Annotated in this window: 43 protein-coding genes (1 of these 43 running past the window's edge); 15 read left to right on the forward strand and 28 right to left on the reverse strand. The window is 59.1% G+C overall.

Annotated elements, in window-relative coordinates:
• Positions 1-152 precede the first annotated feature (152 nt).
• From EJA71_RS21280 to EJA71_RS21290, 3 genes are all read left to right on the forward strand, one after another.
• Positions 153-1,010: a glucose 1-dehydrogenase gene (locus tag EJA71_RS21280; RefSeq protein ID WP_158959514.1), complete on the forward strand. Its 858-nt coding sequence runs from the start codon at positions 153-155 to the stop codon at positions 1,008-1,010.
• 112 nt (positions 1,011-1,122) lie between these two features.
• A complete protein-coding gene (locus EJA71_RS21285; protein ID WP_158959515.1) occupies positions 1,123-2,466 on the forward strand; it encodes a sodium:proton antiporter in 1,344 nt (447 codons plus the stop codon).
• A 187-nt stretch (positions 2,467-2,653) separates the two neighbouring features.
• Positions 2,654-2,950 (forward strand): hypothetical protein, encoded by a 297-nt coding sequence (locus tag EJA71_RS21290; RefSeq protein ID WP_158959516.1) that lies wholly within the window; start codon positions 2,654-2,656, stop codon positions 2,948-2,950.
• A gap of 54 nt (positions 2,951-3,004) precedes the next feature.
• Here the strand turns inward: EJA71_RS21290 and EJA71_RS21295 are convergent, their stop codons facing one another.
• The 4 genes from EJA71_RS21295 to EJA71_RS21310 form a co-directional block, all read right to left on the reverse strand.
• The gene (locus EJA71_RS21295; protein ID WP_158959517.1) at positions 3,005-3,541 is read right to left on the reverse strand and encodes a hypothetical protein; all 537 of its coding nucleotides are present in this window, start codon (positions 3,539-3,541) and stop codon (positions 3,005-3,007) included.
• An 83-nt stretch (positions 3,542-3,624) separates the two neighbouring features.
• Positions 3,625-5,544 (reverse strand): PAS domain-containing sensor histidine kinase, encoded by a 1,920-nt coding sequence (locus EJA71_RS21300; RefSeq protein WP_158959518.1) that lies wholly within the window; start codon positions 5,542-5,544, stop codon positions 3,625-3,627.
• 18 nt (positions 5,545-5,562) lie between these two features.
• Positions 5,563-7,869, reverse strand: a complete 2,307-nt coding sequence (locus EJA71_RS21305; protein ID WP_158959519.1) for an ATP-dependent DNA helicase — start codon at positions 7,867-7,869, stop codon at positions 5,563-5,565.
• Positions 7,866-9,518 (reverse strand): VRR-NUC domain-containing protein, encoded by a 1,653-nt coding sequence (locus EJA71_RS21310; RefSeq protein ID WP_158959520.1) that lies wholly within the window; start codon positions 9,516-9,518, stop codon positions 7,866-7,868. The genes EJA71_RS21305 and EJA71_RS21310 overlap by 4 nt, the downstream gene beginning before the upstream one ends.
• A gap of 194 nt (positions 9,519-9,712) precedes the next feature.
• Here EJA71_RS21310 and EJA71_RS21315 point away from each other — a divergent pair, with 194 nt between their 5' ends.
• The gene (locus EJA71_RS21315) at positions 9,713-9,937 is read left to right on the forward strand and encodes a YgdI/YgdR family lipoprotein (RefSeq protein ID WP_158959564.1); all 225 of its coding nucleotides are present in this window, start codon (positions 9,713-9,715) and stop codon (positions 9,935-9,937) included.
• Positions 9,938-10,127: 190 nt separating this feature from the next.
• On the opposite strand, the gene EJA71_RS21320 is transcribed toward EJA71_RS21315, so the two are convergent.
• The 13 genes from EJA71_RS21320 to EJA71_RS21380 form a co-directional block, all read right to left on the reverse strand.
• On the reverse strand, positions 10,128-11,981 hold the full coding sequence (locus tag EJA71_RS21320) for a polyurethanase (protein WP_158959521.1): 1,854 nt from the start codon (positions 11,979-11,981) through the stop codon (positions 10,128-10,130).
• A 205-nt stretch (positions 11,982-12,186) separates the two neighbouring features.
• On the reverse strand, positions 12,187-13,875 hold the full coding sequence (locus tag EJA71_RS21325) for a polyurethanase (RefSeq protein WP_158959522.1): 1,689 nt from the start codon (positions 13,873-13,875) through the stop codon (positions 12,187-12,189).
• A gap of 57 nt (positions 13,876-13,932) precedes the next feature.
• Positions 13,933-17,010, reverse strand: a complete 3,078-nt coding sequence (locus tag EJA71_RS21330; RefSeq protein ID WP_158959523.1) for an autotransporter serine protease — start codon at positions 17,008-17,010, stop codon at positions 13,933-13,935.
• A 101-nt stretch (positions 17,011-17,111) separates the two neighbouring features.
• Positions 17,112-17,315, reverse strand: a complete 204-nt coding sequence (locus EJA71_RS21335; protein WP_158959524.1) for a hypothetical protein — start codon at positions 17,313-17,315, stop codon at positions 17,112-17,114.
• Positions 17,316-17,378: 63 nt separating this feature from the next.
• Positions 17,379-18,743 (reverse strand): TolC family outer membrane protein, encoded by a 1,365-nt coding sequence (locus tag EJA71_RS21340; RefSeq protein ID WP_158959525.1) that lies wholly within the window; start codon positions 18,741-18,743, stop codon positions 17,379-17,381.
• A 2-nt stretch (positions 18,744-18,745) separates the two neighbouring features.
• Entirely contained in the window at positions 18,746-20,095 is a 1,350-nt protein-coding gene (locus tag EJA71_RS21345; RefSeq protein ID WP_158959526.1) for an HlyD family type I secretion periplasmic adaptor subunit, read from the reverse strand.
• Positions 20,092-21,867, reverse strand: coding sequence for a type I secretion system permease/ATPase (locus EJA71_RS21350; RefSeq protein ID WP_158959527.1), 1,776 nt, complete (start codon positions 21,865-21,867; stop codon positions 20,092-20,094). Before EJA71_RS21350 ends, EJA71_RS21345 begins: the two co-directional genes overlap by 4 nt.
• Before the next feature lie 202 nt (positions 21,868-22,069).
• Positions 22,070-22,498: an AprI/Inh family metalloprotease inhibitor gene (locus EJA71_RS21355; RefSeq protein WP_158959565.1), complete on the reverse strand. Its 429-nt coding sequence runs from the start codon at positions 22,496-22,498 to the stop codon at positions 22,070-22,072.
• Positions 22,499-22,590: 92 nt separating this feature from the next.
• On the reverse strand, positions 22,591-24,027 hold the full coding sequence (locus EJA71_RS21360; protein ID WP_158959528.1) for a serralysin family metalloprotease: 1,437 nt from the start codon (positions 24,025-24,027) through the stop codon (positions 22,591-22,593).
• Between the two features lie 457 nt (positions 24,028-24,484).
• The gene (locus EJA71_RS21365) at positions 24,485-25,570 is read right to left on the reverse strand and encodes a polyamine ABC transporter substrate-binding protein (protein ID WP_158959529.1); all 1,086 of its coding nucleotides are present in this window, start codon (positions 25,568-25,570) and stop codon (positions 24,485-24,487) included.
• A gap of 54 nt (positions 25,571-25,624) precedes the next feature.
• Positions 25,625-25,969 (reverse strand): cupin domain-containing protein, encoded by a 345-nt coding sequence (locus tag EJA71_RS21370; RefSeq protein ID WP_122595897.1) that lies wholly within the window; start codon positions 25,967-25,969, stop codon positions 25,625-25,627.
• Positions 25,970-26,011: 42 nt separating this feature from the next.
• Complete coding sequence (locus tag EJA71_RS21375; RefSeq protein ID WP_158959530.1) at positions 26,012-27,418, reverse strand: FAD-binding oxidoreductase; 1,407 nt, start codon at positions 27,416-27,418, stop codon at positions 26,012-26,014.
• 52 nt (positions 27,419-27,470) lie between these two features.
• The gene (locus EJA71_RS21380) at positions 27,471-28,286 is read right to left on the reverse strand and encodes a nuclear transport factor 2 family protein (protein ID WP_158959531.1); all 816 of its coding nucleotides are present in this window, start codon (positions 28,284-28,286) and stop codon (positions 27,471-27,473) included.
• A gap of 263 nt (positions 28,287-28,549) precedes the next feature.
• Between EJA71_RS21380 and EJA71_RS21385 the strand changes: the two genes are divergently transcribed.
• Entirely contained in the window at positions 28,550-28,822 is a 273-nt protein-coding gene (locus EJA71_RS21385; protein ID WP_158959566.1) for a DUF1652 domain-containing protein, read from the forward strand.
• A 49-nt stretch (positions 28,823-28,871) separates the two neighbouring features.
• Here EJA71_RS21385 and EJA71_RS21390 read toward each other — a convergent pair whose 3' ends face one another.
• Complete coding sequence (locus EJA71_RS21390; RefSeq protein ID WP_158959532.1) at positions 28,872-31,346, reverse strand: UvrD-helicase domain-containing protein; 2,475 nt, start codon at positions 31,344-31,346, stop codon at positions 28,872-28,874.
• Between the two features lie 277 nt (positions 31,347-31,623).
• Here EJA71_RS21390 and EJA71_RS21395 point away from each other — a divergent pair, with 277 nt between their 5' ends.
• Positions 31,624-32,319 (forward strand): pirin family protein, encoded by a 696-nt coding sequence (locus tag EJA71_RS21395; RefSeq protein WP_158959533.1) that lies wholly within the window; start codon positions 31,624-31,626, stop codon positions 32,317-32,319.
• 60 nt (positions 32,320-32,379) lie between these two features.
• Here the strand turns inward: EJA71_RS21395 and pgm are convergent, their stop codons facing one another.
• From pgm to EJA71_RS21415, 4 genes are all read right to left on the reverse strand, one after another.
• A complete protein-coding gene (pgm, locus tag EJA71_RS21400) occupies positions 32,380-34,026 on the reverse strand; it encodes a phosphoglucomutase (alpha-D-glucose-1,6-bisphosphate-dependent) (protein ID WP_158959534.1) in 1,647 nt (548 codons plus the stop codon).
• Positions 34,027-34,132: 106 nt separating this feature from the next.
• Positions 34,133-35,533: an aminotransferase class I/II-fold pyridoxal phosphate-dependent enzyme gene (locus EJA71_RS21405; protein ID WP_158959535.1), complete on the reverse strand. Its 1,401-nt coding sequence runs from the start codon at positions 35,531-35,533 to the stop codon at positions 34,133-34,135.
• Positions 35,534-35,582: 49 nt separating this feature from the next.
• A complete protein-coding gene (locus EJA71_RS21410; protein WP_158959567.1) occupies positions 35,583-37,034 on the reverse strand; it encodes a hypothetical protein in 1,452 nt (483 codons plus the stop codon).
• 558 nt (positions 37,035-37,592) lie between these two features.
• Positions 37,593-38,615 (reverse strand): zinc-dependent alcohol dehydrogenase family protein, encoded by a 1,023-nt coding sequence (locus EJA71_RS21415; RefSeq protein ID WP_158959536.1) that lies wholly within the window; start codon positions 38,613-38,615, stop codon positions 37,593-37,595.
• Between the two features lie 270 nt (positions 38,616-38,885).
• On the opposite strand from EJA71_RS21415, the gene EJA71_RS21420 reads away from it, so the two are divergent.
• Positions 38,886-39,815, forward strand: coding sequence for a LysR family transcriptional regulator (locus tag EJA71_RS21420; protein WP_122595888.1), 930 nt, complete (start codon positions 38,886-38,888; stop codon positions 39,813-39,815).
• Between the two features lie 29 nt (positions 39,816-39,844).
• Here the strand turns inward: EJA71_RS21420 and EJA71_RS21425 are convergent, their stop codons facing one another.
• Complete coding sequence (locus EJA71_RS21425) at positions 39,845-41,017, reverse strand: sugar transporter (RefSeq protein WP_158959537.1); 1,173 nt, start codon at positions 41,015-41,017, stop codon at positions 39,845-39,847.
• Positions 41,018-41,231: 214 nt separating this feature from the next.
• On the opposite strand from EJA71_RS21425, the gene EJA71_RS21430 reads away from it, so the two are divergent.
• The 5 genes from EJA71_RS21430 (at position 41,232) to EJA71_RS21450 (ending at position 48,192) form a co-directional block, all read left to right on the forward strand.
• Positions 41,232-41,579 carry a DUF4190 domain-containing protein gene (locus EJA71_RS21430; RefSeq protein ID WP_158959538.1) on the forward strand — a complete coding sequence of 116 codons (348 nt, stop codon included), beginning with the start codon at positions 41,232-41,234 and terminating at the stop codon, positions 41,577-41,579.
• 17 nt (positions 41,580-41,596) lie between these two features.
• Positions 41,597-42,058, forward strand: coding sequence for a DUF805 domain-containing protein (locus EJA71_RS21435; protein WP_158959539.1), 462 nt, complete (start codon positions 41,597-41,599; stop codon positions 42,056-42,058).
• A gap of 267 nt (positions 42,059-42,325) precedes the next feature.
• Positions 42,326-43,579, forward strand: coding sequence for a multidrug efflux RND transporter periplasmic adaptor subunit MexE (gene mexE, locus EJA71_RS21440; RefSeq protein ID WP_158959540.1), 1,254 nt, complete (start codon positions 42,326-42,328; stop codon positions 43,577-43,579).
• A 15-nt stretch (positions 43,580-43,594) separates the two neighbouring features.
• Entirely contained in the window at positions 43,595-46,774 is a 3,180-nt protein-coding gene (locus tag EJA71_RS21445) for an efflux RND transporter permease subunit (RefSeq protein WP_158959541.1), read from the forward strand.
• The gene (locus tag EJA71_RS21450) at positions 46,771-48,192 is read left to right on the forward strand and encodes an efflux transporter outer membrane subunit (protein WP_008086475.1); all 1,422 of its coding nucleotides are present in this window, start codon (positions 46,771-46,773) and stop codon (positions 48,190-48,192) included. The genes EJA71_RS21445 and EJA71_RS21450 overlap by 4 nt, the downstream gene beginning before the upstream one ends.
• Before the next feature lie 210 nt (positions 48,193-48,402).
• Here the strand turns inward: EJA71_RS21450 and EJA71_RS21455 are convergent, their stop codons facing one another.
• Genes EJA71_RS21455 through EJA71_RS21465 form a run of 3 tightly spaced genes read right to left on the reverse strand, consistent with a single transcriptional unit; the run spans position 48,403 to position 51,698 of the window.
• Entirely contained in the window at positions 48,403-49,368 is a 966-nt protein-coding gene (locus EJA71_RS21455; protein WP_158959542.1) for an HlyD family secretion protein, read from the reverse strand.
• A gap of 4 nt (positions 49,369-49,372) precedes the next feature.
• Positions 49,373-49,573: a DUF1656 domain-containing protein gene (locus EJA71_RS21460; RefSeq protein ID WP_158959543.1), complete on the reverse strand. Its 201-nt coding sequence runs from the start codon at positions 49,571-49,573 to the stop codon at positions 49,373-49,375.
• Positions 49,563-51,698: an FUSC family protein gene (locus tag EJA71_RS21465; RefSeq protein WP_158959568.1), complete on the reverse strand. Its 2,136-nt coding sequence runs from the start codon at positions 51,696-51,698 to the stop codon at positions 49,563-49,565. The genes EJA71_RS21460 and EJA71_RS21465 overlap by 11 nt, the downstream gene beginning before the upstream one ends.
• Before the next feature lie 172 nt (positions 51,699-51,870).
• On the opposite strand from EJA71_RS21465, the gene EJA71_RS21470 reads away from it, so the two are divergent.
• From EJA71_RS21470 to EJA71_RS21480, 3 genes are all read left to right on the forward strand, one after another.
• Positions 51,871-52,926 carry a tetratricopeptide repeat protein gene (locus tag EJA71_RS21470; RefSeq protein ID WP_158959544.1) on the forward strand — a complete coding sequence of 352 codons (1,056 nt, stop codon included), beginning with the start codon at positions 51,871-51,873 and terminating at the stop codon, positions 52,924-52,926.
• Positions 52,927-53,049: 123 nt separating this feature from the next.
• Positions 53,050-54,552, forward strand: coding sequence for an ATPase domain-containing protein (locus EJA71_RS21475; RefSeq protein WP_158959545.1), 1,503 nt, complete (start codon positions 53,050-53,052; stop codon positions 54,550-54,552).
• Positions 54,549-56,219: an ATP-binding protein gene (locus EJA71_RS21480; RefSeq protein WP_158959546.1), complete on the forward strand. Its 1,671-nt coding sequence runs from the start codon at positions 54,549-54,551 to the stop codon at positions 56,217-56,219. Before EJA71_RS21475 ends, EJA71_RS21480 begins: the two co-directional genes overlap by 4 nt.
• A gap of 114 nt (positions 56,220-56,333) precedes the next feature.
• Here the strand turns inward: EJA71_RS21480 and EJA71_RS21485 are convergent, their stop codons facing one another.
• Both EJA71_RS21485 and EJA71_RS21490 read right to left on the reverse strand, forming a co-directional pair.
• Positions 56,334-56,711, reverse strand: a complete 378-nt coding sequence (locus tag EJA71_RS21485) for a response regulator (RefSeq protein WP_158959547.1) — start codon at positions 56,709-56,711, stop codon at positions 56,334-56,336.
• A 44-nt stretch (positions 56,712-56,755) separates the two neighbouring features.
• Positions 56,756-57,671: the 3' portion of a hybrid sensor histidine kinase/response regulator gene (locus EJA71_RS21490; RefSeq protein ID WP_158959548.1), read on the reverse strand. It continues 299 nt past the right edge of the window; the window shows 916 of its 1,215 coding nt (coding positions 300-1,215); its start codon lies off the right edge, out of view; the stop codon is at positions 56,756-56,758.

A 57,671-nucleotide genomic window follows, 5' to 3' on the forward strand; every position in this document is an offset into this window, starting at 1 on the left:
TTTGATCTTGCTGTTTAAAAGGTCAAAATCAAAAGATCGCAGCCTTCGGCAGCTCCTACAGGGAATTTGCGTCACGCGTAAATCCGATCGAACTCACGGCAAACACTCCGGGTCAACCGCCCATACCCGCCATGAGACCTCGGAGACCCGCGATGACCGACTATCCAAAACCGCCCTTCGCCAAACAAGCCCAAACCGTTCCCGGTTCGCAACGCAAGATGGAGCCCTATCCAGACTGCGGCGAACAAAGCTATGTCGGCTCTGGACGCTTGGCCGGCAAAATTGCCCTGATCACCGGCGCCGACAGCGGCATCGGTCGCGCCGTAGCCATTGCCTTTGCCCGTGAAGGCGCAGACGTCGCCGTTGCTTATCTGAATGAACACGAAGACGCCAAGGAAACCGCCCGCTGGGTCGAACAGGCCGGCCGCCAGTGCATTTTGCTGCCCGGCGATATTGCGCAGAAAGCCCATTGTCAGGCGCTGGTCGACAAGACCGTCGAACGTTTCGGCCGCATCGACGTGCTGGTCAACAACGCCGCGTTCCAGATGACCCACGAAAACTTCGAAGAAATCCCCGACGAGGAATGGGTGATGACCTTCGACGTCAATATCACTGCGATTTTCCGTTTGTGTCAGGCAGCGATCAAACATATGCGCCCCGGTGCGTCGATCATCAATACCAGTTCGATCAACTCGGACATGCCGAAACCGAGCCTGCTCGCCTACGCCACCACCAAAGGCGCGATTGCCAACTTCACCGGTGGTCTGGCGCAAATGCTCGGGCCGAAAGAGATTCGCGTGAACTGCGTGGCACCGGGGCCGATCTGGACGCCGCTGATCGTCTCGACCATGCCCGACGAAGAAGTGCAGAACTTCGGTGCCGAAACCCCGCTCGGCCGCCCCGGCCAACCCGTGGAAGTCGCGCCGATCTACGTGTTGCTGGCCTCGGATGAAGCCAGCTACATCACTGGCCAACGCTACGGCGTGACCGGTGGTAAGCCGATGCTCTGATCCGCGGCCACCTCGGTCCCTGTAGGAGCTGTCGCAGGCTCGGGTCAGCTCCTACAATTTCTGTAACCACGGTGCCATTGCCGTCACATCGAACACTTAAGGGCGGCCAATCATGAGTTTTGTCGTATGGGTCGCGGTGCTCGGCGCCGTGCTGTTAACCCTGGCACTGACCTCCTCCTACCTGCGCTGGATGCCGGTGACGACCTCGGCGGTTTGTCTCCTGCTGGGCATCGGCATCGGCCCCAGCGGCCTCGATTTGCTGCAGCTACCACTGGAAGACGCTTCCTTATGGATGGAGCACCTGACAGAAGTCGCGGTGCTGTTTTCGCTGTTTGTGTGCGGATTGAAATTGCGTTTGCCACTGCGCGACAAGCGCTGGCGGATCGCTTTCGGGCTGGCCGGGCCGGTCATGGTGGTGACCATCGCCGGGGTTTGCCTGCTCCTGCATTGGGCATTGCAGTTGCCATGGGGGCCGTCGTTGTTGATTGGTGCGATGTTGGCGCCGACCGATCCGGTGCTCGCAGCGCTGGTGCAAGTCAACGATGCGCGAGATGTCGACAGTGTGCGTTTTGGCCTGTCCGGCGAGGCGGGCCTCAATGACGGGGTGGCATTCCCGTTCGTGATCCTCGGGCTGTTGTTGATTCACGGACAAGGCACGGCAGGCGAATGGCAGGACTGGGTGCTGCGCAGTCTGTTGTGGGCGGTGCCCGCCGGATTGCTCACCGGTTACTGGATGGGCCGTGGCATCGGTCGGGTGACCCTGTCACTGCGTATTCGTAATGACGACAGCACATTGAGCCCGAACGATTATCTGGCGTTGTCGCTGATAGCCCTGGCGTATGTAGTCGCCGAGGCGATTGGTGGCTACGGCTTTCTCTCGGTGTTCGCCGCTGGCCTGGGTTTGCGCCAGGTCGAAGTGAAATCCACCGGTGCCAGCCAACCCCCCGCCGAGCATTTGGTGCAGCCGGTGGTCGGTCACCAGAATGTCGAACCGCAGCACGCCGTGCATGGCGACACCGAGCGGCTGGAAAGCGGTCAGGTGGCGGCCGGCATCATGATGGGCGATATGTTGTCGTTCGGCGGACTGGTCGAACGGGCCATGGAAGTGTTTCTGGTTACCCTGCTCGGCGTTGTGTTGATCGCGCACTGGGATTGGCGTGCGCTGCTGGTCGGCGGTGCCTTGTTCTGCCTGATACGCCCGGCCTGTGTCGCGCTGATGCCCTGGGGAACGCTGCTGGCAACACGTCAGCGCATGCTGATCGGCTGGTTCGGGATTCGCGGCATCGGCAGCCTGTTCTATCTGTTTTACGCTCTGAATCATGGTCTGAACGATGAGCTGGCGAAGACGTGTACAGATCTGACGCTGTCGGTGGTGGCGTTGAGCATTCTGCTGCACGGGATCAGCACGCAACCGATTCTCGCGCGTTACGAACAGCTCAAACAGCAAAAAAACTGATTTTTATCCCGCATTTTAAAGCGCGCATTTATCGAACATTTTTGTGCAAAAAAATGGATCCCTGCGTAACCGTCGGCAGTCACAAGCATAACCCCCCGCTGAGTTCGTCCGGCGGGGCCCGGCAGGTTCGGTTCCCCTGCGGCTCCTGGCCTATGAAAAGGAATCTCTGACAAATAAGGTTACGGTCATGAAAGAATGCTCGACTCCTGCGCAAATCAAGGCTTGCAGAGCACTGGCTCTGGAACGCAATCGCCAACTGTTCGAAAACGCTCACGCCCTCAATCGAGCGGCGAATGCGGCGCTTGAGGTGGAAAACCTGGATTTCGAACAATTCGAGCACTATCGAGCCTTGCGCAAGAAAGCTGATCTGATGTTTGAAGACGCCATCGACCATTTGTGTGTGTTGAACGAAGACTTCCCGCCTATTCCAATGTCGTCGCAGAAGACGGTTGAGTCGCGTCGGCAGCTTGAAGCCACAGTCTGAATTCGCTGCACAAAAAACCCGGCCATCTGAGCCGGGTTTTTATTTGCCTGCCGATCAACCGCCCGGATTGGTCACCTGGATATACACCGCGTAACTGCCCAGCAACACCCAGAACGTGGCGAAGATCCACGGTGTACGCAGGGAAAACAGCAGGGATTTGCGGTAGCCCTTATGGCTGGATTCCATTTCGCTGAACAGCGGCGATTCATCATAGGCCAGGCCCATCAGCGGTTCACTATGCAGCAAATGACTCTGCTTGAAGTGCCAGTGATCGATGATCTGGTACGCCGCACGAATCCCCGGCCAGGCATTCAACGAACTGAGCAGGCCCAGTAGCGCCAGAAACGGCGGCACCACGATGGTGAACAACTTGCCCCACTCCGGATTGAGGTTGGCCATGCACGAGGCGAACGCAATCACCAGAAAAGACTGCGCCGCCAGATAGGCGTCGGTGCGGTTGGCGAGAATGCTGGTTTCGTACTGGATTTCCCGGCGATAAAAATCCAGCCGTTCCTTGGGTGAGCCGAACATCTTGGCGTTATGTTCGGTCAGGGTTTCTTCAGCGGTTGGCTGGGTCAATATGCGAGGCAAGGGACACGCGCTCCGGCTCCGGGGTGGGTAAAACCGTTAGAGGCACCCCGGCGTGTACTGGTTCAGGCGAATGTACCGACGGTTCATTTCATCGATTGCGCAATGATCTCCACCAGATTCAATTGGGTGAACGGCTTGGGCAGGCGCGGCAGTTGCGCTGCAAAACCTTCCAGGCGTTCGGCGTAACCGGTGGCGAGGATGATCGGCAGATCCGGCTTGAGCACGCGCACGGCATGGGCCAGTTGCGCGCCGCTCATCTGCGGCATGGCCATGTCGGTGATCATCAGATCGATCACCTCACCCTGATCGAACAACGCCAGCGCCTGAGCGCCGGAAGTGGCGCTGACCACTCGATGGCCGAGGTCTTCGAGCAGCAGGCTGGTGCTGGTCAGCACCAACGAGTCGTCGTCGACCACCAGCACGCTGAGTCGCGGCACCGAAACCGGTTCGACCGCTGGATACAACGGTTTCACCGTCGCGCCTTCCACCGCTACCGGCAACCACAATTCTGCGGTGGTGCCTGTGCCCTTTTCACTCTTGAGGACAAAACGCCCGCCGAGTTGCTCGATGAAGCCATGCACCATCGACAACCCCAGCCCGGTGCCTTTGCCCAGACCTTTGGTGGTGAAAAACGGATCCCTGGCCGATGCCAGCGTTTGCGCGTCCATGCCTTCGCCGGTGTCGGTCAGGCTCAGGCACACGTAACGCCCGGCGGTCAGCGTTGCCTGGCTTTGCTCGAGCACGACTTCCGGTTGAGCACGAATGACCACGCTACCACCTTCGGGCATGGCATCGCGGGCGTTGGTCGCCAGGTTGAGGATGGCCAGTTCCAGTTGGTTGATGTCGGCAAGCACCGGTTCCAGATCGTCAGGAAACTGCGTGTCGATACGGATGCCCGGCCCCAGCGAACTGCGCAGCAGCCCGGTGATGCCTTGCACAAGCTGCGCGATGTTCACCGATTCGGTCTTGAGCTCCTGACGCCGGGCGAACGCGAGCATGCGCTGGGTCAACGACACGCCGCGTAGCGCGCCCTGGGTGGCGTTTTCCAGCAGACGATTGATTTTCGGATCATCCCCGGTGCGCTTTTGCAGAATCTCCAGATTGCCGAGGATCACCGTCAGCAGATTGTTGAAGTCATGGGCGATGCCGCCGCTGAGCTGCCCAATGGCCTGCATCTTCTGCGCCTGGAACAACGCTTCACGGGTTTTTTCCAAAGCTTGTTGCGCGAGGTGGGCTTCAGTGACGTCGCGGGTGATCTTGGCGAAACCGAGCAGCGTGCCGGTTTCGCCGCGAATCGCGTCGACCACCACGTGAGCCAGAAAACGCGAGCCATCCTTGCGCATGCGCCAGCTCCTGTTTTCGAAGCGGCCCTCACGGGTGGCTGTATCCAGCGCCCGTCGCGGCTCGCCGAGTTCACGGTCTTCGGGGGTGTAGAAAATGGAAAAATGCTGGCCGATGATTTCTTCCGGCAGGTAACCCTTGATCCGCTGCGCGCCCTGGTTCCAGTTACTCACCCGGCCTTCGGGGCTGAGCATGTAGATGGCGTAGTCGGTAACGCCTTGCACCAATAGGCGAAATTGCTGCTCGCTTTGCTTGAGGGTTTCTTCGGCCATCTTGCGATCGGTCAGATCGCGGGTGATCTTGGCGAAACCCAGCAGTTTGCCGCTGGGATCGATGATCGGATCGATCACCACGTGGGACCAGAAATTGGTGCCGTCCTTGCGCACCCGCCAGCCTTCGCCTTCGAAACGCCCTTCGCGGATCGCGGTGTCGAGCGCCCGCTGTGGCAAACCGGCCGCGCGGTCATCGGCGGTATAGAACCGCGAGAAATGCTCGCCGAGGATTTCCGCTTCTTCGTAGCCCTTGAAGCGTTTGGCGCCGGAGTTCCAGCTGGTGATGATGCCGTCAGGGTCGATCATGTAGATCGCATAGTCGACCACCGCATCGATCAACAGTCTGAAACGCATTTCTTCGATCGCGGCGGTCTTGGTGTTTTCGCTCATTACAGTCACTGCACAGGGTCATGCGCTGGAGTATGCGTCAATCCGTGGAATTGAAAAGCCATCAGGGCGGTTTTTGATTGCCCACCAGCGCGGCAACAGTTGCTGGATGCGGCTTTCGGCAAAGCGGTCGTCAATCAACATGACCACGCCGCGATCCTGACGGGTACGAATGACACGCCCGGCGGCTTGCACGACTTTCTGCACGCCGGGATACAGATAGGTGTAGTCGTAACCGGCACCGAAGATCGCTGCCATACGTCGCTTCATCTGCTCGTTGACCGGGTTGAGTTGCGCCAGCCCCAGCGTCGCGATGAACGCGCCGATCAACCGCGCGCCGGGCAAATCAATACCTTCGCCGAACGCCCCGCCCAACACCGCAAACCCCACGCCCTGACTCTCGGCGGTGAACTGATCGAGAAAGGCCTGGCGCTGCCCTTCGGCCATGCCCCGTGATTGCAGCCACTGGGCGATTTGCGGATGGCGTTCGGCGAGCAATGTCGCCACTTGCTGCAAGTAATCGAAGCTGCTGAAAAACGCCAGATAGTTGCCCGGACGCTCGCTGAACTGACGGGCGATCAAGTCGACGATGGGTTCCAGCGAGGCCTGACGATGATTGAAGCGCGTCGATATCTGGCTGACGATGTGCACCTGCAATTGCTCGGCAGCGAACGGTGATTCGACATCGATCCACACCGTGCTGGCCGGCGTGCCCAGCAGATCGGCGTAGTAATTGCGCGGGCTCAGGGTCGCGGAAAACAGCACGCTGCTGCGCGCCGCAGTCAGTCGCGGACCAATGAACGCCGCCGGCACCACATTGCGCAGGCACAGTTGCGACAGTGGTTTCTTACGATCAAGGTCGCGCTTGCTGATGTCGAACAGGTAATGCTCGTCGTAGAGTTCCGCCACCCGCGCGAATTGCAGCAGGTCGAAATAGAAATTCTGCAGAGCGCTGTCGAGCCCTTGCGGGTGGTCGTTGAGGTAATCGCCAATCGCCGCGCAGCACAGGGAAATCGCTTGCAGGAGCTTTTCCGGCGCCTTGTCGTAAGCCTGATACGCCGCCAGTTGCGGGGCATGCAGCGCATTCCATTCGCGGTTGACCCGTTGCAGAGCGTTTTTCAGCGGCTGGGGGGCGGTTTTGCGCACGCTGGCCAGGGTTAACTGGTCAAGACTGGCGCTGTACATCTGCCGCCCCCGCTCGACAAGGTTGTGCGCCTCGTCCGCCAGCACCGCGACTTTCCATTGATTGAGCTGCGCCAGTCCAAACAGCAGCGCGCTGAAATCGAAGTAATAGTTGTAGTCGGCGATGACCACGTCGGCCCAGCGCGCCATTTCCTGGCTCAGGTAATACGGGCACACCGAGTGTTGCGCGGCGACTTCGCGCATGGTGGCTTGATCGAGCAGATTGATGCGACTGGCCGCTTGGCGGGCGGCGGGCAAACGATCATAAAAGCCTTGGGCCAACGGGCAGGATTCGCCGTGACAGGCTTTGTCCGGGTGTTCGCAGGATTTGTCCCGGGCGACCATTTCCAACACACGCAGCGGCAAGGTCGGCGACTGGTCGAACAAGACCTGGCTGGCATCCAGCGCCAGTTTGCGTCCCGGGGTTTTGGCGGTGAGGAAAAACACCTTGTCCAGTTGCTGCGGCGCCAAAGCCTTGAGCATCGGGAACAATGTGCCGAGGGTTTTGCCGATGCCGGTGGGGGCTTGGGCCATCAGGCAACGACCGGTGCTGACGGCTTTGAACACCGATTCAGCCAAGTGCCGCTGGCCGGGGCGGAAATCGGCGTGGGGGAACGTCAGTTGCTGCGCCGCCAGATTGCGCGCCTCGCGATGGGCCATTTCCTGCTCGGCCCACTGCAGGAACAGTGTGCATTGCTGTTCGAAAAACGCCTTCAACGCCTCGGCGCTGAAGTGTTCAACCAGACAGGTTTCCTTCTCGCTGACGATGTCGAAATACACCAGCGCCAGATTGATCTGTTCAAGTTCGAGTTTGCGGCACATCAACCAGCCGTAGATCTTCGCCTGCGCCCAGTGCAACTGGCGGTGATTGGCCGGTTGTTTGCTCAGATCGCCACGGTAGGTTTTGACTTCTTCGAGGCAATTTTGCGCCGGGTCGTAGCCGTCCGCCCGGCCCTTGACCTTCAATTGCAGGAACTCGCCTTCCAAGGCCACTTCGCTCTGGTACTTGTCATTGCGTCGAGACGCCACCGTGCGATGGCCGACGATGCCTTCCAGTGCGGTGGGTGACGGTGTGAAGCGCAAGTCGAGGTCACCGGTTTTAGCGGTGAATTCGCACAACGCGCGCACGGCGATGCTGTAGCTCAAGCGCTCTGCTCCGCCCATTGCACGTAACACACGGCCACCGGCATCTGGTGTTCGTGGCAAAACTCCAGCCAGCGCAACTGGTTGTCCTGCAAGCGGTCACCGGGGCCTTTGACTTCAATCATTCGGTAGGTTTTGTGTTGCGGCCAGAACTGGATCAGGTCGGGCATGCCGGTGCGGTTGGCCTTGATGTCGAGCAATAAACGCTTGAACCAATGCTTGAGGTGCTCGGCCGGCAGGCAGGCCAGCGCCTGTTCCAGCAAATCTTCATTCAGCGCGCCCCAGAACACGAACGGCGACTGGATGCCCCACTTGTCGACAAAACGCTGGCGAATGGTTGCGGCGTAACGGCCATCGTCGAGTTCTTCGAGGCAGGCCTGGAACAGCTCGGCGCGGCGCTGCTGGAAATCTTCATTGAGCAAATCCACCGGCCCGCGCTGGAATGGGTGAAAGAACGCCCCGGGCAACGGCGCGAAAATCGCCGGCCAGCACAACAAACCGAAAAGCGAGTTGATCAGGCTGTTTTCCACGTAATGCACCGGCCCCTCGTCGTCGTGCAGATGGGCCTGCACGTAAAACTCCACCGACAGCGCGGGATCGCTGCGCGGCAACTGCAAATCCAGACGTTCGACCGGTCTGGCACTGGCGCGTTTAAGCGGTGGGCCGCCGAGTTTGCGCCGCAGTCGCGGCAACATCCGTTGCAGACCTTGCTGCTCGGCGGCGCTTTCCGGTGTCTGCTCGGCGAGTGTGCCGAGTTCCAGCGCCAATGCGTATTCCGCGCAGCGTTCCAGCACACGGATCATGCGTAACCGGGCGCCGGGATAGGCGCAGTCGCGGTAGATGCTCAGGGCCAGGGCAAACTCGCCGATGCGTTCGCAATACTGGCCGATCTGGAACAGCACTTTGCCGCGCCGACGTTCTAGCCACGGGTTGTCGAAGTGCAGTGCCGTGACTTGTTCGGCAATGATGTCCAGCGGCTCGCCAGCCTCGAAACGCAATTGGCAGTTGTGCAGGAACAGGCAGGCGTCGACGTCTTCGCGGCTGCGCAGGCCTCGGGAGTCCGCGCAGAACTCGACGTTTTCGTAGGTGAAAATCCCCAGATCGGCCAGCACGAATTCGGACCAGTCCTGATAGAGATTGCCGAAGAACATCAGGCGCAGACGGTCGCACAGGTCCATGATCGTCAGGCTGAACAGCCGCTCATTCAATGACGGCGCCCATTCGCGCAGGGCTCGCGGTTCGCTGAACTGCTCGGCCAGCAGCGGCAGCCATTCATCCTTGCGGCCCTTGGGCTGTTCGATGGTCGCGCCGAATGCCTGGAGGATTTCGGCCTTGAGCAACACGTCGAACAGTTCTGCAATGGCCAGCGGCGCGTGTTCTTCGATCCAGCCATGCTCGAGCAGCGGTTGCGCGGCGTCGGTGATGTCGCCGATTTCAAGGTAACTGAGTTTGCCGGCGCGAAAATGCACGCCCTTGCGCATCACCATGCGCACCAGCAAACCTTGCGAGGCGCGGGGCACGGCGTGGAAGGTGCGGATAAAACCATGTTCGGCCTCACTCATCACATCGGCGTAACGAAGCTCAAGCCAATCAAGCACTTGCCGGAAGTTGTTGAGGTAATAGAACGGGTCGTCGAGAGGGTTGGCAGTCACGGGAATTAAGGGCCATGGCGAGCGAGTACTGGTTATGCGTACAGATACCAGCTCTGCCCCGCCCGGCGCAAACGGAAAAAGATCAATGGCATTTTTTCGTCGGTGTATCGAACTTTTCCTTTGTCGATGGCACCAACCGCGTTACAGGGCGGACAATGCCCGTCATCACATCGCATGAGGAATTAGACGTGGGTATGAAAATCAAGGCGCTGGGCATTCCTTTCGCGGTAGCCGCTCTGCTGGCACTGGGCGGTTGCTCGACCCAGACGGTGGTAACCCTGCAGAACGGCACCCAATACCTGACCAAGGACATGCCGAAAACCGAGACCAAAGATGGTTTCTATGAGTTCGAGGATATTTCCGGGGCCAAGGTAAAGGTCCGCGCCGATGAGGTCGCGACGGTTCGCAAGGAAGACTAGGTTTATCTCGCGCGTTCCCACGCTCTGCGTGGGAACGATCAATCATTCGAAGGCCGGCATGCCCGCAATGCTGCCGTCACAAGGCATGTAAGTGCCGCCGCGCTTGACCACTTCACCCTGTAAACGCTGGCAACGCTCCAGATCCGCTAGCAGGGCTAGCGATGGCGCCTGTTAAGGCGCCACCTCAACATCAGGCGATAACAATCCCGTCGGCACTCAGGCTGTTAAGCGCAACCCCAACCAACGTCACCGAATCATTGCCAAACGTCAGCACCGTGTCATGACCGACCGTGGATGCATGCGCGCGGAAGTCATCGGTGGGCAAAACACCTTGCACACCGAGAAACACCAGTTTGTCGTTGGCATTAAACCCGATCACCCGATCCTGGCCGAACGCGCCGCTGAACAGGAACGCATCCGCCCCGCCACCCGATTCCATCAGGTCATTGCCGGCGCCGCCGACGAAGACATCGTTGCCTGCCCCACCGATCAAATGATCATTGCCATCAAGTCCGAATAACCAGTCGCCGCCGGCATGCGCCTTGAGCGTGTCGGCGCCGCTGCTGCCTTTGACGCTGGACTCGTACGCCGTGACATTGTTGCCCACTTTCAAACCGCTGGCCGTCACACTGTGGGTCACATCGTCCTTGAACAAGCCCCAGAGAAACCCCGGCTCCTTGGTGACGATGCTGCCGATGTCGCGGGTGATGCTGATTCCGCCATTGGCATCACGGACGTACAGATTGCCGGCACCGTCATTGGCAAAGTCGAAGTTCTTCACTGTCTGTTGCAGGTCGAGGGTGTTGCTGCCCTGCCCGCCCAAAATAATGTTGTAACCGCCACTGTCGCGGAAGCTGTCGTTGCCGGCGCGGCCTTCCAGATAGTCGTTGCCGCTGCCACCCTGAATCAGATCGTTGCCCTCGCTGCCGATGATGAAGGTGCTGCCCTTGTGGGGTTCGGCGTTGCGATTGAGATCCTGCACCCACGTGTTGGCCCGCGCCGGGTCGGACAGGTTGGCGACGATGATCGTCGAGTCGCGGCTGGTCAGGTCGTAGAATTTCGAGTCGAGCACGCGGGTCATGCCGTCGCCGTAACCGGTGGGCAGGTGCGATATCCACGTCGGAATATTGAGGATCGAGTACGGCAGCAGATTCCACGCCGTCGAGGCGTAATGGTCGTTGAAGCTGACGATGTTGTCGGTGGTCGATGCGTGCGCTGCGTCGTGCACGCCGACCGATGCCGCGGTGAACGTCGAGCCGTCGAGGGCGCGGAACACCGGGTCATTTTCATAGCCGACGTTGAGCACTTTGTCGGTGCTGCTCTGGGTCGGCGAGGCGTAGGCGATGTAGTTGGAATCGGCGAAGAAACCGCCCCACTTGCCGCCGCTCAAGTCCGCCATGCTATTGACCGCCAGGCCGCCGAGGCTGTGACCGCTGACCAGCACGTCTTTGCCGGTCAGACCGTTGGCCTTGGCAAACGCCATCACGTCATTGAGCAGATTGCCGAAGGCTTCGCCGACGTAGTTTTTTGCGTAGTCCGCCGGGCCGAATGCTGCGAGCAAGTCGTTGATCACGTCGCCGATCGAATCGATGATCAGGTTTTCCCGTGGGCCGCTGGTCCCGCGAAAAGCAATGCCGAGTTCGGTGAGATGGCCCTGGGCGTCGTACTTGCCGAGGATTTCCACTTGGGCGGTGGTGTAACCGGCCTTCTCGCCGAAGAAGGTTCCGCGCGCATCGGTCTTGCCGTCGTAGCCCAACTGAGAGGCGGTGATGGGCGTCCAACCGGCCTTTTTTACCGCGTCGAGGGCGAGTTTTTCCGAGTCGGGGTTCCACGGAACGCCGGGAATAACCCCTTGTGAATCCGTGCCGCCAATCAGCGCAGTCACCAGCGTGGCGGGCAGACCGAGGCCGAAGCCGTTGTGCTGATATCCCGTGGCAAAGCCGTTATCGAGGTTGTGATAGGAATACAGCGTGATCGCCATGGCGTCGCTGAACAATGCCTTGGAATCGGCCGTACCGAAGTTCTTGTAGTCATACACACCCATTGCTATTGCCTCTCTCTTTGTTGGAATTGTTCAGAGATAGCTCACAGCCAGAGCGCCCCTCGCGGAACGCTCCGGAGCATTTCTACTACTTGCACATCCCCCCTGTAGGAGCTGACGAGTGCAACGAGGCTGCGATCTTTTGATTGTGCTTTTCAAGATCAAAAGATCGCAGCCTGCGGCAGCTCCTACAGAGAAAGATCATTGCCTAGGCGAAAACGAACGCCGAATCCGACAGGTTAGCCACTCCCACCCCGATCAGGGTGACGGCATAGTCGCCAATCTTCAGCACGGTGTCGTTGCCGGTCTGGGCCATGTGTTGCTTGTAGTCGTAACCTTGCCCCGCGCCTTCAACACCCATGAACACCAGTTTGTCGCTGCCCTGATAGCCGTTGATGGCGTCGAAACCGAACGCGCCGCTGAACAGGAAGGTGTTGTTGCCGCCCACCGCCGTCATCAGGTCGTTGCCCGCGCCGCCAACGAAGGTCACGTGGCCTTTGTCGCTGATCAGTCTGTCGTCGCCACCGAGACCGAACAGCCAGTCACCGTCAGCCGTGGCATGCAGCGCGTTGCCGTAGCCATCACCGCTGAGCGAATGGTTGTATTGGGTCAGCTCGTTGCCATTGGTTAACCCCTTGGCCGTCACATTCCAGGTGATGTCCTTGCTGCCCCACCACGAGCCCGCTTCCTTGCTCACCAACGCGCCGATGTCGCGGGTCATGCTGATGCCGCCGTAGGCGTCGCGCACATACAGGGTGCCATCGCCGTCGTTGGCGAAGCTGAAGTTCTGCAACGGTTTTTGCAGCTCGAAAACGTTATGGCCCTGGCCGCCTAGCAAGATATTGAATCCACCGTCATCGCGGAAACGGTCATCGCCGCCCAAGCCTTCAAGGAAGTCGTTGCCCGCCCCACCCTTGAGCCAGTCGTTGCTTTGCGTGCCGATGATGAACGTGCTGCCAGTGTGCGGCTCGCCGCTACGGCCAAGATCCTCGACCCAGGTCTTGCCCCGGGAAGCCTCCTCCAGGTTGGAGACGATGATCGTCGAGTCCTTGCTGGTGAGGTTGTAGAACGTCGAATCGATCACCCGATTCAGGCCATCGGCATAACCCAGCGAGCCGTGGGCCGACCAGCTCATCGGGTTGATGATGCTGAACGGCACCAGGTTCTGCGCGGTGGACGCGTAGTTGTCGTTGAAGTTGACGACGTTGTCGGTGGTCGAATCGTGCGGCTTGTCGTGCTTGCCCATCGACGCCGTGCTGAACGTGGTGCCGTCGAGCACGCGGAACACCGGGTCATTCTCGTAACCGATGTTCAGCACATTGCTGCCGGTGCTGCTCTGGGTTGGCGAGGCGAACGCAATGTAGTTGGCATCCTTGTAGAAACCTCCCCAGTTGCCCGCGCTCAGTTCGGCAACGCTGTTGACCCCGAGGCCGCCGAGGCTGTGGCCGCTGATCAGCACGTCCTTGGCGGCGATGCCGTTGGCAATCGCGAACGCGGCGACCGCCTTGAGCAGATTGTCGAAGGCGTTTTTTGCGTAGTTGCTCGCGTAATCCGAAGGCCCGATCGCCGCCAGCAGGTTGTTTTTCAGGTCACCGAAGGTGTCGCTGTAGCCCAGCCCGCCGGTGCCACGAAAGGCAATGCCGATGCCGATCAATTTGCCGGCGGCGTCGTACTTGCCGAGCACTTCGGCTTCGGCGCTGGTAAACCCGTCCTTCTCGCCGAAGAACGTGCCCTGCGGCCCGACCTGGCCCTGATAACCCAGCGCTGTCGCTGCCACGGGTGCCCATGCGGTCTTCGGCAATGGCTGGCCGGTCGGCGTGTAGGCGTACAGCGTCAGGGCGATGGCGTCGTTGTACAACGCTTTGCCATCGGCATTCTTGTAATCGAACAATCCCATGTTGTGCTCTCTCTTCCTTCAAAAAACGGCAGCTCCGTTTAGAGCTGCCGGTGCTTTTTAGAATTGCCAATCCAGGGTCAGACCCACGCCGTGATCCTTCTCGTTCGAGCCGATCAGCCCGTTGTAATCCAGGTTGACCCGCACATCGCGATTCAGCGCCAGACCGGCACGCACGCCGACCACCGCAGCATCACGATCCATCGACACGCTCTGCACCGTGAACGCGCTGTTGCCATTGGCGAAGGCCAGATGGCTGTCAGCATCGACGCTGCTCAGGTTGTGCTGCCAGCCGAGGCTCGCGCCCAGTTGCAGTTGATGCTGCTCCGACAGGGCAAAGGTGCGCTTGGCGCGCACGCCGAGGGTCGACAGCACGACGTCGCGGTTATCTTCGCCACCTTTCAACGCAGCGGCATCGCCCTTCTCGGTGAAGCTGTCGGTGTTGAGGTGGACGTAGGACAGATGGGCGAACGGTTCCAGGTTCATCGGTTGCAAGCCCAGATCGTAAGCCGCTTCGGTGAACAATTGCGCCGTGGTCGCGTCGCGTTTGGTTTTCTGCTTGCCGCTGACGTCGCCGAACTGCAGATCACGCTTCGCGTCGATGCGGTGCCAGCTGTAAGCGCCGCCAACGGTCAGACGCAGGGCATCGATTTCATGCCCCAGATACGCGCCCAAATGGTAGCTGTCGACCGACGCCGACGAATGCGTGCCGCTGCCCATGCTCAACGAGCTGTCGCTATAACCGGTAACGAAACCGAGGCGGGTATCTTCAGCGATCAAGCCGTCAACACCGGCGAGCAGGCCGCCGATCGAACTGGTGGAATCAGCGTACTGGCTGCTGCCATCGCTCGTGCCCCACGAACCGAGCACCTTGACCCAGGCATTGCTGCGATCGTCAGTCGGCGCATCGGCGTTGAACAGATCCCGCTCGCGCAGACGCTCGCCGACGGCTTCGCGCAGGTAACGGCTGTCGTTGATCAGCAGCGTACCGAGGGCCGGGTGAATCTCACCGGACAGTTGCTGGAAGGCTTGTTGCGCCGAGGCGGCGTTGGGCGACAGCAGCAGGGTTTCGAACAACGCATTACCAGCGCCGAGACGTTCGGCTGCCGCGCCGACCGCACGCTGGTTCGGCGTCAGACCCACGCTGGCGAACGAAGCACCGTTGCGCCCGACGTCCAGCTGAACGCCACTGGCCGAGTACGCCAGCGTGCCGCCAAGGAACGCATAATTGGGCAGCACCTGGCCGAATTGCCCTTCAATGCCGCCCGCCGCTTGCAGGATGTTGAACTGCGTGCCGAGCAGGCTTTTCACTTCGGTGGTGGTCAACAGCGTCGGGCTGTTTTCCAGCGACAGGCTGACGGTGGCGCCGTCAATCACAGCCTTGCCACCGGCGATGATTTGGTCGCTGGAGGTCGGCGAGACTTCCACCGCATAAGTCGAACCCGGCTCGAAGGTCACGTCACCCGCGACGTTCAGGGTGCCGATGGAGTTGCCCGGCGCCACCGTACCGCCGTTTTTCACCGACAGTGCGCCGATGCGGCCGTTACCGCCGAGGATGCCGCTGTCATTCACCGTGACCGCCGAGGCCAGCGAACCGTTGATCGCCAATCGGCCCTGATTGACCAGCGTCGGCCCGCTGTAAGTGTTGTTGCCGGTCATCACCAGCGTACCGATGCCCTGCTTGGTCAAACCGCCGTGGCCGGAAATGTCGTTGCGCCAGGTGTCGAGGCCGCAGGTGATGTCGCTGCACAGACGTTCGGTCGGTTTACCTTGATCGATGATCGCGCCGATGCCAGGCAAATCCGCGACAAACTGGCCGGAACCATAGGCGCCCTGAATGCGGAATTCTTCGGGGATGTCCTGTTCGGTGACGAACATCGCCGGGCCATCGATGCCTTTGCGCAGGTTGATCATGCCCCAGCCATACAAGGCGTCGATGCCCGGTGCGCCGAGGTCGGTCGCGGTGGTACGCAAAACCGTGGCGACCTGGTCGCCGGTCATGTAAGGGAAGCGTTCCATCAGCACGGCCATGGAGCCAGCCACGTGCGGCGCGGCCATCGACGTGCCGTTGTAATTTTTGTAGCCGGTGGTCAGGTTGTCGGCGCTAGTGCCTTCGATGATCGCGCTGTAGATTTTCGTGCCCGGTGCCGAGACGCAAAAACTCGCGGTGTAACCGCAGCGCGAAGAGAACGTGCTGATGATGTAAGGATCGGCGCTGGCCAGGTCGGGGTTCTGCTGCAACGCGGCGACGGTGATCCAGTTAGGCGCGATCTCCGGGACGAAGTAGCCGAGGCCGGCGATGGCGTCCGGATTGTTGAGGTTGTAATCGTTGCCGGCGGCGAAGATGGTGACGATGCCGCTGCGTGCGGCGGCAATCGCGCCGTCATAGGCGCCGCCGGGTTTGCTCCCGAGCAAAGTGCGGATTTCATTGAACTGCAACTGCGCGTCGTTGACGGTGAAGTGCGGGTACGCCGGGTCTTTGCCGCCGAGGTCGAAACGGTCGGTGATGCCGATGCCCCAACTGTTGTTGATGATCCGCGCGCCGCTGGCGATCAGAGCATCCCAACCGGCCTTGTACACCGCGCCATCGTTACCGCGCACGATGCCGTCCTCCGGGCCCGGATCACCGTTGTCGGCGCTGATGATCTGCGCACCGAACGCGACACCATGCATCGGCCCACCATCGCGACTGCCGGCGGCGATGCCACCGACGTGAGTACCGTGGGCGCCGAGCTTGCCGTCGGAGCCGACCGAGGGCGAGCCGTCATAACGGAAGGCATCGCCGGCCTTCACCGGGATGTACGGGTCGGTGTATTCGCGAATGCCCGTGGTCACCAGCGTGATGACTTTGTTACTGCCAGAGAACTCCGGGTGCGCGGCGTACACCGGCTGATCGAAGATGCCGAGTTTCACGCCTTTGCCGGTGTAGCCAGCGGCGTAGGCATAATCGGCACCGATGGCGCGCAGGCCCCAATCGGCCTGGAATTCCTGGCTGCGCCAACTGGCGGCATCACCGCTGCGTCCGGTTTCCACATAGGGCGCAGCCTGTACAGTGCCGATGACACAGAGCACAGCGAGTGTCAGGGTTTTCAGAGCAAAGCGGCCACCCGTTTGCGCGGGGGTATTGTTGTTATTCATCCAGCGACCTTCCTTAGTGATGTTGCGAAAAATCCGTCTAAATCACGTACTGATGATCGTTCCCACGCTCCGCGTGGGAATGCAGCCCGTGAAGCTCCGCGTCACTGGACGCAGAGCGTTCCTAGAGGCGTTCCCACGCAGAGCGTGGGAACGATCAAATAAAGGGGATTGGGGCCGAACAGGAAACTGGCGTTCTTGTTGGCGTCGCCGGGTTTGCAGGGTTCGAGGCATTGCGCCTGAACCTGATTTGCTGAAATCACAAGCAGCAGGGTGCCGACCGCAATCGGCTTGATGTGTACGTCCATGTTCACCGCTCCGGTTTTTTATTGCTGTGTAGGCGCTGCCGCAGCCTGCGGCGATTTAGGCTGTTATTGGGTTTTCGGACCCTGCCCGAACGCCTCATCCACCCGCGCAAGATCCTGCTCGCTCAAGGTCCCCGCGTAGTAATGCAATTTGGTCCACGCCATCAAATAGTCGTACCGCGCCTGCGCCAGATCGCGGCGGGTGGTAAACAGTTGCTGTTCGGCGTTCAGCGCGTCGAGGTTGGTCCGCTCGCCGCCGAGAATGCTTTGCTTGGTCGAGACCACCAGCGCCTCGGCCGAAGCCAGGGCTTTCTGATATGCGCGCAGTTTGTTGACGCCCGACAGGCAGGCGCTGAACTGGCGGCGCAGTTCGATCAGCGTTTCACGGGTCTTGCCATCGAGTTCGTACTCGGCCTGTTCCATGGTGCGGCTGGCCTGACGGGTTGAGGCCGACACGCCACCGCCGGCAAACAGCGGCACGTTGATTTCGATGCCGATGGTGTTGGTGTCGTAACGCTGGTTGTAGGTGTTGCCGCTTTCCGACTCGTTTTTGCGTGCCGACGCGTAGGCGCTGACCTTCGGCAAATGCCCGGCGCGGTTACGTTCGACTTCATAGCGCGCGACTTCCACCGCCTGGCGTTGCGAGTCCAGGTTGGGGTTGTTGCTGATTGCCAGTTCATGCCAGGTGTCGAAATTGGTCGGCTGCAAGGTAAATGTCTGGAAATTCTGATCCAGCGGCGCGAGATCGGTAATGTCCACCGCCGGCACACCAATCAGCGCGCCCAGTTCGCGCAGTGCGGCGTCCTGTTCGTTGCGCGCCTCGATCTCTTCGGCGGTCGCCAGTTCATAGCGCGATTCGGCTTCGAGGATGTCGGTGCGGGTGCCCTCGCCCTGCTTGAACATGTGCTCGTTCTGCTGGAACTGCTGCTCGTAAGCCTTTTTCTTCGCCTGGGCAATATCGATCTGATCCTGAGCGAACAGGGCCTTGGTGTAGTTATCGAGCACCCGCACCAACAGTTCCTGACTCTTGCCGCGAAAATTCGCATCGGCAAACAGCGACTGCGCGACGCCTTTGCGATAGGCCGCGTAGGCTTCGTAATCGAGCAGCGGTTGTTGCAGGGTCAGGCTGGAGCCGTAGCTGTTGTAGTTACGGTTTTCGCTGAAGTCACCGCGATCGGTGAGCTGAGTCACCTTCGAGGTGTTGTGCCCCTTGTTGTAGTTGTAACCGATCTTCGGCAACAACCCGGCGCGGCCAATCGCGCGGTTTTCGAGGCCAGCGTCGCGCTCCTTGATGGCGCCGAGGAACACCGGATCATTGCGCAACGCCTGTTCGTAAACATCGAACGGCCCCATCGCCGCCAGTGCACTGTTGCCTGCGAGCAGCGCAAACGCTGCCGTCAGCATGGAAAGCTTATTCATACAGCCGAACATCCTTATTCCTCGGTCAACGCGGAACCGGCCCGGTCGAGCAGCGGTTTGAACAGATAGTTGAGGAGTGAACGTTCACCAGTGCGCACGAACATTTCTGCCGGCATGCCGGGCTTGATCACCAGGCCGTTGAGCTTCTCCATGGCCTGATCACTGACGCTGCTGCGCAACACGTAATACGGCACGCCAGTTTTCTCATCGACCATCTGGTCGGCGGAAATCAGGCTGACTTCGCCGGGTACACGCGGGGTTTTGCTCTGGTTGAACGCGGTAAACAGGATATCGACCGGCAAATGCGTGCCGACCTTGTCGATCAGGTTGATCGGCAGGTGCCCTTCCACTTCCAGCGTGGTGCCTTGCGGGACGATTTCCAGCAGGGTTTCGCCCTGACGCACCACAGCGCCTTCGGTGTGCACGCCGAGATTCACCGCCACGCCATCGGCGGTCGCGAGGATTTCGCTGTGTTGCAGGTCGAATCCGGCGGAAGTCAGTTGCTCGGACAGGGTCACGCTTTTCAACTGCGCGTCGGCCAGTTGCGTGCGGACTTCCTTCTGGTATTCCTCGCCGTGCTGTTGCAGCTTCAGGCGCGATTCGAGGATGCCCTGCTCGACGCGGCCGCTTTCACCGGTGTTTTCCGCCAGTTGTTGCTGTACTTGCGAGAGCTGACGCTGGTATTCCATCAAGCGATTGCGCGGGATGTAACCGTTGTCGGCCAGCGGTTGCAGGTTGCGCAACTGCTGTTGCAGCGAATCGGCCTGGGCATTCAGGTCGGTGCGCGCGCGGCGCATGCCGGCCAGTTGCGCGGTGGCGCCTTCGATACTCGCGCGCAATGCCGCTTGCTCCCGATAAAACGCTTCGCGACGGCTGCTGAACAGTTGGCGCTGCCCTTCCAGGACCAGTGCCAGGCGCGGGTCCGGATCGTTGCTCAATTCAGCCGGAAAGGTCACTTGCTTGAGGTTGTCGCGCTCGGCCTGCCAGCGTGCGAGGCTGGCCCAGGCCATGCGGTATTGCGCTTGCAGCGACTGCACGTCGGCGGCGACCTGGGTCTGATCGAGGCGGAACAGCGGCTGACCCTGCTTCACGATTTCGCCTTCGCGCACCAGAATCCGGCTGACCACGCCGCTGCTCATCGACTGCACCGCTTTGCGCTTGCCGGAGACGACCACCGTGCCTTGCACTGGAATGCCTTGATCCAGCGGCGCCAGCGCCGCCCAGGTAAAGAAGCTGCCAGCGCCAACGATGGCCAGAATCCAGCCCATGCGCGCGAAAAATTTCGCATCGCGTTCCGGGCGCTCGGTGATGTAGGCGTGTTCCATGCTCGCTTCGTTTTCAGTGTTCATGCTTGTGCTGCTCATACACCCGAATTCCTTGTCGTGGGCTGATACTGCCGGCTCATGCTGAGCCCGCCCGGTGCCTGCGCAGGTTTCTCGCGTTGTTGTTCATGATTGCCGGACAGCGCCTTGAGTACGTCCTGACTCGGGCCGAAGGCCTGCAAGCGACCGTCATTGAGCACCAGCAATTTGTCAGCCTGAGCCAGTACCGATGAACGATGGGTGACCAGCACCACGGTGGTGCCCTGCGCCTTCAGTTGCGCGATGGCGCTGGCCAACGCGGCTTCGCCGACGGTGTCGAGATTGGAGTTGGGCTCATCCAGCACCACCAGACTCGGGTGGCCATACAGCGCGCGAGCCAGGGCCACGCGCTGTTTCTGGCCACCGGACAGACCGCTGCCGTCCTCGCCCAATTGGGTGTCGTAGCCTTGTGGCAGACGCAGGATCATTTCGTGGACCCCGGCCTGTTGCGCAGCGATCACGACTTTCTGCGGATCGGCCTCGCTGAAACGCGCAATGTTCTCGGCGATGCTGCCACTGAACAGCTCGATGTCTTGCGGCAGATAGCCGATGTACGGGCCAAGTTGATCACGGTTCCAGCGATGAATATCCGCGCTGTCGAGGCGAACGGTGCCGCCGAGGGTTGGCCACACACCCACCAACACCCGGGCCAGGGTCGACTTGCCGGAGCCTGACGCGCCAAGCACGCCCAACACCTCGCCCGCCGCCAGATTGAAATTGACCATGTGCAGGGTCGCAGCCCGTTGACCCGGCGGGCCGGCGCTGACTTGCTCAAAGGTGATCTGGCCTTTCGGCGTCGGCAGCGCCATGGCCTCGTCGCTCGGCGGGAACGCTTGCAGCAAGGCGTCGAGACGGCGATAAGCCAGTTTCGCCCCGCTCCACTGTTTCCATACCGCAATCAACTGATCGATCGGACTGAGCACGCGCCCCATCAGAATCGAACCGGCAATCATCATCCCGGCCGTCATGTCACCCTTGATCACCAACAGTGCGCCGAGGCCCAGCACCAACGATTGCAGGCACAGGCGCAGGGTTTTGCTGAGTGAGCTGATCACCGCTCCGGTATCGCTGGCCTGATTCTGCAAACCGAGGAAACGCGAATGCACCTGAAACCAGCGCTTGCGAAGCGAACCGAGCATACCCATCGCCTGAATGGTTTCGGCGTTGTGCAAGTGACTGGTGGCCAGTTGGCTGGACTTCTGCGAATAACCGGCGGCTTCGCCAAGCGGTTTTTTGGTCATGTATTCGTTCAGGCAGGCCAGCGCGATCAACAGCAACGCACCCGCCGTGGCGAGCACGCCGAGCCAGACGTTGAACAGATAGATCACGAACAGATACACCGGAAACCACGGCGCATCAAAAAACGCGAATAGCGCAGGCCCGGTGACGAATTGACGGATGTGGGTCAGGTCGCCCAGGGATTGTCCGGCGTTGCCCTCACCCTTGAACAGGTTGCGCTCGAACGCCGCTTGGTACACCCGAAGGTTGAAGCGCCGCTCCAATTGGCTGCCGATGCGGATCACGATAAAGCTGCGAATCACTTCCAGCAGGCCGATAAAGGCAAAGAAACCGACGACCATCAGCGACAGCATCGCCAGGGTGGTTTCGTTCTGCGACGACAGCACCCGGTCATACACCTGGAGCATGTAGATGGAGGGCACCAGCATCAGCACGTTAATCAATGCGGTAAAGCAACCGACGCTGATCAGAATGCTTTTATAGTCAGCCAAAGCCTTTATCAAGGGAGCGGTGGCTGGGGCCTTCGCCATCTTCATTGATTATTCCTGAAAGATATTTCCCGCCATTCTTTGGCGAGCTCTGAATTAATTTCCCGTTCGCACTCGGGTCTTGTTTAGCCGATGCCTCGTTACACTTTTATAACAACTTGCGTCGATAACTACGGTGCAGTTGCGTTTAATCGTGTGACTTATAACCATTGGCCTGCGCTTTATATAAACCTTGTCGCAAACTTGATCATCACGCTGATGGCGCCGTGCGCTCAAGGGTGATCATCAGGCCCGATTTCAAAGTCGCCAGATAAAGCCCATCACGTTGTCGGCTGAAAAACTGGATTCTTGAGCCTTCCTTGCCAGTGATGGACAAACCGTCGGGGTCGGCAAACCAGCCGATCGGTGTTTGTTCAAGCCACGCACTGAGGCAGTCGGCGCCGTTGGCAATTGTCTGGTTCGCGGCCAGTTCAACCAGGCAGACATTCGAAGGCTTGTCTTGCAACGTTTGCGCTTCAGGCGATTCGTCGTGCGTCGACAAGGTCGCGCGCCATTGACCGGCGAATACCGAGGGTTCTTCGAGTCTGAGGCTGCTGGCCATGCTGGTTTCTCCTGAAATCGTGATGAGCGCCGCCGTGAGCCACGCCATTGCCGTGTAGGTAAAAGCTTTATAGATCATGGGAATATTCGCTCCGCCGCGTAACCTTGCCAACAGGGTCAGCCGATGCACGTGAAGAAAGCGGCGCATCAAACGCCGCTTTCCACGCTACATCACGCCACGATGTCGGCGTACGCTGCCTGGCCTACGGTGCTGACCTGGAAATCAGCTACGCCGTGCCCGGAGAAGTCCACCGACAACAGACTGTTGCCACCCGTCGAGGTCAGGATCGCGTCACCGGCGGCACCGGTGAAGCTGCTGACGAAGTGCAGGCCCGAACCGTTGGTGATGCCGGTCAGGTCGATTTTGTCCAGACCGCTGACGAAATCAAGGATCTGATCGATCGCACCCGGCTTGGAATCGGAGCTGGCGGCGAACACGAAGGTGTCCGAGCCTGCGCCCCCCCACAGTTTGTCGGCACCACCGGCGCCGTAAAGGATGTCGTTGCCGGCACCGCCCTTCAGCTCGTTGGCCACGCTGTTGCCGATCAACAGGTCGTTGCCCGAACCGCCGATGGCGTTCTCGATGATCGCGCCCTTGGCAATGGACACGTTGCCCACGAGGCCGCCAACGTCGGAGAACGAGGCATCATTGAGGTTGATCTTCTGGTTCTGGGTGAAGCCCGAGAAGTCCAGCGTATCCTTGCCGCCCGCGTCCCACACCGAGAACACCACTTTGTCGCTCGACGACGAAGCGCTGAGGAAATCGCGGCCCGTGTTGGAGTTGAAGCCGTAGGTGGTGTCACCGGTACGGGTGTTCATGTTAGCGCCATAGAGCTTCTGGATCGCCGCGATGTCATCCATCAGCGGCCCCGACGAATAGGCTTCCACCCCGCCTTTGCTGAAGTTCTGGTTGGTGTTGCTCTCACTCCAGTAACTCATGACGCTGTAGCCGCGGGTGTCTTGGCCGTAGGACGCGTCGTTGTAGGTCGGGTTGCCATTACCGGCGTTGTAGTCGCCAGGGTGAGCAAGGCCCAGGGTGTGGCCGATTTCGTGGGTCAGGGTCTGACGCCCGTAATTGTTCAGATCCGGCGTCTTGTTCTGCGTGTAGCCACTGTTGATCAGGTACCACGAGGTGCCGTCATAACCGGCGCCCGTGCCTGGCAGATAAGCGAACGCTGCAGCGCCATCCTGGCCACCGCTGTAGTTACCGAAGGTCATGTGGCCGTCGCCGCCCGAGGCTTTCTCGGTGAAGGTGACGTTGGCCACGTCGGCCCAGGATTGCATGGCGAGCACGGTCTGCGCTTTTTGTTGAGCACTGAACTGACTGAACCCGGTGATCCCGTGCTTGTACATCGTGCTGGACGATGCCGACGTCAGGAACGTGTAGGTGAGTTCGATCTTGCCGCTGCCATCCTTGTCCTGATAAGCAGCGCCGTCGCGCAGCAACTGGGTTGCCGCCTGATCGACGGAAAAGGACGGTTTGCCATTGACCGTGAGGTTGCCGCCACGATCGTATTGATGGCTGAAGCTATTGATCTGGTTGAACGCCGAGCTGGCAGCCGCCAGGGATTGTGGCGCATCAATAGCAAGAGCATTTTCTTTCGACATAAACACACTTCCTTGTTTAGCAATGGAACAGTTTTTGTCCGATAGCGACAATCTCTGGCGAGATCGTCCTATCACTCGCCCAATGAAGGCGTAAGAAACCTGACACAATTTGAAATCTGACGTAAAGGACTTTTTTGAGATCAAATTGCGCTGTTTCGTAAAACTGCCGTAAACAAAGCGTGCGGGGGTTGAAAGAATGTTTGAAGTTACAGGCAAGCGCCTAATTGTCTGACGATTTTCTATTTAAATATTAAATATCGGTAAGTTGTTTTTTGTTAGACGCGTCTCACTTCTCTGTACTTTGATAGTGCAGGCCAGTGTATTGATATCAACCAAACGGCTCACCCAAACTGTAGGAGCTGACGAGTGAAACGAGGCTGCGATCATTTGACTTTGCCTTTCAAAAGCAAGATCAGAAGATCGCAGCCTGCGGCAGCTCCTACAGGGGAAAAGCGAGTCAACTACCCGTGCGAATCTTGTTCCACACCCGCGTACGAATCCGGTCGATATTCAGCGGCATCGCTTCCAGTGCAAACAGCTTGCCCATCATTTCCGGGCTCGGGTAAACCTTGGTGTCGTTCTTGATGGCCGGGTCAATCAGGCTATCGGCCTGTTCGTTGCCGTTGGCGTAGTGCACGTAGTTGCTGATGCCGGCCATGACGTCCGGGCGCAACAGGTAATTCATGAAGGCGTAACCGGCCTTCTCGTCCGGGGCGTCGACGGGCATCGCGACCATGTCAAACCAGATCGCCGCGCCTTCCTTGGGAATGTTGTAGCCGATGTCGACGCCGTTCTTGGCTTCCTTGGCGCGGTTTTCCGCTTGCAGAATGTCGCCGGAGAAGCCGACGGCTACACAGATATCGCCATTGGCCAGATCGCTGGTGTACTTCGAGGAATGGAAATAGCTGACGTACGGCCGCACTTTCATCAGCAGCGCTTCGGCTTTCTTGTAGTCTTCGGCATTTTTGCTGTGGTGCGGCAGGCCCAGGTAGTTGAGCGCCGCCGGAAGCAATTCCGGGCCGTTATCGAGGATCGCCACGCCGCATTTCTGCAGCTTTTCCATGTTCTCGGGTTTGAAGATCAAGTCCCAGGAATCCACCGGCGCGTTGTCGCCGAGCACGGCTTTGACCTTAGCGATGTTGTAGCCGATGCCGGTGCTGCCCCACAGATACGGGAAGCCGTGTTCGTTGTTCGGGTCGTTGACCTGCAACGCCTTGAGCAACACCGGGTTGAGGTTCTTCCAGTTCGGCAACTGGCTTTTGTCGAGTTTCTTCAGCGCCCCGCCCTGAATCTGCCGCGCCATGAAATGGTTGGACGGGAACACCACGTCGTAGCCGGATTTGCCGGTCATCAACTTGCCGTCGAGGGTTTCGTTGCTGTCGTAGACGTCATAGGTGACACCGACGCCGGTGTCCTTCTCGAAATTCTTGGTGGTGTCCGGTGCGATGTAGTCGGACCAGTTGTAAATCTTGACCGTTTCCGCCGCCTGAGCGAGGGAAACAGCCAGCATCAGCGGTGCCAGAGCGAGGGTCTTGCGGATCATGGGTCGATTCCTGTGTAGGTTTTTTTGTTGGCAGGCAATCAAAGGATCAAACGATCAGAAAATCAGTACGTAGGTCTTGCGCACGGTTTCCTGGATGTCCCAGATACCGAGCGAGTTGGCCGGCAACATCAGTGCGTCGCCACCTTGTATGTGCAGGGTTTCGCCGCCACCGTCCGGGGTGAACGTGCAGCGCCCAGAGATGAAATGGCAGAACTCCTGAGCGGTGATCTGTCGACGCCAGCGGCCCGGGGTGCATTCCCAGACGCCGGTTTCGACGCCGTCGTCGCGCTCGACGCTGGTGGTCGAAGCAATCGCGATCGGCTCACCGAGCGGCACGGCAACCGGGTTGGATTCGTCGAGTTGCAGGGTTGCGGTGTTCTTGAATTGGGTAATGCTCATGGTCTGACCTGTCTTCTGGGCTTTCTCAAAGTAAATCGGCGTTTAGTGCATGAAACCTTCCATGAAACCCGCGACCTGGCTGGCGAGTTTGCGCCGCCACGGTGTCGTCGCCGGGTTGGCCAGGGTCTGGTCTTCGTGGACAAAACTTTTGATGATCGCGTTGTACCCGAGCCAGCGGCATGGCTCCGGTTCCCAGGCGCGGAGTGCGTGAATGCCGCCGTCCGGAAGCACCCACGGTTGGTGCGTCAGTTCGGTATCGCGCTCAAGAATCAGATCGGCCAGCGTGCGCCCGCCAAGGTTGCTGGCACCAACGCCCTCCCCGCCATAACCGCCGGACAGCGCAATGCCGTTGGCACGGTCGCAAAGCATGTGCGGTTTAAAGTGGCGAGACATGCCGAGGTTGCCGCCCCAGGCGTGGGTGATCTGTACGTTCTTCAACTGCGGGAACAGTTCGCCGAACAGATAGCGACGTAGCTCGACTTCATCGCGAGTCAGGTCAAAGTTGTGCCGCAGCTTGCCGGCAAACTGATAACCGCCACGGGCGCCGAAGATCAGCCGATTGTCGGCGCTGCGCTGACCGTAGGTGACCTGACGGCTGAATTCGCTGAACGCCTGCCCGCGATTGAGACCAATTTCGTCCCAAGTCGCGGCAGACAACGGTTCGGTCGCGACGATCAGGCTTTGCACCGGCAATTGATAACGGCCCAGCGGCGGCAACGTGACCGAATAACCTTCGACCGCCGGGACAATCCAGCGACTGCGCACACTGGCCTTGGCGGTGCGCAGACTGCCGGATTGCCATTGGGTGACCGGGCTGTTTTCGTAGATCTTCACGCCCATGTTTTGCACAGTGCGGGCCAGGCCACGCACCAGTTTCGCCGGGTGAATGGTCGCCACGTGCGGCGCGTAAATCCCGCCGTAAGGCTTGGCGATGCGAATCTGCTGCGCCAGTTGCTCGGGGCTCAGCCAACGGTAATCGTCGTCCGTCAGGCCTTGAGCGTGCAGCTTGGCCAGGTATTCACGCAGGGTGGCTTCCTGTTCTGGGTAGCGCGCGGCGCAATACAGCGCACCACCCTTGCGGTAATCGCAGTCGATGCCTTCCTTTTCGAGGACGATTTCCACTTCGTCGGGGATGCTGTGCAACAGATCGAACGAGGCCCGACGTTGCTCGGGAGACAAGCCGGCCAGCAAGCGATCCTCACCGAGAATATTGCCCATCAGCCAGCCACCGTTGCGCCCGGAAGCACCAAAACCGGCGGTCTGTGCTTCGACAATCGCAATGTCGAGCCCCGGCGCGAGCTTCTTCAAGTAGTACGCCGTCCACAACCCGGTGTAACCGGCGCCGATGATGGCCACATCGACATCCAGATCCTGCGTCAGCTCGGGCCGCGCGGTCAGCGGCTCGTCGAGTTGATCCATCCACAAACTGATAGTGCGCCACGCCGGCATGCAAGACTCCGCCACTGAAAACCTTCGATGGCGTCGATCCTAGTGCGTGGGCTCAGGAGAAGTCTTGCGCGCGTGCCCGCAAAGAAATTTGTTTGGCGTAGGCCTTCGGCGACTGGCCGGTGTGCTGGCGAAAACAGCTGTAGAACGCCGACAGCGAATTGAAACCAGCGGCGAACGCCAGCTCATCGATGCGCAGTGGAGGCGTCGCCTCGTCCAGTGAGCGCAACAGATGTTGCAGACGCGCCTGATTGACGTAGCGATAGAAGCTTTGCCCCAGCACTTGGTTCAACAGGTAGGAAATCTGATTGCGGCTGTAGCCGCACTCCTTCGCCACCCGTTGCAGATCCAGTTCGGGGTCGAGGTACGGTTGCTGCTTTTCGAAGTACTGTTGCAGGTCTTCGGCCATGAAGCTCAACTGCCGGGGTGACAAACCGAGGCGACTGACTGCCGGGCGCTGACTCGCCGCCGTCGTTCCGCCGGTTTGCGAGCGCACCAGCGAGGCGTATTCGTTGACCCGCCAGATCAAACCGTCCCTGACCGTGATCGCTTCGCTGGAGCGGAACGACACCAGGCCTGCGCCGCCACGCAAGGTGACTTCGTACTGGATGAACGCGGTATTGCCGTCGATGCGAATACGGTCGCAATGCTCCAGCAGTTCGTCGGATTCTCGTGGCATGCTCACCCGCACATACTCGCGCAGTTCATCGAGGCCGAGCACGCGGTTCTGGAAGAAATCGTTGTATTGAATGTCCGGGTGATACAGCGCCATCACCGCATCCAGATCCCGGTGTTTCCAGCTCAAGTGATAGCGCATGACCGTAGCGGCCGTGGCCTGGGTGTGTTCCGGGCCGTCGTCGTCGGCGTGCATAAAAGGCTCGGCGAAAAAGAATCGAGCTTGCCCAAGTTCTTCGTGAGCTTCAATGAAAAATCCGTAGTGGCATTTTGTCGATGATTGCGTAGGCCGTGACTTACATCAAAAAACGCGAAGCAATCGCAAAACGGACTGAAAAATCTCACAGTATTTTCACATGCGGATGCTACTTTTAATGTCTATGACCGGTTGAGCCAATGAAGGCTCTTCCCACCTACCATGAGCAAATGGAAGCGCTCGATGAAGAAGGCGGGCAACACATGAATAAAGGTTCAAGCAAAGTCACGTTCCCCAACGCTTGCCAGCTGATGCGCTGGCATTTTCATCCCATGGGTTTCGAGGCGACGATGGATGCCCCCGGCAGCATGATCGCCCGCCTGTTCGACCGCGCCACTGGCGAGACGGTGATCGCCATTGCCGGCATCCCGTGCGCCACGGTGATGAATGCGGCTGATGTCGAGCGGATGATCGAAGCGGTCGAGGACGAGCTGGAAGCGTTCATTCCTCCGGAATCCTTGAGGAATTACGCATAGTCTTTTGATTTATAAAGAAAAAGCCCGCATTGCTGCGGGCTTTTTTTGTTTATGCACTTTGCTTATCTGTCCGGTGATCGACGAAGAACGCCTTGCCTTTGGCGACTCGATCAGACGCACGCGGCATGTTGACTGCCTGCGTTTCCTGGGGCTCGACGTACCAATAGCAATGACTGACTGCGCGGGTGATGCCGACATAGGCCAAGCGCAGGATCTCGTCTTTCTGGGCGCTATCGTACGGTTCACTGTCGCCACTTTTGCCCAATCCAGCCATGCGATAGACCTGATTCTTGTAAGGCGAGCTGGTGAGGTGCTGGCAATCGCCAAGCAGGAACACGGCATCAGCCTGCAGGCCCTTGGCACTGTGATAGGTCAGTTGTTTCAGTCGCCGCGATTCGTACGGCAATCTCGAATCCACATTAACAACAGGCTGAATATGCTCTTCAATCAATAACTTATCGCTGCTTTTTCGATAAAGCATGAGGATCGAGTGGCCCTGTTGGTAGTGCTCGGCGAGACGTTGACCAAGGGCTTGATCATCACGCTCCAGCACGTTGACTGGCTGCAGGGTTTTGGGTTCGCCACTGGCCTTGGCCTTTTTGCCAGGAATCGCCGGCGCTGCACGGACGATATGTTCGGCGGCATCGATGATGTGTTGATGGCTGCGATAGTTGTCGCTGAGCATTACTCGCGTGGTGCTCGGGGACGGGAATTCCTTGTTGAACTCCATGAAGTAACTCGGCGAACTGCCGCGCCAGCCGTAGATCGATTGCCAATCATCGCCGACGCACAGCAGCGAAGACTTTTGCGCGCCGCGCCCAACGTGCATGGCCGGCCCGCGACTGCGGATTTCCGTCAGGCTGGCGCGAATCCACGAAACGATCTGCGGCGAAACGTCCTGAAATTCGTCGATCATCAAATGCGACATGGGCCTGAGTAGCTCATCGCCCAACAGCTTGAGGTTCTCTGGCGAATGCTCACTAAACAAGGCAAACATGCGGTTGTAGGTCATCACCGGCGGTTTCTGATCGAGCAAGTGATCTTCGAAGGCACGCCAGAACAGGCTCAAGGCCTCAAAGAAAAACCGGTCTGGATCATCCTTGGCAAAACTCATACGGCCAACGGCATCGGGAACGTCCAGGCCCAGGTTCTCAACGAAGCCTGCGGCGGCGACGAAACAGTCCAGCAATGGTGCAGACGCCAACTCGCCTTTTACCTTGTAATCGAAGCCCGGCCCCGCGCTGGCATCGCCGGCCAGCGTGGCGAGAACACGCTTTGCGGAATCGTAGCTATCCAACCATATCAATGGCTTACGGCAAAAAGCTTGAAACAGGGTGCGCTTTACTGCCCATTCGGCGCGAATGCTGAGCTTGGCATTCGGTCGGCAGATCTGCGCGTTTTCCCGTGAGTCAAAACCGAGTACTACCCAAGCATCGAGACTGGGGATGTAGCCATGGCAGTGGAATTTTGCCCCGTTGATTTCGAACGCCTGGCGATTTGGCTGGATGCCCTTGATTGGCCAGGCACCGGCACGCAGCCACAGATCCTCGATGGCATCACACAGCTCTTCATCCCGCTTGGCGGCCAGTTCAGTCACGGCCATGCGCTTTTGCACGTCAGGATGTTCGCGCTCCAGTTCCTTGAGCTGTAGCCCGGCTCGGGACAACGGCTGAATCAGTTGGCGGAAACGTTCGTCTTCGTTAAACAAACGGTGATAACAGGCGTTGAGCTGCTGGCGCTGGGCGTCGTTGATGCGCAGGTCGAAAGGATTGCTGTCGACGTCTTCGTCGGCACCAGAGGTTCGATGGCTGAGATTCTCGAAAGCTTGCAGACGTTCGAAACCTGGCAGGCTGCGCACCATCGGCAGGATGCGCGAGTGGAAGGTTCGCACCAGCTCCCGCGCTTGTTTCAGGCTCACTGCCCGCCCCCAGAGCGTGAACAGCTCGATCAGCTTGTTGATGAAGTCTTTGCGCGACTCACGAGTGAAGGTCACCACGGTCATCGAATCGAGTTCAAAACCCAGGTAATGAGTCAGCAACAGGATTCGCAACACCAACGTGGTGGACTTGCCGGCACCGGCGCCTGCAACCACCGAGGTGGACGGCGTATCGCTGAAAATCATCTTCCACTGTGCGGCGCTGGGCTGGGCGTGTTGGGGCAGTAAACGAGCGACGTCGGCCTTCATGCGTTTCTTCAACTCGGCGTTGAGCGGCAGGCGCCAGTCGTCGAACAAGTGGTTATCGACACTGGGTGGACGATGCTCGGTATTGCGGCTGTCGCGAATCAACAGCACCTGCCGGCCTTCCTCCAGCCCTTCGAGCTTGCCTTCGTTGAATCCATATTCGACACCAGCCGTGTGACCACTGCGAAAGCCATCGGCCTGGCCATGCAGCCAGGATGCGCGATGCTGGGCGCGCAAGCGGGTCAGACCGTGGCCGAAGAAACGCGCAGCCAAGCGCTTGAACCAAGGCATCTCGGCCAGAGGACGGAGTTCAGGAGGAAGATCGGGAGTGTGTTGCGCCACGCTGAGGGCTCCAGTGTGTGAGGCTGTTGAGGGCTATGGTGTCTGGATTCGCTGCCAACTTCTAGCGAAATGCTTGTGGGTCATTGGTTTAGGCGATGAATTGAAGGTGAGACAAGATGATTTTCGGGCACCATCGCATCGATTTATTCGATCATGATGCTGCAGTTTTTACGCTTTTTATCGATGTTCGTCTGATAGATGATCGCCGCCATAAACCACCGGTTTCGCCGCGTGCGCAGTCATCGCGCCCCAAGACGAGCCTATTGAGGAGACGATCATGCTTGAACTCAGACCTTTCAGCTCGCTGGGCGGCGCCCATCACGGCTGGCTGGATGCCCACCACCACTTTTCGTTCGCCGAGTATTACGACCCGCAGCGTATGAACTGGGGCAATTTGCGCGTGTGGAACGACGACATCATTGCGTCGGGCACCGGTTTCCCTCAACACCCGCACCGCGACATGGAAATCATCACCTATGTGCGTGAAGGCGCGATTACTCACCAGGACAATCTGGGCAACAAGGGTCGTACCGAGGCTGGCGACGTACAAGTGATGAGCGCCGGCACTGGCATTGCTCACAGTGAATACAACCTGGAAGCTACGGAAACACGGATTTTCCAGATCTGGATTCTGCCCACCGAAACCGGCGCGCCACCGTCGTGGGGCGCAAAACCGTTCCCAAAAGGCCAGCGTGAAGGTTTTGTCACCTTGGCCAGCGGCAAGGATGGTGATGATCAGAGCCTGCGAATTCGCGCCGATGCACGGTTGGTGGCGGCCAATATCAAGGCCGGCGAAACCGCCGAATACCGTTTGGATGAAGGTCGTCGTGCTTACCTGGTACCGGCCACGGGCGTGATTGAAGTCAACGGCTTGCGTGCGCAGGCTCGCGATGGCGTGGCCGTTGCCCATGAGCAGGTCCTGACCGTTACGGCGATTGAAGACAGCGAAATCGTCCTGGTCGATCTGGCCTGACATCGCGAATAAAAAAGGGCAGCCTATTGGCTGCCCTTTTTCATACCATCCGATTGCGCATCACTTGCTGGCAATAGCGCCATCCACCAAGGTTTGCGCTTCGGCCACCAGTTGCTTGAGGTGGTCGTCGCTGATGAAACTTTCGGCGTAGATCTTGTAGATGTCTTCAGTGCCCGACGGACGCGCGGCGAACCAGCCGTTCTCGGTCATCACCTTCAAACCACCAATGGCCTGATCATTGCCCGGAGCGTGACTGAGAATGCTCTGGATCTTTTCACCTGCCAGTTCGGTCGAGGTGACCTGTGCCGGCGACAGCTTGCTCAGCAGCGCTTTCTGTTCAGGATTGGCCTTGGCATCCACCCGTACCGAGAATGGCTCACCCAGTTCTGCAGTCAGTGCGTTGTAGGCCTGACTTGGGTCGCGACCGGTGCGTGCGGTCATTTCGGCAGCGAGCAAGGCCGGAATCAGACCGTCTTTGTCGGTGCTCCAGACGCCGCCATCCTTGCGCAGGAACGAGGCACCAGCGCTCTCCTCCCCGCCAAAACCCAGTGAGCCGTCAAACAGGCCGTCGGCAAACCATTTGAAGCCAACCGGCACTTCGTACAAACGCCGGCCCAGGCGCTTGGCCACGCGATCGATCAGGCCGCTGCTGACCACGGTTTTACCCACGGCCGCGTCGGCGCGCCATTGCGGACGGTTCTGGAACAGGTAGTCGATGGACACTGCCAGATAATTGTTCGGCGCCAGCAAACCACCGGACGGGGTCACGATGCCATGGCGATCGTGGTCCGGATCGCAGGCGAAAGCCACGTCGAAACGTTCTTTCAAGCCGATCAGCCCTTGCATCGCGTGGCTGGACGACGGGTCCATGCGGATCTGGCCGTCCCAGTCGACCGTCATGAAACGGAAGGTCGAATCCACCGCTTTATTGACCACGTCCAGGTCCAGACGGTAATGCTCGGCGATGGCAGACCAGTAGCGCACCCCTGCTCCGCCCAATGGATCAACGCCCAGACGCAGTTTTGCATCGCGGATGGCATCGAAATCGATGACATTGATCAGGTCGGCGACGTAGGTATTGAGGTAGTCATGACGATGCGTGGTGCTGGCCTTCAGCGCCTGCTCGTAACTGATGTGTTTGACCCCGGCCAGCTTGTTGGCCAGCAGTTCGTTGGCCTTGGCTTCGATCCACTTGGTGATGTGGGTATCGGCCGGGCCACCGTTGGTTGGGTTGTATTTGTAACCGCCGCTTTGTGGCGGATTGTGCGAAGGCGTAATGACGATGCCGTCGGCCAGGCCCGAGGTGCGACCACGGTTGTAGCATAGGATCGCGTGGGAGATCGCCGGCGTGGGCGTGTATTCGTCACCCTCGGCGATCATCACGGTCACGCCGTTGGCGGCGAGCACTTCCAGCGCGCTCGCCCCGGCCGGAGTCGACAAGGCGTGGGTATCGATGCCGACGAACAATGGGCCGGTGATGCCCTGGGCTTCGCGGTAGAGGCAGATTGCCTGGCTGATTGCCAGAACGTGCCATTCATTGAAACTCAAGTCGAAAGAGCTGCCCCGGTGGCCGGACGTGCCAAACGCCACACGCTGAGTGGAAACCGATGCATCAGGCTGGCCGGTGTAGTAGGCCGTTACCAGTCGCGGGATATCGACCAACAATTCTGCCGGTGCCGGTTTGCCCGCAAAAGGACTGAGTGTCATGCAAAACCTCTGATAGAGAGTGGTTCAGGAAATACAGCGCAGTTTACTGGCAGTTTGACCGCAGTGCGATGGGATGTATCCGGGACATATCAGATGTTTTTTAACGTCAGTGACCCGGCGCGAGGCGCAAGGCGTCACCCAGCATTCCGACCACAGTGGCCAGATCATGCTCACCCTGTCCGAGTGCACTCAGACGCATATGGTGGGCGTGCAGGCCATTGAGGCTGAACAGTTCACCCGGTGCGATCAGCACTTGCTGCTTGAGCAGTCGCTGAAACACCGCGCCCATGTCCACAGGTCGCAGGGAGCGCACCCACACTGTCGCGCCACCGCGTGGTTCGACGATTTGCAGGCTTTCGCCCAGTCGCTCGCGCAATAACTGGATCAAATGACTGCGACGTTCCTTGAGCAGCCGTCGCAATACCAGCAAGTGGTGATCGATGCGCCCACCAGCGTAGAGCCGGGCGATGGCCTTCTGGCGAATCGGCGACATTCGGAATGAACGCAGCAGAAAGTGTCGATGCAGCTCACTGCGCCACTGACGCGATAACACATAACCATAAGGTGCTTCGGCGCCGATGACCTGTTCAAAGCTTGAAAATACCAGCAAACGCTCCGGGTCCAGCAAATTGCGCAAACGTGGGCCGTCAAGCCGCTCATCCAGTTCGCTGTAACAGTCGTTTTCCAGCACCCAGGTGCCCTGCCGTACAAGCAGGTCGGCTATGACGCATCGATTGTCCGCACACACCTGGCTGCCGTGCGGCATGTTCAGTGCCGAGGACAACAGAATCAGGCGAACGGGTTCGGTTTTAAGCAATGCTTCCAGGCGCTGTGTATCCAGCTCCCCCAACGCGTGCAGCGGCAGTTCGATGACGCGCACATCGTTTGCTTCGAGCAGACGCAGGATCGTCCAGTCGCACGGTGATTCAACCACCACCGTGGCGCGTCGCAAGCCGAGCACACTGATCAATATCTCCAGCACACCGCGCAGGTCGGCACCGATGTAGACATCCTCAGCATGCCAGCAACGCGTGGCGGATGTTGTGTAGCGTGCGGCCAACACCGTACGCAACTCCAGCTCACCGCAGGGCTGTGTCGTGATGGGTGACTGACGCGGATACTGCCGCAGCAGTTCGCGCTCGAGCATCAGCAGCGGACTGTCGAGTGGTTGTACAGCGGCCGGATCATCGTGGCTCAACACGCACATATCCGGGCGCCTGGCATGTACGCATAGCGTTTCGAGCAAATCCTCGCCGCTTCCCGGCGCCATCAGCGGTGTCAACGCTCGCGCGTAGTAGCCCGACTTTGCCACCGAATACACCCGCCCCTCCTTTTCCAGCAATGAGTAGGCGTACTGGATTGTCGAGATCGAAACATTCAACCGGTCAGCGAGTTGGCGCAGTGACGGCAAGCGCACCGGCTCGTTGCCGCCAGGTTCGTTGATCAGCTGGTTCAAGTAGCGGTACACCGCCTGATAGGCAAAGTCGTTTTCCCGCAAAGTCTTCATTGGAGGCAATCCCGAATCGATGCGCTGTCTGCCGGATGAAAATCCACGATCAGCCTTCCGCCGAGCGGTCGCTGCCCATTTCGCCCGCATTGGCTTGTACTTCAGGTGCGGCGGCTACCTGCACCTGCATTGGCTCCATCGCGTACAGACGAGTGATGAATCGCACCGGCAATCCGCTGACATCGGTCATCCATTTCAGTACCTGCTCTGGCGCATGCAGCCCTTGCATGGCCCGATGCAGTTCCGGCAGCGCCACCAGCATGCCGGGATGACAGTTGCGCAGGAATTGCTCCAGACCGGCCCCCTCATCGACAAACGGCGCGAACAGCACGCAGATCAATTGGGTTTCACTGACGTTGAAGGCGGCTTGCAGCGCGTTACGTGCCTGCTGCCGCCCATGATCAACGTCCGCCTGATTGCCAAACGTCGCCAGCCATTGTTCACGGACAGGCTCCGGCAGTTGCTTTTGCTGCATCAACTCAAGGTTGCGTTGGAGATAGTCGTGAACCCCTGCCTCGTAGGTGCGCCCCTCGAGGGAGCCCGCTTGCAAGCCCTCCAGATAGGCCATCAGCAGTGGATCGGCGTATTCGTTTTCGCCGGTTTGCTGCATGAGCTCGCCCGGTTGGAAACCGAGGAAGTCACTGAGCAACGGCCAACGCTCTTCGAGATTGCCGACGACCATGTCGTGGATATCGACAAAGCATGTGCGTCGGCAGGCCTCGAACTCGCCCTCCGGACGCCAGGGCGTTAACTCGCCTTCGGTATAAAGCTCGCGGTAGAAATCTCCATCCTGCCCGTCGAGCAGCGCAAATAACTCCTCGAACGTGCCCGAGTTGGCCGGCAGGCCGCCTACGCCGGCCTTCTGCAGGGCCCGATTCAGGCCTTCGAGAAACACCTTCTGGCGGCGCGGCGGTTCACTGCTGACGAGGGCGTCGACACCATTGTTCCAGCGGGCAACTTGCCCGTAGAGCCCGGCAGTGGCGATGAAGACGTCGTCCCATAGTTCGAGCTTCTCGCGATTGCTGCGACGATGCGCGACCATGAGCAGGTTGATGCGATTGGCCTCGCGGCTGCTCTCTCCAACGGGTGCCTGATGGTCGAAAGGCAATACCTGCCGATCATCAACCATCAGCAATTCGACTCGCGGATCGTCATAGAGAAACAGCGCGCTGTAGCTGCGATGGAGGTTTTGCAGCACAGCAGCGTCATTGGCATTCCAGCGCAAGGTGGCCACCCGTAGCTGGAACGTCGCAGGCGCACGTCCGGCCAGACTCAATTGTGCGGCTCTGAGCAAGGCCAGGCTGTAGCAGCTGTCTCGCGACCCTGACTGCACCACCATGACCTTGAAGTCTCCGATGCGCTCCATGCCCCCGGCCGCCACCACGAGTCTATGGATCAATAGCTGCAACGCCGTACGTTCGGCACGAGAAAAGAAACTCATCAAACGTTGCAGCACTTGTTGGTAGACGTAGTTCATTGCCTGATCATGGATTGTGCTCATCGGTACTTCACCCGGTATCGAAATGTTCATATCACGCACCCTATTGCAACGGGTCGCGTAAAAATTCATTAGTAATATGTAGACGGTCAGATGCTAACACTTGTCATTAGGTAGTTATTTGAAACACTTAACTTGCAAAAGGCTCGCCCACAGTCCACTTTGTATTCGCAAGACATTGGTTTTTATAAGGTTTTTTGAAGAGAAAAAACCCTCTAGGAAACTTCCTACAGTGCCCTGCGGCAAGTGAGCACAAGAAAAAAAGACGCAACTTCGGAATAGGACTACAGCCTTTAAACAGAAGTAGTCAGCATCAACATCACTAGTCGATTTATATCGAACGCAACAAATAGAATGCACAGCCATAGCTCATTCCTTGAGATGAAAGTAATCATTCAATTATCAGGGCTTATGGGGCGATTAGAAGATACAGATCGAGAGGAAAAACCGGTTCAGATGCTGAACCACCCCAGACATCGCGCCCAGGGAAATCTCTTTTTCAGGGGGATTAAACGCATAAAGAGCCCGTGGGATCACGGACTCTTGTTAACCGAGTTGGAATCAGGCCGGTTCGACTTGCAGGGCAACCCGTTCACGACACGGACATTCATCCATGTAGCGATGAGCCTCGACAAACTCGTTAAACGGAAACACCCGGGTTTTCAGTGGCAGCAACACGCGATCGGCCGTCAACTGGTTGATGTCGCGCAGGGCACGCTGGAGAGCGACGTGATCCTGGGTGATGCCCAACTCCGGCTTGCCGGTGAAGTTGCCGATACAGTGCACGAAGAACTGAATATTCTTCTGAAACGCTGCACAGGCCGGGAACGGCGTCTGGTTGCCACCTTGCAAGCCATACAACACCAGGCTGCCACGCGGTGCCAGGACATCGCCCAACAACGACATCTGCGGGCCGCCAAGGCCATCGAAGACCACGTCGACGCCGCGATTGTCGGTGATCTTGTTGATTCGCATCAGCAGATCTTCTTCCTCGGTGACAATCACTTTCTCAGCACCAAGGGACAGCAGGTATTCGCGTTCTTCCGCCTCTTTGGTGGCGGCAATCACCCGTACACCCATTGCCTTGCCCAGTTGCACAAACGAGGGGCCGGCGCAGTGACTGGCGTCAGTCACCAAGGCGAATTGCCCCGGTTTGACCCGCGCCAGATCGGCGTAGGCAAAGTAAGCGATCAACAGTGGCGTGTAATGCACACTGGCTTCAATCGGGCTGAGTACGTCTGGATAACGGGTCAGAGCTGTACGTGGCAGCACGACCGACTCACCGTAAACCGGATAATCGTTCGCGCTCTCGGCCGGAAAACTGGCGACCTTGTCACCCACTGCCAGATCATCGACACCGTCACCGACAGCGGTGATCACGCCAGCCATCTCATGACCAAGGCCCGCAGGCAGTCGTGCCTGAGACGAGGCCAGGTTCTGACGCCAAAGCGTGTCATACCAGCTGATGCCGATCGCTTCGACACGTACCTGCACTTCGCCAGGACCTGGCTGAGCGGCCGCATGCTCTTCGCATTTGAGCACCTCGGCCGGACCAAACTTGTGAAAACGGATCGTGCGGGACATCGCAAACCTCGTCAAAGTAACCTCTAATGCCATGAACTCTATCTGGGCTTTCGACCCAAGACTATCAGTGGCTATTAATAGTCGACATGCCTGTCATTGATTCCGCAGCAGGGGCGGCATTGGTAAAATCGATGAAAAAACTGCTGCCACCGTCTCAGTAAAGCTGAATTTTCCGGTGCAGAGTACCAGCCTTTCCCCGTAAGATTCATGCCGGCCATTGTTCTCATATGGCCGCTCTCGTCAAGCTTGATGACTCTGCCAGGACTCCAGATGAATCGTAATGACCTGCGTCGTGTCGACCTGAACCTGTTGATCGTATTCGAAACATTGATGCACGAGCGCAGTGTGACCCGGGCGGCAGAAAAGCTGTTTCTCGGTCAGCCGGCGATCAGTGCGGCGCTCTCGCGCCTGCGTAGCCTGTTCGATGATCCTTTATTTGTCCGCACCGGACGCAGCATGGAGCCTTCCGCCCGTGCGGTGGAAATCTTCGCCCTGCTCTCGCCCGCCCTCGACTCCATCTCCACGGCTGTCAGCCGCGCGGCGGAATTCGATCCGGCCACCAGCACTTCGGTTTTCCGCATCGGTTTGTCCGATGATGTCGAATTCGCCTTGTTGCCAATGCTGCTCAAACGCCTGCGCGCCGAAGCGCCGGGCATCGTGCTAGTGATCCGCCGCGTCAACTACATCTTGATGCCAGGCCTGTTGGCCTCTGGCGAAATCTCCATTGGTGTCAGCTACACCACCGATTTGCCGGCCAACGCCAAACGGAAAGTATTGCGTCGCAGCGCGCCGAAACTGCTGCGCGCCGACACCGTGCCGGGGCCGCTGAGCCTGGATGATTACTGCGCCCGACCACATGCGTTGGTGTCGTTTGCCGGTGATCTCAGTGGCTTCATTGATGAAGAACTGGAGAAGCTCGGGCGCAAGCGCCACGTCGTATTGGCGGTGCCGCAGTTCAATGGCTTGAGCACGTTGCTCGCCGGCACCGACATTGTGGCGACAGTGCCGGATTACACCGCCGAAGCGCTGACAGCGGCTGGAGGGGTTCGGGCGGAAGATCCGCCGTTGCCGACGCGCACATTCGAACTACACATGGCGTGGCGCGGGTCGCAGGATAATGACCCGGGTGAGCGTTGGTTGCGGTCGCGAATCCAGATGTTCTTTGGCGATCCGGACAGTCTTGAGCTGCCTGCGAATTAAGCTGGCAGCCATACCTTTCAAACGCCGGCCTATGGCCGGCTATGGCGATAAATCGACAGGCAGTAAAACGCCAGCGCCGACGCCGCCAGCATCCCGCCGACAATGCCGATATAAGCGAAGCCGAACTGGCTGCCGACCCAACTCCCCATAAGCGCGCCGCCGCCGATGCCGATGTTGTAGATCCCGGAAAACAGCGCCATCGCCACGTCGGTGGCATCGGGCGCCAGCACCAGGACTTTCGATTGCAACGCCAGTCCAAACCCCATGATCGCCATGCCCCAGAACACACTCAGTACGCCGAGGTACGAGACGTTGCCGCTCAAAGGCAATAACGCGGCCAGGCATAGGGCGAGCAGCGACACGCAAACAATCAGAAAGCGCTGAGGGTTATAGCTGTGCAAGTAGCTGAACAGCAGCGAACCGAAAATACCGGCACCACCGAATACCAACAGGATCAGCGTCACGCTGTCGCCACTCATGCTGGCCACGCTCAGAATGAACGGCTCGATGTAGCTGTAGGCGGTGAACTGCGCCGTCACAACCATGGCGGTCAGGACATAGATCGCCACCAGTGCTGGTCGCTTCAACAACATGGGCAAGCTTTTAAGGGAGCCGGAGTTCTGACTGGGCAACAACGGCAGGACCTTAGCCAAACAGAACACCAGCGCGGCCGCAAACACTGCGATCACGATGAAGGTCGTGCGCCAGCCCATCGCCTCGCCCAGCAAACGGCCGAGGGGAATCCCCAGCACCATTGCCAGTGAAGTGCCGGTTGCCAGCAATCCCAGGGCCTGAACCTGCTTGCCCGGTGGCGCCAGGCGCACGGCCAGCGATGCCGTGATCGACCAGAACAGCGCGTGGGCTAACGCCACGCCAATCCGGCTCACCAACAGCACAGCGAAGCTGGTCGCCAGACTCGACAAGATGTGACTGCCGATAAACAGCCCGAACAGCACGATCAACAGCCGTCGCCGCTCGACGTTGCGCGTCAGCAACATGATCGGCAGTGAGGTCAGAGACACCACCCACGCATAGATGGTCAGCATCAGGCCGACCTGCGCCGTCGACATGTCAAAGCTGCTGCCAATCGCACTCAGCAAACCGACAGGCACAAACTCGGTGGTGTTGAACACGAATGCGGCCAAGGCCAGGGCAATCACTGCGTACCAGTTGCCGTCTGTTGTAGTCGTAGAATTACTCATTTAAACGTCGTTTTACTCTTGGCTGATCGCGGGCACACGATCTGTGCCCTCTATGGGTTGTCTTGCATGGCTATTCTGCCGATCCAGCACGCCTGTGTCGTCCAAATAACAGCCATGATGGCAAAGTGATAATGACAAATCTGGTAATACAGTTTACTTTGTCGCCGCCTCGACCGATGGAGAGTCGGGCTTTCGAACTCAGTTAAGGAAAACGATGGCAATGGTCTATTGTCGTGCTTGCGCCAAGGAGCTACACGAATCGGCGCTCACCTGCCCCCAGTGCGGGGCCAGCCAACAGGCCTTCGTGCCGCAAACGCAAGCCGAAGTACCCTGGCTGGCCATCGTCTCGATGATCCTCGGAATCATCTGCGCACTCACGCTGTTTGATGATTCCGAATGGGACGCTGACACGCTCCTCGGTGTTGGCTCTTTCAGCATCGCCGGTCTCGCCTGCGGCATCATTTGCATCAACCAAAAACACTCAGGAAGAAACCTCGCGATCGCCGGCATCATTTTGTCTGGCCTTACCGCGCTGGTTTTGCTGTGTCTATCGATTGAATAAATTTTAGGGAAAAAATTATGAGCATGGTTTTCTGCCGCGGTTGCGCCAAAGAAATAAGTACGCTGGCGCTGGCCTGCCCTCAGTGCGGCGCACCTCAGGCACCCCAGGCAGCACAGCAGTCCTACGCAAGCGGTCCTGCCATCACAACAGGTAATCCTTACCTTGAGGCATTGAAGAACTACGCGGTATTCAATGGTCGTGCTACGCGTCGTGAATACTGGTTGTTCTTCCTGATCAACATGGGTGTCGCGTTTGTCATGGGCTTCATTGACGGTTTTTTCCAAACCGGCGGGGTTCTGCAACTTCTTTATAATCTGGCGCTGCTGGTACCGAGCATTGCCGTCGGTGTCCGCCGTATGCACGACACGGATCGCAGCGGCTGGTGGTTGCTGCTACCGATCGTCAACATCGTGTTCCTGGCACAAGATAGCCAGCCGGGCCCGAACCGCTTCGGTGCGAACCGCAAAGGCATCAACTGAAACACCTCGGCATCTAGCTGATCGAGACGGCCTTCATGGCCGTCTCTTTGTTTCTGGCATGCGGACTTTTACCGTTGCCTGCCACGCAGCCGATCATGAAACTTTCATTAGGGATATTGATAGCACCCTAACGAAAGGTGCATGCTAGAGGGCTCGAATCGGTCTTATATCATTCCGAATGATAGTTATCTTTGCTTCATTCGATTCGTGCCATCACACCCCGCCGAGCATCATCCGCCCATCTTCAATACATTGGCGGATGCATCCATGGAACAGTCACTCAAACATTTGCGCTTCCCGTTGGCCTTGTTGGCCGTACTGGTGATGAGCGCCTGCGGCAAGACTCCGGAGACTGCCGCCACCCCGCCTGCTGCAAAAGTCAGCGTGGCCAAGGTGATCGAGCAACCGGTCAACGAGTGGGACGAATTCACCGGACGTCTTGAAGCGCCGGAAACTGTTGAAATTCGTCCACGGGTCTCCGGCCAGATCGATGATGTTGCCTTCACCGAAGGTGCTCTGGTCAAAAAAGGCGACCTGCTGTTCCAGATCGACCCGCGTCCATTCCAGGCAGAGGTTCGCCGCCTCGAAGCCTTGGTCGCCCAATCCCGCGCCAATGCCACCCGCAGTGAAAACGAAGCCGGTCGCGGTGAACGTCTGCGAGCCAGCAACGCGATTTCTGCCGAACTGGCCGATTCGCGCACCAGCGCTGCACAAGAAGCCCGCGCCGCCGTCGGTGCCCTGCAAGCACAACTGGATCTGGCCAAACTCAACCTCAGCTTCACCCGCGTAACCGCGCCGATCACTGGCCGCGTCAGCCGTGCCGAGATCACCGCCGGTAACCTGGTGACCGCCGACACCACGCCATTGACCAGCGTGGTTTCCACCGACCGCGTCTACGCCTACTTCGACGCCGACGAGCGTGTGTTCCTCAAATACACGCAACTGGCCCGCAACGGTCAGCGCGGCGCCACCACCCCGGTGTATATGGGCCTGTCCAATGAAGACGGTAACCCGCACCTCGGTCAGATGAACTTCGTCGACAACCAGGTCAACCCGAAAACCGGCACCATCCGTGGTCGCGCCGTTTTCGACAACAGCGACGGCACCTACACCCCGGGCCTGTATGCACGACTGAAGCTGGTTGGTAGCGGCACTTACAACGCCATGCTGATCAACGACGAAGCCGTTGGTACTGACCTCGGCAAGAAGTTCGTGCTGGTGATGGATGCAGACAACAACACCGCGTACCGCGCCGTCGAACTCGGCCCGAAAATCGAAGGCCTGCGTATTGTGCGCACCGGTCTGAACAAGGACGACACGATCATCGTCAAGGGTCTGCAACGGGTTCGTCCTGGCTCCCCGGTCACCCCTGAAGTGGTGCCGATGGCCAGCGAACAAACCATCGCGGCACTCGCTCAACAACGTCAAGCGCTGGAAGCCAGCAACCTGCCTAAAGTCGCCCCAGCCAAGGGTGCTTCCGGTGCGGTTGTGAAGCTGGCTGCTACGACCCCACGCGGTTAAGGGACGACAACTCCGATGAATTTTTCCCAATTCTTCATTTCACGGCCGATCTTCGCAGCGGTGCTGTCGCTGTTGATCCTGATCGCCGGCGCGATCTCGCTGTTCCAGTTGCCGATCAGCGAATACCCGGAAGTCGTGCCACCGACCGTAGTGGTCCGTGCCAACTTCCCGGGTGCCAACCCTAAAGTCATCGGTGAAACCGTGGCTGCTCCGCTGGAGCAAGCCATTACCGGCGTCGAGAACATGCTGTACATGTCCTCGCAGTCGACCGCCGACGGCAAGATCACCCTGACCATCACCTTCGCCCTGGGCACTGATCTGGACAACGCGCAGGTGCAGGTGCAAAACCGGGTGACCCGTACCGAGCCAAAACTTCCCGAGGAAGTGACGCGCATCGGTATCACCGTCGACAAGGCCTCGCCCGACCTGACCATGGTTGTGCACTTGACCTCGCCGGACAAACGCTACGACATGCTCTACCTGTCGAACTACGCCATCCTCAACATCAAGGATGAGCTGGCGCGTCTGAACGGTGTCGGTGACGTGCAACTGTTCGGCATGGGCGACTACTCGCTGCGGGTCTGGCTCGATCCGAACAAAACCGCTTCGCGCAATCTGACCGCGACCGATGTGGTCACCGCCATTCGTGAGCAGAACCGTCAGGTCGCTGCCGGTCAATTGGGTGCGCCCCCTGCCCCGAATGCCCAGAGCTTCCAGCTGTCGGTTAACACACAGGGGCGTCTGGTCACTGAGGAAGAGTTCGAGAACATCATCATTCGCGCCGGCGACAACGGTGAAATCACTCGCCTTAAAGACATCGCCCGCGTCGAACTCGGCTCCAGCCAGTACGCCTTGCGTTCGTTGCTGAACAACCAGCCGGCTGTGGCGATTCCGATCTTCCAGCGCCCAGGCTCCAACGCCATCGATATCTCGAACGAAGTTCGCGGCAAGATGGACGAGTTGAAGAAAAGCTTCCCCCAAGGCATGGACTACAGCATCGTCTATGACCCGACGATCTTCGTGCGCGGCTCGATCGAAGCGGTGGTTCACACTCTCTTCGAAGCACTGATCCTCGTGGTTCTGGTGGTGATCCTGTTCCTGCAAACCTGGCGCGCCTCGATCATTCCGTTGGTGGCGGTGCCAGTATCGTTGATCGGTACGTTTGCGGTGATGCACCTGTTCGGTTTTTCGCTTAACGCGCTGTCGCTGTTCGGTCTGGTATTGGCCATCGGCATCGTGGTGGACGACGCCATCGTGGTGGTGGAAAACGTCGAACGGAACATCGAACTCGGATTGACCCCGGTCGAAGCGACCAAACGGGCGATGCGCGAAGTAACCGGTCCGATCATCGCGACGGCCCTGGTGCTGTGTGCGGTGTTCATTCCAGCGGCCTTCATCTCGGGTCTCACCGGACAGTTCTATAAGCAATTCGCACTGACCATCGCCATCTCGACCGTGATCTCGGCGTTCAACTCGCTGACCCTGTCGCCAGCACTGGCCGCTGTGTTGCTGAAAAGCCACGACGCACCGAAAGACCGCTTCTCCAAGGTGCTCGACAAGATCTTCGGCGGCTGGCTGTTCCGTCCGTTCAACCGCTTCTTCGAGCGCGCCAGCCATGGCTACGTCGGCACAGTGGGCCGGGTCATCCGCAGCAGCGGCATCGCCCTTCTGCTGTACGCAGGCCTGATGGTGCTGACCTTCTTCGGTTTCTCCAACACCCCGACCGGTTTCGTACCCGGCCAGGACAAGCAATACCTCGTGGCCTTCGCGCAATTGCCGGACGCCTCGAGCCTGGATCGCACCGAAGACGTGATCAAACGCATGTCCGACATGGCGCTGAAACAGCCTGGCGTGGAAAGCGCCGTAGCGTTCCCGGGCCTGTCGATCAACGGCTTCACCAACAGCCCGAACGCCGGCATCGTCTTCGTGACCCTGAAACCGTTCGACGAGCGTAAAGACCCGAGCATGTCCGCCGGTGCAATCGCCGGGGCCCTGAACGGCCAGTTCGCCAACATTCAAGAGGCGTACATGGCGATCTTCCCGCCTCCGCCGGTACAAGGTCTGGGCACCATTGGTGGTTTCCGCCTGCAAATCGAAGACCGGGGCAACCTGGGCTACGACGAGCTGTACAAAGAAACCATGAACATCATCAACAAGAGCCACAACGTGCCGGAACTGGCAGGCCTGTTCACCAGCTACACCGTGAACGTGCCACAGGTCGATGCCGCCATCGACCGCGAAAAAGCCAAGACCCACGGCGTGGCTGTCAGCGACATCTTCGACACCCTGCAGATCTACCTGGGTTCGCTGTATGCCAACGACTTCAACCGCTTCGGTCGCACCTATCAGGTCAACGTTCAGGCCGAGCAGCAGTTCCGCCTCGAATCCGACCAGATCGGTCAACTGAAGGTGCGCAACAACAAAGGCGAAATGATCCCGCTGGCGACCTTCATCAAGGTCAGCGACACCTCGGGCCCGGATCGCGTGATGCACTACAACGGCTTCATCACCGCTGAAATCAACGGTGCTGCGGCCCCAGGCTACAGCTCCGGCCAAGCCGAAAAAGCCATCGAGAAACTGCTCAAGGAAGAACTTCCAAACGGCATGACCTACGAATGGACCGACCTGACCTATCAGCAGATTCTGTCCGGCAACACCGCGCTGTTCGTGTTCCCGCTCTGCGTACTGCTGGCGTTCCTGGTACTCGCGGCTCAATACGAAAGCTGGAGCCTGCCACTGGCGGTGATCCTGATCGTACCGATGACCCTGCTCTCGGCCATTACCGGCGTGATCATCTCGGGCGGTGACAACAACATCTTCACCCAGATCGGTTTGATCGTACTGGTGGGACTTGCGTGTAAAAACGCGATTCTGATCGTCGAGTTTGCCAAGGACAAACAGGAAGAAGGTCTCGGCCCGCTCGCTGCGGTACTGGAAGCCTGCCGTCTGCGTCTGCGTCCGATCCTGATGACCTCCTTCGCGTTCATCATGGGCGTGGTGCCACTGGTGTTCTCCAGCGGTGCCGGTGCCGAGATGCGTCACGCCATGGGTGTGGCGGTGTTCTCCGGGATGCTCGGGGTAACCTTCTTCGGTCTGTTGCTGACACCCGTGTTCTACGTACTGATCCGCAACTTTGTTGAACGCAGTGAAGCCCGCAAAGCGGCCAAAGCTCTGAAACTGGAGGCGCAACAATGAGTCTGAAAGTCTTCCTGCCGAGTCTGCTGGTGTTGGCCCTCAGCGCCTGCGCCGTCGGCCCCGACTACAAGACCCCAGCCACGGAGGCGGCCAATATCACGGCTGCCACCGACGGCGCCGCCGGGCAAAAGAACTTCGACCGTTCGAAATTCGAAGGCATCTGGTGGCAGCAGTTCGACGATCCAACCCTCAACCAGTTGGTGACCCAATCGCTGCAAGGCAACCGTGATCTGCGCGTGGCATTCGCCCGCTGGAAAGCCGCCCGCGCTATCCGCGACGACGCCAGCAACGATGCGATGCCGACCATCACCAGCCGCGCCAGCAGTGATCTGGCCAAGGGGCAAATCCCTGGCCAGACCACCAACCGGGTCAATAGCGAACGTTATGACCTCGGCTTGGACATGGCTTGGGAGCTCGATCTGTTCGGGCGTATCCAGCGCAATCTGGAAGCCAGCGACGCCGATCAGCAGGCTGCCGAAGCCGATCTGTACCAGTTGCAAGTCACCATGATTGCCGAACTGGTCGATGCTTACGGTCAATTGCGCGGCGCGCAGCTGCGGGAAAAGATCGCCGTGGCCAACCTGAACAACCAGCAGGAGTCGCGCAAGATCACCATCAGCCTGCGTGACGCCGGCGTCGGCGATCAACTCGATGTCGAACGTGCCGATGCGCGTCTGGCCTCGGTCGAAGCCAGCGTGCCGCAGTTGCAGGCAGAACAGGTTCGGCAGAAAAACCGTATCGCCACCCTGCTCGGTGAACGTCCGGACAAGCTGACCGTCGACCTGAGTCCAAAAGACTTGCCGGCGATTGCCAAGGCCTTGCCGATCGGCAATCCCGGTGAGCTGCTGCAACGTCGCCCGGACATCCTCAGTGCTGAACGCCAACTGGCCTCGGCCACGGCGCGCATCGGCGTGGCGAAAGCCGATCTGTTCCCACGGGTCAGCCTCAGCGGCTTCCTTGGCTGGACGGCGGGACGCGGTTCGCAGATCGGTTCCTCGGCGGCCAACGCCTGGGCACTGGGCCCGAGCATCACCTGGGCAGCGTTCGACCTTGGCAGCGTACGCGCCCGTTTGCGCGGTGCCGATGCCGAAGCCGAGGGCGCACTGGCCACCTATGAGCAACAAGTGCTGCTGGCACTCGAAGAGTCGGAAAACGCTTTCAGCGACTACGGCAAACGTCAGCAACGCCTGATCTCGTTGATCCGTCAGAGTGAATCAAGCCGCAAGGCTGCCGATCTGGCTGAAATTCGCTATCGCGAAGGCACCACGGACTTCCTGGTGCTGCTCGACGCACAGCGTGAACGTCTGAACGCTGAAGACACTCAAGCGCAGGCCGAAGTCGATCTGTATCGCGGCATTGTCGCGATCTACAAAGCCCTTGGCGGCGGCTGGCAACCGGAGACTGTCGCCAGCCAGTAATAGTTTGTTAAAGAGCTCCTTTGGTTGGCCGCAACCAACCAAATTCTTTGCCCCGCGTATCATTCGGTCGCGGGGCTTTTTTTGCCTTCCCAAATTTTCGCCCCCCCCAAATTTATGTAGGAGCTGCCGCAGGCTGCGATCTTTTTATCTTGGTTTTTGAAAGCAGAATCAAAAGATCGCAGCCTGCGGCAGCTCCTACAGGAAGCAGGGTCAGTGCTGCTCTTGGGGTTTTTGCTTTTCCAGCACGGTGACCGTGGCGGTCGTACCCGCCCGCAAGCGGTTCTTCCCGGCATAGTCGCTATCGATATCGATCCGCACCGGCACCCGCTGCGCCAGTTTGACCCAGGTGTAACTCGGGTTGATGTTGGCCAGCAGACGACTGCCCGGCGCGTTTTCACGGTCGGCGATGGCGAACGCGATGCTCTGCACGGTGCCGCCGAAGGTTTCACCGCTCATCAACTGGACGCGCACCCGATCACCCTCTTCGATCCGTGGCAGTTTGGTTTCTTCGAAATAGCCGCTGATGTAGAACGAATCGCTGTCGACCAGTGCCAACAGGGCGCCACCGCTCACCGCGTAATCACCTTCACGGGTCAGTAGATTGGTCACGTAGCCGCTGACCGGCGACTCGACGCGAGTACGTTGCAGATCCAGCTCTGCCTGGGTCAAAGCAGCAATTGCCAGTTGCACATTGGCTTCGGCGAGCCCGAGGTTGGCCTGATTGCGCAGCAGATCAGCCTGCGCCACCGCTACATCGGTGCTGGATTTTTCCCATTCCTCCCCGGAGATCGCAAAACCCTGTTTGAGCGTGCGCCGCCGGCGCTCTTCGCTTTGCCGCTGCTTGAGCAACGCTTCACTGGCCACAATCGCCGCTTGCGACTGCCCAAGAGTGGCCTTGGACACCTCGACTGAACGCCGGGCATGCTCCACCGCCAGTTGATAGCGCGCCGGATCGATCTCCATCAATAACTGGCCTTTGTCGACATGCTGGTTGTCCTGCACTTTGAGACTGACGATGCGCCCCGAGACATCCGCCGACAGGGTCACTACATCCGCCCTCACCCGTGCATCCCGGGTCCACGGTGCCCGGGTGTAATGCTCCCAGGCGAACCAGCCGAGCACGATGGCCAAAATCACCACCGCCAATGTCGTCAAGCGTGCGATCAATACTTTCAAGGCTTCAGGCTCCCATCAACAAAATCAGCGTGGCACAGACGCACGCATACAGGGCGCCCTCGAACAAAGCCTCATGCCAGACCAGACGCAGCACGCCCATGCGCCGCAAAACCCAATCCAGCAACATGAATATCGGTATGGCCAATAACAAGGCCTGGGCAATGGGCGGCAGGTAGACACCGCCGATTTCGAAATCAATGGGCAAGACTTGGCTCTCCTTCCAGAACAACAGACTGCAGATGTTCGCCATGGCGCTCGAGGAATGACACGACAATCAGCAGCGCTACCCGCATGCGAAACACCGACCACACGTGCTCGTGGCTGGCGACGTGCAAATCATCCAGCTCATCGCCCAAAGTGTGCAGCGTGGCCAGCAATGGAGTCAGGCTTACATCCGCGCGCCCGGCGACAAATCGCCCGGTCTTGCGCAAGGCAGATGACAATTGCTGACTGTAGGCCTCAGTCAGCAAGGTGTTGTTCTGCGCTTGCTGGCGAAGTTGATGCATCGCCACGCCAACGGCCACGCAGGCCAGACTGATTTCGTAGAGTTGCTGCATCGCTCGGTCATTGGCTGCCGGCAGCAAGCCGAGCATGCTGGTCAGACGATCAACCATGCGGCTTTCGAAAGCGAATTGCTGGGCATCGGTCGCTGGCGTCTTGGTCAGCTCATACACCTGCTCGCGCGCTTCGTTATACAAGCGGCGAATACGCAGCGCCGGGCGAAACGGGAATATCCACGCGTAGACAATCAGGGCAAGCATGGCGGCACTGACATAAGCCCCGGCAAACTCGAACCATTGGATCGCGGTGTTCTGCCCGGTGCCGACGTTCTGCGGGCCGATCATCAGGAAACTCGACAGGCCCAAGCCCATGCCAATGCCGGCCGTCGCAGGACTCGCCAACCCCACCGCGATGACATACAGCAACGGCGCGAGCAGCAACGCTAATGGCTCGAAATCGCTGACCGACGGTACCAGCATGAATTGATAGAGCGCCGACACCAGCAGCGCCAGACCCAATCCCCGCGCATAACTCTGCGCCGCCATCAGCGGTCGGGGAAACGTCGCCATCAATGAGCAAAGAATGCCCACCAGAATCATTCCGCCCCGAGCGCCGTCCCAAGCGGTTTCCATCCAGATCAGTCCGGCCACCAATAACGCGGTAAAGGCGCGGATGGCATTCATCGACGCCAAGGTGAAATCCAGGTGCAGCGGGCTGGCCTGGCCGCGATAGAGACAACTGGCTTCGCGGCCCTCCTGAATGGCATCGCTCAACTCCAGGATCTGCTCGATTTGCTGCAGCAGCCGCGCCTGCTCCCAACGCAGCGCCCATGCCAACGAACGCAGGGTGGCACTCATGTCCTCGGTCAGTTGCTCGGCTTCATAGGCGAGGTCGTCGAACTGCTGTTGCAGGGTGACGAAACGCTGGCGAACATCGGCGGGCAGCGAGCGGCCCTGCGCCGCCAATTGGTCAAGCAACGCAAGTTCCTCGGCGCGCAGGCGCTGGACTTCCAGTGGCAAGTCCCCCTCCCAGCGCTCAGTCAGCAATTGCCGCTGATGACGCAACGCGGTCAACCGTGAGGTCAGCAACATCAACTGGTTGCCCAACAGCAGCACGAGGTTGTTGGCGCTGCGCAGACGCGGCGCATCGAAATACAAGTGCCGGCGCAGCCCCTCCAGCGCGCTGATTTCACCGAGCAACTGCATTTGTCTGCGCTGAAATTCGGCCTCGCTTTCTTCAGTGCGGATCACCGCCGCTGCATGACTGGCGACCAGCTTGATCACCTGGTCGACTTTGGCGAAGTATCCCTTGGCAACGGCTTCCGGTCGGGCCGTCAGCAAGCTCACCACGCAAACGCTCGCCACAGCCAGCAAGGTTTCCGTGACGCGCGTGACGGCCAGCAGAAACGTGCCGTCCTGATCCGGAATCGCCAGCAAGGCGACCACCACCGCGGTGTAACCACTGAGCACAAATGCTTGCGAGCTGGTGTAGCGCAGCAAGGTCCCGCCCGCCGTGCACAGCGCCAGCCACAAGGCCAGTGTCGTGATGAACGGCAGCGGCGCCTGCGGGAAGATCGCCATGATCAGCACCGCCACTGCGGCGCCAAGGGTGGTGCCGATCACTTGGCCGAAACTGCGGGCCAGCGCCATGCCGGCCAAGGGCTGACTGACGATCACCACCGCCATGATCGACCACTTGGGCTGATCGAGATCGAACAGAAATGCCAGATACAGGGTCAACAACCCCGCCGCGATGGTACGTAAGGCAAACAACAGAACCGCCCGACCGGGATGGATCACCGCTTTGAAATAATTGAACAGGGCTTGCATGGACTCACTCATTCTGACGACTCCTGCAAGCGTAGACACTGCATCGAAAGCCTGACGGGTTTCACAGTCGACGCGACTCGTAGGACGATTCGCTGGCATTGGGTTTGACTCAAGTCCCAAGCTGACCGAAGCTTGCCGCTCTGCTCAAGTACGCCTGTTTCCGGAAAACCGCATGCCTCAGTCACGCCGCTACTTGTTGATCAGCCTGGGGCTGGTAATCGTCACCCTCGTTGGCTGGTTGTCCCTTCGCAGCACTGCCCCGGTCGTACCTGAAGCGATCAAGCATGGCTACAGCGAGGCGCTGTCCGCCGCGCGCACCGGTGAGCCTGGCGCGGCGCGTCAGTTGTATCAGCAACTGGGCCGTCCGGACCTGTCGGTGAAACGGCGTGTCTGGCTGCACGCCGAACTGTCCAATTATCCGAGCCCGCAAGCCTTGAAGCTGGCCGATGCCGATTTGCAGAACGAAGCCCCCGAAGTGCGCCTCGCCGCGATCAAAAGTGTCATCGGCCTGGTTCCCGGCGGTCAGCGCAGCCTGTTGTTGGGGCCGCTGCTCGATGATGAAGATCAAACCGTACGTTTCGCCGCAATCAATGCCCTCCTCGGTCTCTCGCCGGATGAGCTGGGCCTGTATTTCGGCCCCTTGCAACAAGGCATCGATGCGTGGGAGCAGGTGCTCAAAGGCCAACCGGAAAGCGCCGCGACTTACGCGCAACTGGCGCGGCTCTATATCCATAACGTCGAACTGAAAGAAGCTCAGGTTGCCTTGGACAATACCCTGCGCCTGGAGCCCGGCAATCTGCAGGCGCTGGTGATGCAGATCGATGTCCTCGACCGCCAGGGTCAAAGCGATGCCGCGCGCCAGTTACTGGCCCAGCAACTCAAGGCCCAGCCCGATTCCGCTTACCTGCAACACGCGCTCGGACTGTGGTTGCTGCATCACGGTCAGCGTGAATATGCCCTGCTCGGTCTGTCCAAAGCCGTCGAACTTGAGCCGGACAACAAGGATTATCGCTACGACCTCGCTACCACGCTGCACAGCGCCGAGGAGCTGGAGGCCGCGCAGAAGCAATTACAGGAGATCGTTCAGCGCCACCCCGCTGACCGCAAAGCGCGGGTTCTGTTGATCAACTACTGGAAAGAAAGTGGTCAGTTGCAGAATGTGCAGGTATTGCTGGCGCAACTCGAACAGCTCAATCCGGACGATCCGGCCCTGCAACAGGGCCTCTAACCAACAACATTCAGACACATTTCGGCAGAAGATCGGAACTGCCATCACGGCCAAGGGTCAAGTAATTCAGGTCGCCCGGTTTAGTCGGCGGCCTCGCTTCCCCTAGTCATGAGAGGGCATTTTTTGTCTACATCCAATGCGTTGATCAGTGCAAAAGCCGCTACCGGCATCGTAGGTCTGGACGACATCCTGGCCGGTGGCTTGTCTCGTGGGCATGTGTTTTTGCTCGAAGGTGAACCCGGAACCGGCAAAACCACGGTCGCTTTGCATTTTCTAATGGCTGGCGCCCGCGCCGGCGAACGCTGTTTGTACATCACCCTGTCAGAAACCGAGCGCGAGCTGCGCCAAGGGGCGCTTTCCCATGGTTGGGAGCTCAACGAGAATATCGAGATATTCGAGCTGACACCGCCGGAAAGCCTGCTCAATGCCGAGCACCAACAGAGCTTGCTCTACTCTTCCGATCTGGAATTGGGCGAAGCCACCAGACAGATTTTCGAAGTGGTCGAGCGCTTCAAGCCGACCCGCGTGGTGCTCGACAGCCTGTCGGAGATCCGCCTGCTGGCGCAAAGCTCTTTGCGCTATCGCCGGCAGATTCTGGCGATCAAGCATTACTTCGTGCGCTATGAAGCGACCGTACTGCTGCTCGACGACCTGACCACTGAATCCCTCGACAAAACCGTTCACAGCGTTGCCCACGGGGTGATTCGCCTGGAAGAACTGACGCCCAACTATGGTGCCGAGCGACGCCGGGTGAGGGTTATCAAGTACCGCGGCCAGAAGTACCGTGGCGGTTTTCATGACTTCACCATCATGGGCGACGGTGTGCATGTGTTCCCGCGTCTGGTGGCGGCAGAACACCGCGGCGACTACGCGCGTCTGCAATTGACCAGCGGCATCAAGGAAATGGACGCCCTGCTCGGCGGCGGTATCGAGACCGGTTCCAGCACGCTGATCCTCGGCCCCGCCGGCACAGGCAAATCGCTGATCTCGATGATCTTCGCCGCTTCAGCGGTCAAGCGCGGCGAGAAGGCTGCGCTGTTTATCTTCGATGAAGAGTTGGGTCTGCTGTTCGAGCGCATGCGCAACATCGGCATTGACCTGCCGGCGTTGCAAGCGACGGGTAATCTGCTGATCGAGCAGGTCGACGCTGCCGAACTGTCCCCCGGCGAGTTCTCTCACCGCGTGCGCCGCTGCGTCGATGAGGGTGAAATCAAGACGGTAGTGATCGACAGCATCAACGGTTACCAGGCTGCGATGCCAGAGGAAAACGCTTTGGTGCTGCACATGCATGAACTGTTGCTCTACCTGAACCGCAAGGGTGCCGCGACGTTTATGACCGTTGCCCAGCATGGTCTGGTCGGTGATATGCAGGCGCCGGTGGACATCACTTATCTGGCCGATACCGTGATTCTGTTGCGCTACTTCGAGGCCATCGGCAAGGTGCGGCGAGCGATTTCCATCATCAAGAAACGTACCGGCAGCCACGAATCAACCATTCGCGAATACCGCATTTCCACTCAGGGCATGACCATCGGCGAGCCGCTGGAAGCCTTCCAAGGCGTGTTGCGCGGCGTACCGACCTACTTGGGCGCGAGCAATCCGCTGCTCAAGGAAGAGAACTTGTGACGGTCACCGTACCGCTGGCCGAACGGGCGCTGATTCTTGCGCCCGTGGGTCGCGACAGCCAAATTGCCCTGATGATTCTCAACGAGGCCGGGTACGGAGGACTGGTTACGCCGGGCCTCGGTGACCTTTGCCAAGAGCTGGAACTGGGTGCAGGCCTGTTGTTGATCGCTGCCGAGGCCTTACGCGGTCAGGAACTGGAAGGCCTGTTTCAGCATCTGGAGCAGCAACCGGCGTGGTCCGATTTGCCGATTGTGCTGCTGACCCATCATGGCGGTCAGGAACAAGGCCCGTCCTCGCAACTCAGTCACTTGCTCGGCAACGTGACATTTCTAGAACGGCCGTTTCACCCCGCCACCCTGATCAGCTTGGTGTCCGCCGCTTTGCGCGGTCGTCGACGACAATACGAGGCCCGTGATCGGCTGATCGATCTGAGTGAAAGTGAACGGCGCCTGCAATCGACGCTGGAAACCCTTGAGCAGCAGGTCGAAGAACGCACTGCGCAGCTTCGCCACAATGAGGAAGCGTTGCGCCAGTCGCAGAAAATGGAAGCGGTCGGCCAGCTCACCGGCGGGATCGCCCACGACTTCAATAACATGCTGACCGGGATTATCGGCAGCCTCGAATTATTGCGTCGACGCCTTGCTCGCGGCCGCACCGAAGATCTTGACAGCCTGATCGATCTGGGTGTGACCTCAGCCAACCGCGCGGCCAGCCTGACTCATCGTCTCCTCGCGTTTTCCCGTCGCCAGTCGCTCGACTCCAAAGCCGTGCAAATGAACACCCTGGTACTGTCGATGGGCGAACTGCTGGAACGCAGCCTCAACGAAAGCATCCAGCTGGACATGCGTCTGAACGACAAACTGTGGGTCGCCGAAGCCGACCCCAATCAATTGGAAAGTGCCCTGCTCAATCTGGTGATCAATGCCCGCGACGCCATGCCCGAAGGTGGCAAACTGGTGGTCGAAACCAGTAATCAGGTATTGCATCGCGACTTTACCGACGCCTACAGCAATCTGGAGCCCGGTGATTACGTGATGTTGAGCGTGACCGACAACGGCAGCGGTATGCCCGAAAGTGTCATCAATCGCGCATTCGATCCGTTTTTCACCACCAAACCGATCGGCCAGGGCACCGGGCTAGGCCTGTCGATGATCTACGGTTTCAGCAAACAGTCGCGCGGTCATGTGTCGATCGACAGCGAAATCGATCAGGGCACCTCGGTCAAATTGTATCTGCCACGTTTTCGCGGTGAAGAGCTGCCAGGGCCGGATACCGACATTGAGCAGGCTCCGGAAGCACTGGATGGCGAAACCGTGCTGATCGTCGAAGACGACCCGGCCGTACGCGTGTTGGTCAGCGCGGTACTCAGTGAGTTGGGCTATGCGTTTGTGGAGGCTGGAGATGCGGATGGCGCGGTGCCGATCCTCAATTCGACACAACGCATCGATCTGCTGATCAGCGACGTCGGCCTGCCGGGCATGAACGGCCGGCAACTCGCGGAAGTGGGCCGGCAATACCGGCCGGGCTTGAAGGTGCTGTTCATCACCGGCTACGCCGAACACGCGGCGGTGCGCGGCGGCTTCCTCGATTCCGGCATGCAGATGATCACCAAGCCGTTCACCTTCGATCTGCTGACCGCCAAAGTGCGGGAAATGATCAAGAACTGACCCCTTAAACGACTGTAGGAGCTGCCGCAGGCTGCGATCTTTTGATCTTTCAAGATCAATATCAAAGATCGCAGCCTGCGGCAGCTCCTACAAATGCGCGTCAGAATCTGTCGATCAGGCCAGCAGTTCCTGAATCTTTTCCTGCAACACATCCAGATCGAACGGTTTCTCGAGGATCGGTGCCTTGCGGGTGATCGGGCTGCCGGTCTCGCGAATTTCCTGCGGGTAGCCGCTGATGAAAATGACCTTCAGATCGGGTCGCAGCTTTACCGCAGGTTCGGCGATCTGCACGCCAGAGATGCCACCCGGCAGGCGAAAATCAGTGATCAACATGTCCAGGTGCGGTTTGCTGGCGAGGATCTCGAATGCCTGTTCGCCGTTTTCCGCTTGCAGCACGCGATACCCCTGCCCCGACAGATAATCTGCCAGCACCATCAAGATAACCGGTTCGTCCTCGACGACGAGTACTACATCTTGCGCATCTACGCTCATGGGAAGCCTTTGTTCGGTCAATAGCTGCTGATACGACCGTGTGGTCACTCAGAGGTTGCGTCGGATTTGCCGTTTTCCTGAATTGGCAGACAAACGCGAAACAGGGCGCCTTCGTTGATTTCACTCTCGACGACGATGGAGCCGCCATGGGCGGCGACGATCTGCTCGGAAATGAACAGACCCAGGCCGAGACCGGCGACCACCGTCTTGGCGGAGACCCGTTCGAACTGTTGAAAAATACGCTTCTGGTTCTCGGCGCTGATGCCGATGCCACGGTCCTGCACCTCGACCCGCGCTTCGTCGCCTTCGCGATAGACACGGACTTGAATCGGGCTGCGACCGCCATAACGCAAAGCATTGGTGATCAGGTTGGAGACCACTTGCTCGATGCGGAACTCGTCCCAGTTGCCTTCCACCGCCTCGGTCGCAGTGAAAGACACCTCGGTCTCCGCCGCTTCGATCTGTTGCGCGAAGTTCTGCAGCAGAGTGCTCACCAGTTGCACCAGGTCGAACCGGCTTGGGCGGATCGACAGTTTGCCGGTGCGGATCCGCGAGACATCGAGCATGTCTTCGATCAAGCGGATCAGGCTTTTGATCTGACGTTCGTCACGGTCGACCATCGCGTGCATCTTGTCGAGGGTGAACGCCGCAGCGTTGTCACGCGCCAGGTGCATCTTGCGCAATTGGGTTTCAAGGATCAGACCATTAAGCGGCGTGCGCACTTCGTGGGCGACAATCGACATGAAGTCATCGCGCATGCGCACCGCCTGCTCCAGCTCCAGTTGCGTGCTCTGCAATTGTTGCAGCAACGCTTCCTGCTCGCGACGGGCCTGCTCCAGCGCTTCGACTTGTTGCTTCATCGCTTTGCTTTGGCGGTACAAATCGACAAAGACATTGACCTTGCTCTTGACCGCGTGAATATCCAGCGGCTTGTGCAGGAAGTCCACCGCCCCGCTTTCG

The organism is Pseudomonas sp. PB106, from assembly GCF_009764645.1.
Lineage (GTDB): Bacteria > Pseudomonadota > Gammaproteobacteria > Pseudomonadales > Pseudomonadaceae > Aquipseudomonas.

Excerpts from the sequence above, each read along its gene's own strand:
- EJA71_RS21280 (WP_158959514.1), top strand. The coding sequence starts at position 153 with ATGACCGACTATCCAAAACCGCCCTTCGCCAAACAAGCCCAAACCGTT.
- EJA71_RS21285 (WP_158959515.1), top strand. The coding sequence starts at position 1,123 with ATGAGTTTTGTCGTATGGGTCGCGGTGCTCGGCGCCGTGCTGTTAACC.
- EJA71_RS21290 (WP_158959516.1), top strand. The coding sequence starts at position 2,654 with ATGAAAGAATGCTCGACTCCTGCGCAAATCAAGGCTTGCAGAGCACTG.
- EJA71_RS21300 (WP_158959518.1), bottom strand. The coding sequence starts at position 5,544 with ATGAGCGAAAACACCAAGACCGCCGCGATCGAAGAAATGCGTTTCAGA.
- EJA71_RS21315 (WP_158959564.1), top strand. The coding sequence starts at position 9,713 with ATGAAAATCAAGGCGCTGGGCATTCCTTTCGCGGTAGCCGCTCTGCTG.
- EJA71_RS21320 (WP_158959521.1), bottom strand. The coding sequence starts at position 11,981 with ATGGGTGTGTATGACTACAAGAACTTCGGTACGGCCGATTCCAAGGCA.
- EJA71_RS21325 (WP_158959522.1), bottom strand. The coding sequence starts at position 13,875 with ATGGGATTGTTCGATTACAAGAATGCCGATGGCAAAGCGTTGTACAAC.
- EJA71_RS21330 (WP_158959523.1), bottom strand. The coding sequence starts at position 17,010 with ATGAATAACAACAATACCCCCGCGCAAACGGGTGGCCGCTTTGCTCTG.
- EJA71_RS21335 (WP_158959524.1), bottom strand. The coding sequence starts at position 17,315 with ATGGACGTACACATCAAGCCGATTGCGGTCGGCACCCTGCTGCTTGTG.
- EJA71_RS21340 (WP_158959525.1), bottom strand. The coding sequence starts at position 18,743 with ATGTTCGGCTGTATGAATAAGCTTTCCATGCTGACGGCAGCGTTTGCG.
- EJA71_RS21345 (WP_158959526.1), bottom strand. The coding sequence starts at position 20,095 with ATGAGCAGCACAAGCATGAACACTGAAAACGAAGCGAGCATGGAACAC.
- EJA71_RS21350 (WP_158959527.1), bottom strand. The coding sequence starts at position 21,867 with ATGAAGATGGCGAAGGCCCCAGCCACCGCTCCCTTGATAAAGGCTTTG.
- EJA71_RS21355 (WP_158959565.1), bottom strand. The coding sequence starts at position 22,498 with ATGATCTATAAAGCTTTTACCTACACGGCAATGGCGTGGCTCACGGCG.
- EJA71_RS21360 (WP_158959528.1), bottom strand. The coding sequence starts at position 24,027 with ATGTCGAAAGAAAATGCTCTTGCTATTGATGCGCCACAATCCCTGGCG.
- EJA71_RS21365 (WP_158959529.1), bottom strand. The coding sequence starts at position 25,570 with ATGATCCGCAAGACCCTCGCTCTGGCACCGCTGATGCTGGCTGTTTCC.
- EJA71_RS21370 (WP_122595897.1), bottom strand. The coding sequence starts at position 25,969 with ATGAGCATTACCCAATTCAAGAACACCGCAACCCTGCAACTCGACGAA.
- EJA71_RS21375 (WP_158959530.1), bottom strand. The coding sequence starts at position 27,418 with ATGCCGGCGTGGCGCACTATCAGTTTGTGGATGGATCAACTCGACGAG.
- EJA71_RS21380 (WP_158959531.1), bottom strand. The coding sequence starts at position 28,286 with ATGCACGCCGACGACGACGGCCCGGAACACACCCAGGCCACGGCCGCT.
- EJA71_RS21385 (WP_158959566.1), top strand. The coding sequence starts at position 28,550 with ATGAATAAAGGTTCAAGCAAAGTCACGTTCCCCAACGCTTGCCAGCTG.
- EJA71_RS21395 (WP_158959533.1), top strand. The coding sequence starts at position 31,624 with ATGCTTGAACTCAGACCTTTCAGCTCGCTGGGCGGCGCCCATCACGGC.
- pgm (WP_158959534.1), bottom strand. The coding sequence starts at position 34,026 with ATGACACTCAGTCCTTTTGCGGGCAAACCGGCACCGGCAGAATTGTTG.
- EJA71_RS21405 (WP_158959535.1), bottom strand. The coding sequence starts at position 35,533 with ATGAAGACTTTGCGGGAAAACGACTTTGCCTATCAGGCGGTGTACCGC.
- EJA71_RS21410 (WP_158959567.1), bottom strand. The coding sequence starts at position 37,034 with ATGAGCACAATCCATGATCAGGCAATGAACTACGTCTACCAACAAGTG.
- EJA71_RS21415 (WP_158959536.1), bottom strand. The coding sequence starts at position 38,615 with ATGTCCCGCACGATCCGTTTTCACAAGTTTGGTCCGGCCGAGGTGCTC.
- EJA71_RS21420 (WP_122595888.1), top strand. The coding sequence starts at position 38,886 with ATGAATCGTAATGACCTGCGTCGTGTCGACCTGAACCTGTTGATCGTA.
- EJA71_RS21425 (WP_158959537.1), bottom strand. The coding sequence starts at position 41,017 with ATGAGTAATTCTACGACTACAACAGACGGCAACTGGTACGCAGTGATT.
- EJA71_RS21430 (WP_158959538.1), top strand. The coding sequence starts at position 41,232 with ATGGCAATGGTCTATTGTCGTGCTTGCGCCAAGGAGCTACACGAATCG.
- EJA71_RS21435 (WP_158959539.1), top strand. The coding sequence starts at position 41,597 with ATGAGCATGGTTTTCTGCCGCGGTTGCGCCAAAGAAATAAGTACGCTG.
- mexE (WP_158959540.1), top strand. The coding sequence starts at position 42,326 with ATGGAACAGTCACTCAAACATTTGCGCTTCCCGTTGGCCTTGTTGGCC.
- EJA71_RS21445 (WP_158959541.1), top strand. The coding sequence starts at position 43,595 with ATGAATTTTTCCCAATTCTTCATTTCACGGCCGATCTTCGCAGCGGTG.
- EJA71_RS21450 (WP_008086475.1), top strand. The coding sequence starts at position 46,771 with ATGAGTCTGAAAGTCTTCCTGCCGAGTCTGCTGGTGTTGGCCCTCAGC.
- EJA71_RS21465 (WP_158959568.1), bottom strand. The coding sequence starts at position 51,698 with ATGCAAGCCCTGTTCAATTATTTCAAAGCGGTGATCCATCCCGGTCGG.
- EJA71_RS21470 (WP_158959544.1), top strand. The coding sequence starts at position 51,871 with ATGCCTCAGTCACGCCGCTACTTGTTGATCAGCCTGGGGCTGGTAATC.
- EJA71_RS21485 (WP_158959547.1), bottom strand. The coding sequence starts at position 56,711 with ATGAGCGTAGATGCGCAAGATGTAGTACTCGTCGTCGAGGACGAACCG.